Annotated in this window: 53 protein-coding genes (1 of these 53 cut by a window edge); 29 read left to right on the forward strand and 24 right to left on the reverse strand. The window is 47.8% G+C overall.

From position 1 onward, the window contains the following. Positions 1–98: 98 nt before the first annotated feature. From ccoG to SHEWMR4_RS04605, 3 genes are all read right to left on the reverse strand, one after another. The gene (gene ccoG, locus SHEWMR4_RS04595; RefSeq protein ID WP_011621681.1) at positions 99–1,529 is read right to left on the reverse strand and encodes a cytochrome c oxidase accessory protein CcoG; all 1,431 of its coding nucleotides are present in this window, start codon (positions 1,527–1,529) and stop codon (positions 99–101) included. 159 nt (positions 1,530–1,688) lie between these two features. Further along, on the reverse strand, positions 1,689–3,155 hold the full coding sequence (locus SHEWMR4_RS04600) for a sigma-54 interaction domain-containing protein (protein ID WP_011621682.1): 1,467 nt from the start codon (positions 3,153–3,155) through the stop codon (positions 1,689–1,691). Between the two features lie 510 nt (positions 3,156–3,665). After that, positions 3,666–4,211 (reverse strand): thioredoxin family protein, encoded by a 546-nt coding sequence (locus SHEWMR4_RS04605; RefSeq protein ID WP_011621683.1) that lies wholly within the window; start codon positions 4,209–4,211, stop codon positions 3,666–3,668. 202 nt (positions 4,212–4,413) lie between these two features. Between SHEWMR4_RS04605 and SHEWMR4_RS04610 the strand changes: the two genes are divergently transcribed. Continuing rightward, positions 4,414–5,964, forward strand: coding sequence for a S10 family peptidase (locus SHEWMR4_RS04610; protein ID WP_011621684.1), 1,551 nt, complete (start codon positions 4,414–4,416; stop codon positions 5,962–5,964). Between the two features lie 86 nt (positions 5,965–6,050). Beyond that, entirely contained in the window at positions 6,051–6,665 is a 615-nt protein-coding gene (locus tag SHEWMR4_RS04615) for a LysE family translocator (protein ID WP_011621685.1), read from the forward strand. Between the two features lie 120 nt (positions 6,666–6,785). Here the strand turns inward: SHEWMR4_RS04615 and SHEWMR4_RS04620 are convergent, their stop codons facing one another. Further along, a complete protein-coding gene (locus SHEWMR4_RS04620) occupies positions 6,786–7,103 on the reverse strand; it encodes a DUF3144 domain-containing protein (protein WP_011621686.1) in 318 nt (105 codons plus the stop codon). Positions 7,104–7,498: 395 nt separating this feature from the next. Between SHEWMR4_RS04620 and SHEWMR4_RS04625 the strand changes: the two genes are divergently transcribed. Both SHEWMR4_RS04625 and ung read left to right on the forward strand, forming a co-directional pair. Further along, positions 7,499–7,933, forward strand: a complete 435-nt coding sequence (locus SHEWMR4_RS04625; RefSeq protein WP_011621687.1) for a hypothetical protein — start codon at positions 7,499–7,501, stop codon at positions 7,931–7,933. Between the two features lie 299 nt (positions 7,934–8,232). Then, positions 8,233–8,892 carry a uracil-DNA glycosylase gene (ung, locus tag SHEWMR4_RS04630; protein WP_011621688.1) on the forward strand — a complete coding sequence of 220 codons (660 nt, stop codon included), beginning with the start codon at positions 8,233–8,235 and terminating at the stop codon, positions 8,890–8,892. Between the two features lie 76 nt (positions 8,893–8,968). Here the strand turns inward: ung and ispB are convergent, their stop codons facing one another. Next, the gene (gene ispB, locus SHEWMR4_RS04635; protein ID WP_041408978.1) at positions 8,969–9,940 is read right to left on the reverse strand and encodes an octaprenyl diphosphate synthase; all 972 of its coding nucleotides are present in this window, start codon (positions 9,938–9,940) and stop codon (positions 8,969–8,971) included. Positions 9,941–10,213: 273 nt separating this feature from the next. Here ispB and rplU point away from each other — a divergent pair, with 273 nt between their 5' ends. The 7 genes from rplU (at position 10,214) to SHEWMR4_RS04670 (ending at position 14,553) form a co-directional block, all read left to right on the forward strand. Continuing rightward, complete coding sequence (gene rplU / locus SHEWMR4_RS04640; protein WP_011621690.1) at positions 10,214–10,525, forward strand: 50S ribosomal protein L21; 312 nt, start codon at positions 10,214–10,216, stop codon at positions 10,523–10,525. 14 nt (positions 10,526–10,539) lie between these two features. Continuing rightward, positions 10,540–10,794, forward strand: a complete 255-nt coding sequence (gene rpmA / locus SHEWMR4_RS04645) for a 50S ribosomal protein L27 (RefSeq protein ID WP_011621691.1) — start codon at positions 10,540–10,542, stop codon at positions 10,792–10,794. 212 nt (positions 10,795–11,006) lie between these two features. Continuing rightward, a complete protein-coding gene (cgtA, locus tag SHEWMR4_RS04650; RefSeq protein ID WP_011621692.1) occupies positions 11,007–12,173 on the forward strand; it encodes an Obg family GTPase CgtA in 1,167 nt (388 codons plus the stop codon). A 27-nt stretch (positions 12,174–12,200) separates the two neighbouring features. Beyond that, entirely contained in the window at positions 12,201–12,962 is a 762-nt protein-coding gene (locus SHEWMR4_RS04655; protein ID WP_011621693.1) for a threonine/serine exporter family protein, read from the forward strand. Next, positions 12,959–13,432 (forward strand): threonine/serine exporter family protein, encoded by a 474-nt coding sequence (locus SHEWMR4_RS04660; RefSeq protein WP_011621694.1) that lies wholly within the window; start codon positions 12,959–12,961, stop codon positions 13,430–13,432. Before SHEWMR4_RS04655 ends, SHEWMR4_RS04660 begins: the two co-directional genes overlap by 4 nt. A gap of 22 nt (positions 13,433–13,454) precedes the next feature. Beyond that, on the forward strand, positions 13,455–13,937 hold the full coding sequence (gene folA, locus SHEWMR4_RS04665) for a type 3 dihydrofolate reductase (RefSeq protein WP_011621695.1): 483 nt from the start codon (positions 13,455–13,457) through the stop codon (positions 13,935–13,937). Positions 13,938–14,139: 202 nt separating this feature from the next. Beyond that, complete coding sequence (locus tag SHEWMR4_RS04670; protein ID WP_011621696.1) at positions 14,140–14,553, forward strand: DUF3718 domain-containing protein; 414 nt, start codon at positions 14,140–14,142, stop codon at positions 14,551–14,553. 250 nt (positions 14,554–14,803) lie between these two features. Here SHEWMR4_RS04670 and SHEWMR4_RS04675 read toward each other — a convergent pair whose 3' ends face one another. From SHEWMR4_RS04675 to lptD, 7 genes are all read right to left on the reverse strand, one after another. Continuing rightward, on the reverse strand, positions 14,804–16,825 hold the full coding sequence (locus SHEWMR4_RS04675; RefSeq protein ID WP_011621697.1) for a methyl-accepting chemotaxis protein: 2,022 nt from the start codon (positions 16,823–16,825) through the stop codon (positions 14,804–14,806). 96 nt (positions 16,826–16,921) lie between these two features. Continuing rightward, on the reverse strand, positions 16,922–17,746 hold the full coding sequence (locus tag SHEWMR4_RS04680) for a symmetrical bis(5'-nucleosyl)-tetraphosphatase (protein ID WP_011621698.1): 825 nt from the start codon (positions 17,744–17,746) through the stop codon (positions 16,922–16,924). 21 nt (positions 17,747–17,767) lie between these two features. Next, positions 17,768–18,148, reverse strand: coding sequence for a Co2+/Mg2+ efflux protein ApaG (gene apaG, locus SHEWMR4_RS04685; RefSeq protein WP_011621699.1), 381 nt, complete (start codon positions 18,146–18,148; stop codon positions 17,768–17,770). A 55-nt stretch (positions 18,149–18,203) separates the two neighbouring features. Continuing rightward, complete coding sequence (gene rsmA / locus SHEWMR4_RS04690) at positions 18,204–19,010, reverse strand: 16S rRNA (adenine(1518)-N(6)/adenine(1519)-N(6))-dimethyltransferase RsmA (RefSeq protein ID WP_011621700.1); 807 nt, start codon at positions 19,008–19,010, stop codon at positions 18,204–18,206. A gap of 14 nt (positions 19,011–19,024) precedes the next feature. Further along, complete coding sequence (gene pdxA / locus SHEWMR4_RS04695) at positions 19,025–20,011, reverse strand: 4-hydroxythreonine-4-phosphate dehydrogenase PdxA (protein WP_011621701.1); 987 nt, start codon at positions 20,009–20,011, stop codon at positions 19,025–19,027. A 6-nt stretch (positions 20,012–20,017) separates the two neighbouring features. Further along, positions 20,018–21,322, reverse strand: a complete 1,305-nt coding sequence (gene surA, locus SHEWMR4_RS04700; RefSeq protein WP_011621702.1) for a peptidylprolyl isomerase SurA — start codon at positions 21,320–21,322, stop codon at positions 20,018–20,020. Between the two features lie 220 nt (positions 21,323–21,542). Continuing rightward, positions 21,543–23,840, reverse strand: a complete 2,298-nt coding sequence (gene lptD, locus SHEWMR4_RS04705) for an LPS assembly protein LptD (RefSeq protein WP_011621703.1) — start codon at positions 23,838–23,840, stop codon at positions 21,543–21,545. Between the two features lie 115 nt (positions 23,841–23,955). Between lptD and SHEWMR4_RS04710 the strand changes: the two genes are divergently transcribed. The 5 genes from SHEWMR4_RS04710 to SHEWMR4_RS04730 all read left to right on the forward strand — a co-directional run bounded on the left by SHEWMR4_RS04710 (position 23,956) and on the right by SHEWMR4_RS04730 (position 28,309). Next, positions 23,956–25,047, forward strand: coding sequence for an aminoglycoside phosphotransferase family protein (locus SHEWMR4_RS04710; protein WP_011621704.1), 1,092 nt, complete (start codon positions 23,956–23,958; stop codon positions 25,045–25,047). Further along, a complete protein-coding gene (gene murU, locus SHEWMR4_RS04715; RefSeq protein ID WP_011621705.1) occupies positions 25,044–25,712 on the forward strand; it encodes an N-acetylmuramate alpha-1-phosphate uridylyltransferase MurU in 669 nt (222 codons plus the stop codon). The genes SHEWMR4_RS04710 and murU overlap by 4 nt, the downstream gene beginning before the upstream one ends. A gap of 109 nt (positions 25,713–25,821) precedes the next feature. Beyond that, a complete protein-coding gene (gene djlA / locus SHEWMR4_RS04720; RefSeq protein WP_011621706.1) occupies positions 25,822–26,610 on the forward strand; it encodes a co-chaperone DjlA in 789 nt (262 codons plus the stop codon). Between the two features lie 55 nt (positions 26,611–26,665). After that, positions 26,666–27,310 carry an outer membrane beta-barrel protein gene (locus SHEWMR4_RS04725; protein ID WP_011621707.1) on the forward strand — a complete coding sequence of 215 codons (645 nt, stop codon included), beginning with the start codon at positions 26,666–26,668 and terminating at the stop codon, positions 27,308–27,310. 45 nt (positions 27,311–27,355) lie between these two features. Then, the gene (locus SHEWMR4_RS04730; RefSeq protein ID WP_011621708.1) at positions 27,356–28,309 is read left to right on the forward strand and encodes a D-2-hydroxyacid dehydrogenase; all 954 of its coding nucleotides are present in this window, start codon (positions 27,356–27,358) and stop codon (positions 28,307–28,309) included. A 393-nt stretch (positions 28,310–28,702) separates the two neighbouring features. On the opposite strand, the gene SHEWMR4_RS04735 is transcribed toward SHEWMR4_RS04730, so the two are convergent. From SHEWMR4_RS04735 to SHEWMR4_RS04750, 4 genes are all read right to left on the reverse strand, one after another. Continuing rightward, positions 28,703–29,716, reverse strand: a complete 1,014-nt coding sequence (locus SHEWMR4_RS04735) for an IS110-like element ISShes7 family transposase (protein WP_011621306.1) — start codon at positions 29,714–29,716, stop codon at positions 28,703–28,705. A 416-nt stretch (positions 29,717–30,132) separates the two neighbouring features. Beyond that, positions 30,133–30,558: an SMI1/KNR4 family protein gene (locus SHEWMR4_RS04740; RefSeq protein WP_011621709.1), complete on the reverse strand. Its 426-nt coding sequence runs from the start codon at positions 30,556–30,558 to the stop codon at positions 30,133–30,135. Between the two features lie 12 nt (positions 30,559–30,570). After that, entirely contained in the window at positions 30,571–31,017 is a 447-nt protein-coding gene (locus SHEWMR4_RS21050) for a hypothetical protein (RefSeq protein ID WP_041408706.1), read from the reverse strand. A 627-nt stretch (positions 31,018–31,644) separates the two neighbouring features. Next, the gene (locus SHEWMR4_RS04750) at positions 31,645–31,854 is read right to left on the reverse strand and encodes a hypothetical protein (RefSeq protein ID WP_041408708.1); all 210 of its coding nucleotides are present in this window, start codon (positions 31,852–31,854) and stop codon (positions 31,645–31,647) included. Positions 31,855–32,282: 428 nt separating this feature from the next. Here SHEWMR4_RS04750 and SHEWMR4_RS04755 point away from each other — a divergent pair, with 428 nt between their 5' ends. Continuing rightward, positions 32,283–33,740 (forward strand): OmpA family protein, encoded by a 1,458-nt coding sequence (locus tag SHEWMR4_RS04755; RefSeq protein ID WP_011621710.1) that lies wholly within the window; start codon positions 32,283–32,285, stop codon positions 33,738–33,740. A 162-nt stretch (positions 33,741–33,902) separates the two neighbouring features. On the opposite strand, the gene SHEWMR4_RS04760 is transcribed toward SHEWMR4_RS04755, so the two are convergent. From SHEWMR4_RS04760 to SHEWMR4_RS04770, 3 genes are all read right to left on the reverse strand, one after another. After that, a complete protein-coding gene (locus tag SHEWMR4_RS04760; protein ID WP_011621711.1) occupies positions 33,903–34,628 on the reverse strand; it encodes a 23S rRNA pseudouridine(2604) synthase RluF in 726 nt (241 codons plus the stop codon). A gap of 11 nt (positions 34,629–34,639) precedes the next feature. Further along, positions 34,640–35,332 carry a hypothetical protein gene (locus tag SHEWMR4_RS04765; protein WP_011621712.1) on the reverse strand — a complete coding sequence of 231 codons (693 nt, stop codon included), beginning with the start codon at positions 35,330–35,332 and terminating at the stop codon, positions 34,640–34,642. Positions 35,333–35,518: 186 nt separating this feature from the next. Beyond that, on the reverse strand, positions 35,519–36,856 hold the full coding sequence (locus SHEWMR4_RS04770; protein WP_011621713.1) for a Na+/H+ antiporter NhaC family protein: 1,338 nt from the start codon (positions 36,854–36,856) through the stop codon (positions 35,519–35,521). A 548-nt stretch (positions 36,857–37,404) separates the two neighbouring features. On the opposite strand from SHEWMR4_RS04770, the gene SHEWMR4_RS04775 reads away from it, so the two are divergent. The 4 genes from SHEWMR4_RS04775 (at position 37,405) to SHEWMR4_RS04790 (ending at position 40,315) form a co-directional block, all read left to right on the forward strand. After that, positions 37,405–38,313: a DUF6662 family protein gene (locus SHEWMR4_RS04775; protein ID WP_011621714.1), complete on the forward strand. Its 909-nt coding sequence runs from the start codon at positions 37,405–37,407 to the stop codon at positions 38,311–38,313. A gap of 79 nt (positions 38,314–38,392) precedes the next feature. Continuing rightward, positions 38,393–38,944 carry an FMN-binding protein gene (locus SHEWMR4_RS04780; RefSeq protein ID WP_011621715.1) on the forward strand — a complete coding sequence of 184 codons (552 nt, stop codon included), beginning with the start codon at positions 38,393–38,395 and terminating at the stop codon, positions 38,942–38,944. After that, on the forward strand, positions 38,944–39,792 hold the full coding sequence (locus SHEWMR4_RS04785; protein ID WP_011621716.1) for an FAD:protein FMN transferase: 849 nt from the start codon (positions 38,944–38,946) through the stop codon (positions 39,790–39,792). Before SHEWMR4_RS04780 ends, SHEWMR4_RS04785 begins: the two co-directional genes overlap by 1 nt. A gap of 55 nt (positions 39,793–39,847) precedes the next feature. Beyond that, the gene (locus tag SHEWMR4_RS04790; RefSeq protein ID WP_011621717.1) at positions 39,848–40,315 is read left to right on the forward strand and encodes a hypothetical protein; all 468 of its coding nucleotides are present in this window, start codon (positions 39,848–39,850) and stop codon (positions 40,313–40,315) included. Positions 40,316–40,388: 73 nt separating this feature from the next. Here the strand turns inward: SHEWMR4_RS04790 and SHEWMR4_RS04795 are convergent, their stop codons facing one another. After that, positions 40,389–42,020 carry a methyl-accepting chemotaxis protein gene (locus SHEWMR4_RS04795; RefSeq protein ID WP_011621718.1) on the reverse strand — a complete coding sequence of 544 codons (1,632 nt, stop codon included), beginning with the start codon at positions 42,018–42,020 and terminating at the stop codon, positions 40,389–40,391. A 142-nt stretch (positions 42,021–42,162) separates the two neighbouring features. Then, positions 42,163–43,053 (reverse strand): DMT family transporter, encoded by an 891-nt coding sequence (locus tag SHEWMR4_RS04800; protein WP_011621719.1) that lies wholly within the window; start codon positions 43,051–43,053, stop codon positions 42,163–42,165. 207 nt (positions 43,054–43,260) lie between these two features. Here SHEWMR4_RS04800 and SHEWMR4_RS04805 point away from each other — a divergent pair, with 207 nt between their 5' ends. After that, a complete protein-coding gene (locus SHEWMR4_RS04805) occupies positions 43,261–44,040 on the forward strand; it encodes an AraC family transcriptional regulator (protein WP_011621720.1) in 780 nt (259 codons plus the stop codon). Positions 44,041–44,607: 567 nt separating this feature from the next. On the opposite strand, the gene SHEWMR4_RS04810 is transcribed toward SHEWMR4_RS04805, so the two are convergent. Beyond that, a complete protein-coding gene (locus SHEWMR4_RS04810; RefSeq protein WP_011621721.1) occupies positions 44,608–44,994 on the reverse strand; it encodes a GreA/GreB family elongation factor in 387 nt (128 codons plus the stop codon). A 597-nt stretch (positions 44,995–45,591) separates the two neighbouring features. Between SHEWMR4_RS04810 and SHEWMR4_RS04815 the strand changes: the two genes are divergently transcribed. After that, entirely contained in the window at positions 45,592–46,884 is a 1,293-nt protein-coding gene (locus SHEWMR4_RS04815) for an O-acetylhomoserine aminocarboxypropyltransferase/cysteine synthase family protein (protein ID WP_011621722.1), read from the forward strand. Between the two features lie 63 nt (positions 46,885–46,947). On the opposite strand, the gene SHEWMR4_RS04820 is transcribed toward SHEWMR4_RS04815, so the two are convergent. After that, a complete protein-coding gene (locus SHEWMR4_RS04820) occupies positions 46,948–50,094 on the reverse strand; it encodes a DUF2339 domain-containing protein (protein ID WP_011621723.1) in 3,147 nt (1,048 codons plus the stop codon). Positions 50,095–50,299: 205 nt separating this feature from the next. Further along, the gene (locus tag SHEWMR4_RS04825; RefSeq protein ID WP_011621724.1) at positions 50,300–51,433 is read right to left on the reverse strand and encodes a methyltransferase; all 1,134 of its coding nucleotides are present in this window, start codon (positions 51,431–51,433) and stop codon (positions 50,300–50,302) included. Positions 51,434–51,610: 177 nt separating this feature from the next. Here SHEWMR4_RS04825 and SHEWMR4_RS04830 point away from each other — a divergent pair, with 177 nt between their 5' ends. From SHEWMR4_RS04830 to SHEWMR4_RS04855, 6 genes are all read left to right on the forward strand, one after another. Then, positions 51,611–52,270 carry an alpha-ketoglutarate-dependent dioxygenase AlkB family protein gene (locus SHEWMR4_RS04830; protein ID WP_011621725.1) on the forward strand — a complete coding sequence of 220 codons (660 nt, stop codon included), beginning with the start codon at positions 51,611–51,613 and terminating at the stop codon, positions 52,268–52,270. A 134-nt stretch (positions 52,271–52,404) separates the two neighbouring features. Continuing rightward, on the forward strand, positions 52,405–52,725 hold the full coding sequence (locus SHEWMR4_RS04835) for a BolA family protein (protein WP_011621726.1): 321 nt from the start codon (positions 52,405–52,407) through the stop codon (positions 52,723–52,725). A gap of 203 nt (positions 52,726–52,928) precedes the next feature. Then, on the forward strand, positions 52,929–54,044 hold the full coding sequence (locus SHEWMR4_RS04840) for a TRAP transporter substrate-binding protein (RefSeq protein ID WP_011621727.1): 1,116 nt from the start codon (positions 52,929–52,931) through the stop codon (positions 54,042–54,044). A gap of 155 nt (positions 54,045–54,199) precedes the next feature. Next, entirely contained in the window at positions 54,200–54,709 is a 510-nt protein-coding gene (gene luxS, locus SHEWMR4_RS04845; protein ID WP_011621728.1) for an S-ribosylhomocysteine lyase, read from the forward strand. A 154-nt stretch (positions 54,710–54,863) separates the two neighbouring features. Then, complete coding sequence (locus SHEWMR4_RS04850; RefSeq protein ID WP_011621729.1) at positions 54,864–56,915, forward strand: TonB-dependent receptor domain-containing protein; 2,052 nt, start codon at positions 54,864–54,866, stop codon at positions 56,913–56,915. A 403-nt stretch (positions 56,916–57,318) separates the two neighbouring features. Further along, on the forward strand, positions 57,319–57,671 hold the 5' end (the start) of the coding sequence (locus SHEWMR4_RS04855) for a Na(+)-translocating NADH-quinone reductase subunit A (RefSeq protein WP_011621730.1). Its footprint extends 982 nt past the window's final position; only the first 353 of its 1,335 coding nucleotides appear in the window; the start codon lies at positions 57,319–57,321; its stop codon lies off the right edge, out of view.

The raw sequence follows: 57,671 nt of genomic DNA on the forward strand, positions 1-57,671 counted from the left end.
CCCTGCAACCTCTGTTATTCAACGGGCAAGATTTGCGAAAGTGACTAACAGTGATGCAGTGTGCTCGCTTATCGGCGAGCACACTGCCGCATGACGCGCTAAGGGCTAAAGAAGCCGGTTTCTTGGCTAACGCTTTGTTCAGGTTTGCTCACATCCGTTACCGAGAATTCGATAATTTTGCGCCCCGTTGGGATTGCATCCTTATCGGCTAATACTGTCACTGGATAATCCGATTGCTCGCCCGGAGCAAGGGTAATGACTGGATCGGCAATTAAGCTGAAGGGCATTTCGCTGTTGACCGCGAGTTGATATTGCTTGGTTTGCTGAGTCTTGTTACGGATCTTCAGCTGGTAGGTATTTTCAACTTTATTATCGGCGGTTTCGCGATACAGGCTCTGTCTGTCGCGAATGACGTTAAGCTGAATTTCACTGCGACTGGAAAGATCTAAACCTATTACAACCAACATAATGACAACGGCTGCGCCGTAACCTAAAAAGCGTGGCGAGCGCCAGTTGGAATGGGTGATGCCCTTTAATTCATTCTCGCTGACATAGCTAATTAGGTTTTGTTTGTAGTCGAATTTTTGCATGGTTTCATTACAGGCATCGACACAGGCGCCGCAGTTAATGCACTCGTATTGTAGGCCTTGGCGAATATCAATCCCCGTCGGGCAGACTTCGACACATAAGTTACAGTCAACACAATCACCGAGTTCAGTCTGTTGTTTGCGCTTACGTGGGCCGCGTGCTTCGCCGCGTGCGGCATCATAGGTGACGGTTTTAGTGTTGGCATCGAACATGACGGCCTGAAAACGCGCGTAGGGGCAACAGTGTAAGCACATTTGCTCGCGCATCCAGCCAGCATTTAAGTAAGTACAAATCGCGAAAAACCATACCCAGCAGGTCGTCCAAAAGCCGGCGTTGCCGGTAAAAATATCCAAATAGAGTTCGCGGGCGGGGATGAAATAACCGATAAATCCACAGCCAGTAATTAAGGCGGCTAATCCCCACAGGCCGTGTTTGAGGCTTCTTTTACCGAGTTTATTGGCTGACCATGGCGCCTTATCCAGCAATTTACGTTTGTTGCTGTTGCCCTCAATTCGGCTCTCGAGCCAGACAAACATAAAAGTCCACGCGGTTTGCGGGCAAAGATAGCCACACCAGACGCGCCCCCAAAACACAGTAATGAAAAACAACCCAAAGGCGGCGGCAATAAATACCCAAGCGAGTAAGGTGAAATCCTGTGGCCAGAGCGTGAGGCCGAAAAAGAAGAACTGCTGCTGACTCACATCCAGCAATATCGCTTGCCGACCATCAAAGGAAATAAAGGGCAGAGCAAAAAACAGCAGTACTAACAGGCTATTCATTGTGGTTCTTAGGCGCTGAAAATAACCCTTCTGCTCTCGGAAATGAATCTGACCATTCACGGGGGTTGGTTTATCGTCCGCCTGGATATTTTTTACGGGGATAAATTGCTCAGCAGAGGGGCGCTTGGCGTTCTCTCTGTGTTGGGTGTCACTCTTGGGCATATGCTGTCCTAACGGCTTAAATAAGATTCGGCTCCCTATAGCAAACGTTAGGCCAAGAGTTTTTTATTTTAAATTATTGATATTTAATGATTAAGTGTATTTGCGATTTAGTAGGTGTCGCGATATATCGCTAATTGGCGATATATCGCGTTTTTAAAGCTATTCTTCCGCAGGGGTTTGACGTGTAATCCCGAGCTTCTTCATCCGCGATCTGAGTGTACTTGGCGGGACGCCGAGCACATTGGCCGCACCATTGGGGCCCGAAATACGCCAATTGAGCTGCTTTAATGTTTGCTCTATGTGTTGTGCTTCCGCCTCGGCCAAGGTTTGCAATGGTGAAGCCGCGGTTTGAGTCTGCAGGTGATTCGTGGGCATGGCATGGATTTGTAAAATATCCGTTTGAGATAAAATGGCCTCCCGCTCGAGGATATTTTGCAATTCACGCACATTACCCGGCCAGCTGTAGGCCATCAGTTTTTGCAGACCTTTTTGGCTCACGCCGCGCAGTTTCTTACCGAGTTTGCGGTTTAGGGAATGCAATATGTGGCTGACAAGCTCGGGCATGTCCTCAAGTCTTGCTCTCAGCGGCGGCACTTGGATTGGGAAGACATTCAAGCGGTAATAGAGATCCATCCTGAATAAACCCTGTTCAACGCGCTTGAGTAAATCATGGTGACTGGCGGCGACTAAGCGAATATCGACCTTAATGGTTTCACTGCCGCCGAGTCGTTCGAAGGATTGCTCTTGGATCACCCGCAGCAACTTAGATTGCGCCTCCAAACTTAATTCGGCCACCTCATCGAGAAACAGTGTGCCTTGATGGGCGAGTTCGAAGCGGCCCTTGCGCTGCTGTGTCGCGCCGGTAAAGGCGCCTTTCTCATGGCCAAACAACTCACTCTCTAACAGTGAGGCTGAAAACGCCGCGCAGTTAACGCTGATCATGGGCTTATCTTTACGGCGACTCAGTTGATGTAAGTTGCGGGCAACCAGTTCTTTGCCTGTGCCATTTTCGCCACAAATTAATACGGTACTGTCAGTATTGGCCACCATATGCAGTTGCTGGATCATATGACGGATCACCGCGCTGCTGCCCGAAATATCCACATCGCCGGTCTTATCGGCTAACTCGGCTTGGAGATAGTGATTTTCGCTGGCAAGTTGCTCCGACAGGGCTTGAACCTGCGCTAAAGCTTGACGTAGCGACTGCTCGGTTTGTTTCTGAATACTGATGTCGCGAAATATCGCGACCACACCGATTAGCTTGTTGTCCCGATAGACGGGCGTCGAGCTGTAATGTACTGGAAAGCTGCTGCCATCTTTACGCCAAAACACATCGTGGGTGATTTCCCTTGCTATTCCATCCTTCAAGGTGTTGTAGATGGGACAATCTTCTTGGGGATAATGACTGCCATCCGCGTGGCTATGATGATGGCAATTATGGATATTTTTGCCGAGTAATTCTTCATTCTTCCAGCCCGTCATGCGCTCGGCGGCGGGATTAATAAAGACGGCATTACCATTTAAATCAAACCCATAAATGCCTTCTCCCACGGCATTGAGCAGTAACTGGTTCTCTGGCAGAAAATGTTTATCCAAGGGCATTGCAGCGGGCTGTGTTGAGGTCATTCCGTTGATTCCTTAATACGAATGAGTGCCCAGAGTATAACTCCTTGAGTCGTGTCGCGATATATCGTGAGTTACTCGGTAACGCTCGAATTGAATGGTTTAGAGATATGTTTAGAGGTCTGACCATTAACTTGTTGATAATAAAAAGCTTATATTTTAATCGATCGAAAGTTGTATTTAGTGCTGGCGTAAAAGAGTGAATTGTTATAAAAATGTTTCATAAATATCTTTGGCTAAGTTGACCTGAACAAAGCAGGCTCGCCCTTAAGACAGGGAATTCACGGCAACGCGGAGATGTTTATTGAAGTACGGTGTGAGTGAATGAACGAGTTAAATAGCGTTTTGGGGTGAGATGGCTGTTAAGAGTACGGAGTGATTTTCTGCCCACCTTTCCGGAAAATTACTTTCTACTGATTTGAAGTGTGCAAAAAGGCTGCGATGCAGCCTTTTTTATTGCGCGAGTGTTGAGCTTTATGGCTTCTTTTTTGAGGTTAAAGCCAAATCAATCGCTTACAGTGATTTTGCCTGAGCTAAGCCATTAAGCACGGCCTCTATAGTGAGCTTTGAAGGCAACACTATACCGTTAGGCGCCCTTGGACCATAGACCTTATTGTAAGGTGTACCCGGTACGCCTTCATGCTTCATATAACCCGCAATGGTGGAATCGGCTTCGCTCCAATTTCCCTGCATCAAAATAACCTTGTCGGCCATCAGCGCATTCACCACTTGCTCTCTGTGGGTGACTTCAGCCTTGTTGGTTTGGCAAATGCTGCACCAGTCTGAGGTGATATCCACAAACACTGTGTAGCCATCGGCGACCAGTGGCGCGATTTTTTCAGGGGCCAGCGTGTGCCACTGCAACTTTTGATAGGCTTGATAATCTTCGCCTTTATGTACAAAACCGATAATTCCGCCTAGGCCGACGGCGAAAAATCCCAATACAAAAATTACCGCCAGTGGAATGCGTTTACCTTTGCTGCGTTGCCAGATTAACAGGCCAATCGCGCCCACGAGTAATGCGAGAATGATCAGACTGATAAGAGTGATAGTGCCCATAAATGCCTACATAAGTTTTCGATAATCCAATCTATCTTAGCGGCTAACAGCTTAAATCTGCGTGAATTTACGCTTTAAAAGCCGATTAAACCTTTGACGCATTCGGTTGCAATTGTGCTTTTGCGCCGAGTGCGCAGTCTTTGTAAGCTGGTGCATCAATAAAAAGATCACAAATAACCACTACAGAAGGGAAGAATAATTGATGCGAGCGCTAACAGAGAAGCAAACGCCCTCAAAACTGAAATGGGCAAGTGTGTTGCTGCCCTTGTTATTCACTGTGTCCATAGTCGGTCATGCTGAGCCTGCGCAAAAAAGCGAAGCCAAAGTGGATAAGCTAGTGCCAGAGGTGGTGACGACTAAGCACAGAATGACGATTCAAAATCAAAAGATCAGCTATCAAGCCATTAGTGGAGAAACCATTTTAGAGGATGATAAGGGTGAGCCTCAGGCGAGTATCTTCTCTATTACGTATTTACGGGATGATGTGCAAGACAGCAGTAAACGCCCTGTCACGTTTATTTTCAACGGAGGCCCAGGTTCTGCCTCGCTGTGGCTGCACATGGGACTCTTTGGGCCAAAGCGTGTGATTGTACCAGGTGATGCCAAAGATGATGGTGCGGCGCCTTATCGGATTGAAGCCAACGATTACTCCTTACTTGATGAGTCTGATTTAGTATTTATCGACCCTGTGGGTACCGGTTTTAGCCGTGCGCTTGGTGAGAAGAAAGGCGCCGATTTTTGGGGCGTGAAAGAAGATGCCCAATCCATTGCCGAGTTTATGCGCCGTTGGTTGATTGAACATAAGCGTTGGAATTCGCCTAAATATCTTGCCGGTGAAAGTTATGGTACGACGCGAGCCGCAGCATTAGTGGATGAGCTCCAAGGCGGTTGGACCGATATCTCGGTCAATGGCGTGATGTTGATTTCATCGATTCTCGACTTTAGCCACGCTCGCTATCAACCGGGTAATAACCAACCCTACATTGGTTTTTTACCGACTATGGCGGCAACCGCGTTTTATCACAATAAAGTCAACGATGCCGACAAGGCCTTAGGGCTCGAAGCGTTTGTCGAACAGGCGCGTCAATTCGCTATCAAGGATTACGCCTTAGCCCTATTACAGGGTAGTCGTTTAGCGCAAAGCGATTATCAGAGCGTACGCAAACAGTTGGCGCGTTTTACGGGCCTGAGTGAGTCTTATCTTGACCGAGTGAATTTGCGGGTGAGTGCGAGTCGCTACACCAAAGAATTGCTCAGGGATCAGGATTTGACCGTCGGGCGGTTAGACAGTCGCTATACCGGCAAAGATTACGACAGTGGCGGTGACTCGACCGATAACGACCCGTCAGGATATGGTATCGATGGCGCTTATACGGCGGCTATCCATCAGTATCTGTATGAGGATTTAGGGGTTAAATTATCACGCCCCTTCAACGTGCTCTCCACCGATGTTAACCGTGGCTGGAACTGGAATATCAGCGGTAAGCAAATGCATTATGTGAATGTGGCGCCCTATTTAGGGCAGGCGCAGCGCGAGAATAAAGACCTACGCATTTTTGTCGGTAACGGTTATTTCGATTTTGCGACGCCCTTCTTTGCGACCGAAAATACCTTTGCCGATAATGGCATAGATAATAGCCGTGTCACTATGCATTACTACAAAGCGGGCCACATGATGTATGTGGAGCCCGCGTCGCTTGAGCAACTGGTGCAAGATATCCGCGCTTTTTATCATCCTAACGCGGCTAAATGAGAGTGACCGTATTATTTGGCCAGTGTTAAACTGCCACTCCTGTGAAGGCCCTATTGAGGGCCTTTTTATGCTTTAAAGGGTTAAAAATGAGCTTTAGTACTTGGTTAGGACTATTGGCGATTTGTTGCTTGGGCGCTATGTCTCCCGGGCCGAGTTTGGCCATGGTTGTGCGTCATACCTTGGGCGGTGGTCGCGGCAAAGGGATCGTTTGCGCTTGGGCGCACTCGATTGGTATTGGTATTTATGCGTTAGTGACGCTACTCGGACTAGCCGTTGTATTGAAAAAAGCGCCATTGATTTTTAATGGGATCGCGATTTTAGGCGCGCTCTATCTCGCATGGATGGGGATCCAAGCATTGCGCTCAAACGGTGGTATGCAGGCAAAACTTGCGGCGGGGGAGGCTACGGATACGCTCACTGCGGCGCGCGATGGTATCGCAATTTCCCTCTTCAATCCTAAGATTATGTTGTTCTTTTTAGCGCTGTTTAGCCAGTTTGTGATGGTGGCCGATAGCTTGACGGGTCAAGCACTTATCGTGCTAACGCCTTTGGTAGTTGATGGGCTTTGGTACACCTTGATTGCCTTACTGTTGTCCCATTCGAGTGTATTGCCTAAGTTACGGGAAAAAGCGGGACTTATTGATAAACTTTCTGGTGTGGTACTGATCCTGCTCGCGATACGCGTGGTCTACACTCTCTGACGTTTCACAATGCGTATTGATGAGTGTGAAGAAATAAGTGCGAAGAGATAAAAAAACGCCATCACAAGATGGCGTTTTTTATGGGATTTTAGCAGGCGATGCTTGGCTTTTAGCGCATCATCAGCCTTTAAAGATTTGTACCGAGTCATCCGCCGCCACCGCTTCTTCCTGCATAACGGGTGGATTAGCGATATGGTCGTCTAGGTTGTCGCTTAGCATTTCGCGGTATTCGGCGCTAAACCAGTCGAGCGCATTGTCTTTTTCTGCGCCTAAGTCGGCAGATTTGATCGCGGCTTCAAAGGCGTTAAAACGCGCAGCGGCAAAACGCAGGGCCGTGCCGACTTTACCGACATCACCTTCCTGCTGGCTTAGCTGATTGGCTAAGGCAATAAATTGATCGGCAAGTTCAAAAATCGTGGTGTTGCTGGTATCAGTCATAGCGCTTACTCAAAATAATTTATTGGTGGGCGATTCTATCCTAAATTCTGCAGGAAGGAACCGCTTAGGCTTAAGTATTGGGATCTAAATCGGTTGTAGTGAGCCCAATCCTTAGCAGGTTATCCATCGCTAACTTGCGGTTAGCTCGAAGGTTGATTGGGCGATATTGTAATTGGTATCAATGGGTTTTGCTGCATCGTTTCAAGGCGGAAGATATGTAACAGTTCTATCATCGTGATTTAAATCCTTGCCGATTTGGGATGCAGATAGCCTGCCGAAATACAAGCTCTGCATGGCGATGCGGGGTGAATAATATCTGATTTAGCCTCCTGTGAGGATTCATCTTCTGTTCAGTTAGCCACTCGCATACTGCTTCCATCAACAGGAGAACCGCCATGAAAGCAATTAAACTTACTCTGTCAGCCTTACTACTCGCTGCAGCTTCATCTTCGGCCATTGCGGCTGATGTCGGAGTGTCGATTAACATCGGCGATCCAAACTTTTACGGTCAGATCAATATTGGTAATTTTCCTCGTCCACAGGTGATTTACGAACAGCCTATCGTGATAGAGCAGTCTCGGGTCGTGTATGAACCTATCTATCTGCATGTGCCGCCTGGTCATGCAAAAAAATGGGGCCGCTATTGTGCTTCCTATGGTGCCTGCGGCCGTCCGGTCTATTTTGTTCAGGATGTCTGGTATCGCGATGAGTACGTACCCCGTTATCGCTCCTATAAACAGGATAAGCATCACCACAAACATTACGACAAACATGAGCGCCGCAAAGACAGAGATGACGACCGTGGTCATGGCCATCGTGGTCACGATTAGCACAGATTGTTTGAGTAAACGCCCCTATCACGCTAGCTGATGGCTTATCAGAGCCATTTGCGAATCAAAGCGCCGAGGCGCAACATGGCGCAGCATTCAACTTTGCTCGAGTTAACTTTTGCGATTCGGGGCGTTTCTCGATAGTAATCGATTGCCTAAACCTAAGGGACTGAACGGGTTTAGGCCGTAATTTGCTTGCGATACCTCAAGACTCGGGAATAAAAACCGGAGTTGGCTTGTCATGTCGTGCTATCACTTTTAAGCTAACGGCATCGTAACTTAAGTAAGAGAAACAGATTTTGGCGACTTGGCAGGCATTTATTGACCATCAACGTTCTCAACCCTATTACCAGCAGTTGATAGCATTTGTGAATCAAGAGCGTGAATTGGGTAAGGTGATCTATCCTCCTAAAGAGGATGTGTATAACGCCTTTAAAACAACCCCATTGGAGCAAGTGCGTGTAGTGCTTATAGGTCAAGATCCCTACCATGGCCCCGACCAAGCCCACGGCCTGTGTTTCTCGGTTAAGCGAGGCATTAAACCGCCGCCATCGCTAGCCAATATGTATAAAGAGTTAGTGAACGATATTCCCGGTTTCCAAATCCCAAATCATGGTGATTTAACCCAATGGGCGGAGCAGGGGATTTTGATGCTTAATACCGTGCTGACGGTGGAACAAGGGCAAGCCCACTCACATGCCAATGCAGGCTGGGAAACCTTTACCACTGAGGCCTTAAAGCTGTTAAATGCGCAGGAACGGCCGATTATTTTCGTACTCTGGGGCAGTCATGCTATCAAAAAAGGGGCGGTGATTACTGCGCCACAGCATCAAATTCTGTCGGGACCCCACCCGTCACCACTGTCGGCTTATCGCGGCTTCTTCGGTTGTGGGCATTTTTCTAAAGTGAATCAACTGCTGATGGCGCGGGGCGAAGCACCGATCCAATGGCAGGTTTAAGTTCACTTGGATAAAGAACCTTAAAAACAAAAAGGCCTTGCTTAGCAAGGCCTTTTTGTTGGTTTATCGCTGCCAATTAGTGGTTACGATCAACGGAGATTTTCGCCAGTGAGATTAATGCGGTTTTGAAATCACTGTCGGGTAATACTGCCAGCGCCGCAATCGCTTTATTTGATTCTTCAATAGCTTTTTGCTGAGTGTAAGTGAGCGCGCCGCAGTGATGCAGAGCGGCAACTATTTTCTCAATGGCGTGGGTGCCATCACCTTGCTCAATGGCTTGGCGAATGAGTTGCTGCTCTTCTTCTGTGCCATGGGCAATGGCATAGATCAGCGGTAAGGTCGGTTTACCTTCGGCGAGATCATCACCGATGTTTTTACCTAACTCTTCACTGTCGGCGGTGTAGTCGAGCAAATCGTCGGTCAGCTGGAAGGCGGTGCCTAAATACTTACCATAGTCGCCTAATGCGGTTTCTTGCTCGGGTGTAGCGCCGGCTAATACCGCGGCCAGTAACGTGGCGGCTTCGAATAGCTTGGCGGTCTTGCAATAGATCACCCGCATATAGCTTTCTTCTGTGGTATTAGGATCGTTACAGTTCATTAGCTGTAATACTTCACCTTCGGCCAATACGTTAGTGGTATCGGCTAATACACGCAGCACTCGCATGCTGTCGAGTTCGGTCATCATTTGGAATGAGCGGGTATAAAGGAAGTCACCTACTAATACACTGGCGCTGTTACCAAAGAGTGCGTTGGCGGTTTCGCGGCCGCGTCTGAGGGTCGATTCATCGACCACATCATCGTGCAGTAATGAAGCGGTATGAATAAATTCAATAATCGCGGCAAGCTTAAGGTGGGCTTCACCTTGATAGTCGACGGCGCGCGCTGCGAGGACGGACAGTAAAGGACGAAGACGTTTACCACCACCATTAATAATGTAGAAACCTAACTGGTTAATCAGGGCGACATCTGACTCCAGCTGTTTATAGATCAGCTGATTGACTGCTTGCATATCAGTGTCAGCCAGTTGACGAATAGCGTTTAAATCCATAATAGACTCTGGTTGTGGGGCCATTACGTACCCGGCCTCTATTTTAGGCTCACGTGTTATATAGAATGAATTTTACCTAAAATTCCGACATATGACAGTACTCACACTACTAATGTGCGAGTTATTCCGGCCTTTTTTTATTCTTTCCTAATTAGGGCTTGCCAGATAAGGATTCTTCGCGTAAACTCCGCGCCCATTGTCAATAAAGTTTTTGTAGCACCCTGCCTCCCATAGTGTGAGCCAGCGTGTTAGGAATATCGGAGTAAAATAGCTATGTACGCTGTTTTTCAAAGTGGTGGTAAACAACACCGTGTAGCCCCTGGCCACACAGTTCGTTTAGAAAAATTAGAAGTTGCTACTGGTTCAACTGTTGAATTCGATCAAGTTTTACTGATCGCTGACGGTGAAAAAGTGCACGTTGGTGCTCCTTTAGTAGCTGGCGGTAAAGTCGTTGCTGAAGTAGTAAGTCATGGTCGTGGCGAGAAAGTAACTATCGTTAAGTTCCGTCGTCGTAAGCACCACGACAAGAAGATGGGCCACCGTCAGTGGTTCACCGAAGTTAAAATTACTGCTATCAACGCATAATAGGAGTCTAACTCATGGCACATAAAAAAGCTGGCGGTTCTACTCGTAACGGCCGTGATTCAGAAAGTAAACGTCTTGGTGTTAAGCGCTTTGGCGGTGAATCAGTTCTAGCTGGTAACATTATCGTTCGTCAACGTGGTACTAAATTCCACGCTGGTGTAAACGTGGGTGTTGGTCGCGACCACACTCTGTTTGCTCTGACTGACGGTAAAGTAAAATTCGAAGTTAAAGGTCCTAATAACCGTAAGTTTATTAGCATCGAAGCTTAATTTTCGAGTCTAGCTTATACTGTAAAGCCCCGCCATTGGTGGGGCTTTCTGTTTTTTATGCTTCTATTTACCTGCGTTTCTGGTGAGTTTGGTAAATCTTTATCAAATTGATGGCGTTGACTGGTAAGATTGGGAGCAAGTATCTCGAGTTTTTTGGCGACCGATGAAGTTAAACGGTATAATTCCTTCATTCAGTGATGCCTGGAGTAAGTATGAAGTTTGTCGATGAGGCAGTAATTAGGGTCGAAGCAGGCGACGGCGGTAGCGGTTGTGTGAGCTTCAGACGCGAAAAATATATCCCCGATGGTGGTCCTGATGGTGGTGATGGCGGTGACGGCGGCAGTGTTTATCTGCAGGCCGATGAAAACCACAACACCCTGATAGAATACCGATTTGAACGTTTTCACATGGCTGAGCGCGGTGAAAACGGCCGTGGCCGTGATTGTACTGGTCACAGCGGTAAAGATTTGATTTTAAAAGTGCCAGTGGGTACTCGTGCCATTGATGATGAAACCGAGGAAGTCCTCGGCGATTTAACCACCCATGGCCAAAAGCTATTAGTGGCTAAAGGTGGATTTCACGGCTTAGGCAATACGCGCTTTAAGAGCAGTACTAACCGTGCGCCACGTCAAAAGACCTTAGGTACTCCGGGTGAAGTCCGTAGTCTGAAATTAGAGCTGCTGTTGTTAGCCGACGTTGGCTTGCTCGGTATGCCTAACGCGGGTAAATCGACCTTTATTCGCGCGGTATCACGTGCAACACCAAAGGTTGCCGATTACCCCTTCACGACGTTAGTACCTAACCTAGGTGTGGTTAACCCTCGCCCTGGTCAAAGCTTTGTGATCGCCGATATTCCAGGTTTGATCGAAGGCGCGGCAGAAGGTGCGGGTCTGGGTATTCGTTTCTTAAAACATTTAGAACGTTGCCGTATTCTGTTGCATATCATCGATATCGAGCCAATTGATGGCACAGATCCTGTGGATTCTGCTCGTGCGATCGTCGGTGAGCTTGAAAAATATTCGCCCAAATTGGCAAGCAAGCCACGTTGGTTAGTCTTTAACAAGGCCGATCTGCTGCTCGAAGATGAGCTGAAAGAGAAAGTTGCTCGCGTAGTTAAGGAATTAGGTTGGGAAGGTGACGTTTACACTATTTCTGCCTATAGCCGCGATGGCACTAAAGAATTAGCGACCAAGCTGCTGGACTTCATCCAAAGTCTTCCTCCGGAAGATAAAGATGCGAACCCAGATGCAGAGGTTGAGTTCAAGTGGGACAATTATCATCAAGCCAACATTGATGCAATCAATGAAGACTATGACGATGAATTTGACGATGACTTTGATGATGACGACTACGATGTAGAAGTGATCTACCAAAGATAATATCCCAACCTAAGTTTTGAGAGTCCCGTGTACGCAGATACTCAAAATGATATTACTCGGCAGGTTGTGCGTGTCGCACAACTGCTACTGGCCTACGGCGCTGAATCTGATTTAGTTGAAGAAATCAGCCAGCGCCTAGGTCAGGCCTTAGGATTGGCAAGTGTTGAGCTTTCCATCTCCTCTAATTCCCTCGTGTTAACCAGTTTAGTGCATGGTCGCTGTATCACGACGACGCGTCGGATCCGCGAGCATGGCATCAATATGACCATAGTCTGCGAGTTGCAACGCATCTGTTTGTTGGCGGAAAAAGGTCTCTATGGCCCCAACGAAGTGCGTAAACGCTTAGCGCGGATTGAACCTAAGACCTATCCGCCGTATCTCGTGATATTGATGATAGGCCTGTCCTGCGCCAGTTTTTGTCACCTATTTAATGGCGATATTGCCGCATCAGTTATCACCTTTTTTGCCTCCGCGGTCGGGATGTCGGTGCGCCTTGCGATTGCCAAGCGGCATTTTAATTTGCTGGTCAATTTTGCGGTGACGGCATTTGTCACTAGTATGTTGGCGCAGACGGGTTATGTATTTCACTTGAGCGAAACCCCGCAGGCGGCCATGGCGGCCAGTGTGTTGATGCTGGTGCCGGGTTTCCCGATGATCAATGCAATTTCTGATATGGTCAAAGGCCATATGAACGTGGGCATTTCCCGTTGGGGCCATGCCACCTTGCTCACAGTGTCATCCGTTATCGGCATCACCATTGCGATGCAGATTGGGGGGATCTTCCTATGATCGCCTTACTGTGGACGCTGTTGCACGATGCCTTTTTCTCGGCGATTCCCGCAGTGGGCTTTGCTATGGTGTTTAACGTGCCGAAACGTTTCTTACCCTACTGCGCGCTCGCTGGCGCCATAGGGCACAGCTCACGCACGCTAATGCTGCAATTTGGCTTGCCTATCGAATGGGCGACCTTTGCTGCCGCGGCTTTAGTGGGGACTATCACTATCGGTTTTGCTAAGCGTCATCTCGCGCCGCCGTTGATGTATGCCGTTGCAGCGATTATCCCGATGATCCCTGGCACCTACGCCTTTAATACCGTAATAGCCTTAGTGCAATTAACGGCGCAGTCACAGGTCAGTCAAGAGCTTACTGGGCAAGTGATCAGTAACGGCTTAAAAACGGTGTTTATCTTAGGTGCACTGTCGGTGGGCCTTGCCTTACCGAGTCTGCTGTATTTTAGAACCCGCCCTGTTATTCAATAAAAACAATACCAAAGGAGTGCCCATGCGCATTGCTATGATAGCCGCGATGGCAAACAATCGAGTCATCGGAAAAGACAACAAAATGCCATGGCATCTGCCCGAAGATTTACGCCACTTTAAAGCCATGACCTTAGGCAAACCTGTAGTCATGGGACGTAAAACTTTTGAGTCCATCGGTCGCCCTCTGCCTGGGCGCCACAATATTGTGATTTCCCGCCAAGCGGATTTGCAGATTGACGGTGTGACCTGTGTGACCTCATTTGAAGACGCTAAACTGGCGGCGGGCGAGTGTGAAGAGTTAGTCGTTATCGGTGGTGGGCAGTTGTATCAGCAATTATTACCTCAAGCCGACACACTCTACCTGACGCAAATTAGCTTAGATGTTGAAGGCGATACTTTTTTCCCTGCTTGGGATAGCGATAAATGGCAAGAAACCGAATCGGTAACTGGTATAAATGGCGATGGGCTGGAATATCGCTTTATCAATTTGACAAAAAAATGTTAAATTACGTTGTTCTGTTGTGTACCCTGTGCGTATGGATTGTCAATATGTCTAAGGTATTAGATCCGATAGGCCTGACTTAGTTGAGATAGCGGTTTTTTACGGCTTCTTTACTGATGACTCCTAGGAGGCCGATATCCGCTAGAGATAGACGCAAACCATACAAAACATAATAAAACTATAAGAAAGTATTAAGGAGTATCGGATGCGTCTTATGCCTGTAGCTTTGGCTGCACTAATCGGATTTAGCTATGTTTCTGTGCCAACCACGGCAAAAGCCGAAGCTGATCCACTTGTCGCGAGTATTTGTGATTACGTAAAAGCGAACGATAAAAACCGTTTACGTAAAAAACTAAAAGAAAGCCGTGTTAAGTTACGCCAAGTGTACAGCGGGATTAGCTGTGATGGTCAAAGCTTGTTGCGTACTGCCTATGCCGCGAATGCGAATGATGCCGGTGAGTTTGTGGCTAAGCGTTTATCAGTTAACGAACTGAGCGTACCAGAAGCCGATGGCATGACGATTCAAGCGTGGGCTGAAGCCAATGGTCACGGTGCTAGCCCTATCACAGCGGCAGTCAAAGAGCGTCTAGGCGCTGCTGCTGGCGGTGAAGAAGAGTAATCATCTGTCCCATCATTTTTATGTGCCTTTACACAAGGAAAAATGATAGTTAAAAATGCCGAACTGAGTTCGGCATTTTTTATGGGCGTCGTTTAGGCCGTTTTTACCGGATATTGAGCAGTGTTCTTGGGGGGTGATGCTGATAAGTGTCAAAACTGAGTTTATTGCTTGAGCTATTGTTTTCGCCGCGAAAGCGCAAGCCAAAGAAAAGGGCCGCAATTGCGACCCTACTGATACCCTGAGTGTTTGCTTACACTCTAAATTCACCGACAGAAGCTTGTAGCTCTTCGGCAAGCTTAGCCACCTGATGGCTCGATTGTGCTGTTTGGTCAGCGCCGATGGCGGTCTCTTCCGAAATGGCCGCGATATGCTCAAGTTTCTCAGACACTTGCTGACTTACCAGATTCTGCTCCTGCGCAGCATGGGCAATGTGCGTGCCTGCATCATAGGCTTTGTGCACCGACTGACTGATGGTTTCTAGGGCGAGGTTAGCTTGCTCGGTTTTATCGACGCAGGCATTGGCTTGGGCACGACCCATATCCATTGCTGCCACGGCTTGCTGGGCGCCCTGTTGCAGCACTTCGATCATTTGTTGGATCTCGCGGGTCGACACTTGGGTTCTCGATGCAAGGCTGCGCACCTCATCGGCAACGACCGCGAAACCACGGCCCTGTTCTCCGGCGCGCGCCGCTTCAATGGCTGCGTTTAATGCCAGCAGGTTAGTCTGCTCGGCAATGCCACGAATAACATCGAGGATCGAGCCGATTGAGGCGCTGTCCGATTGCACTTTGTTGATCACTTGGCCTGCTTTAGCGACTTCGTCAGCGAGGGCTAAAATGGTGCGCTTATTCTCTTCGGCGATAGTGCGCATGTGTTTGGCTTCTTGATCGGCCTGCTTGATTTGCGCGAGTGCATCGTCGGCGCTCATCGACACTTGTTGTGCGCTGGAGCTTAACTCTGTGGTCGCAGTCGCAACTTGGTCGACTTGGTTCTTTTGCTCTTGAATGCCCGTCGTGGTTTGCGCCGTGATTGCCGAGGTTTGCTCTGCTGCAGCAGCGAGCTGGTTAGAGCGGTCCAAGATACCGACGATTAGGCTGCGTAAACTGTCGACTAAACGGTTACAGTTTTTCGCCAGTTCAGCAAATTCATCGTGGCCAGAATCATCCAGTTTATGAGTTAAATTGCCAGAGGCTAACACGTTAAGAGCATTGTTAACTTGGTAGAGTGAACGCTTCAATGGCGCAACCACGGCAAAACTGATGATGACGGCGGCAACGATAGCGATTAGCACTACGATAATGGTACGGATACTAGCCGAATCAATTTTGGCTATGGTGGCTTGGCTCATTTCAGCGGCAGCCGACTCAATGTTATTACTTACATCTTCCATATTGCGGTCAATGACTTTGACGTCTTTCTCAATGATGGCCAGTTGATTTGCCGCCGCCTGAGCGTGGGTTAGTTGGCTCGCCTTAAGTTGCACCATAGAGTCAGAGCCTTCGAGCAGCCCAAGGACTTTTTTAATATCTTCGTTGACGGATTTTAAGGTGTCCGCATCCACAATATCCTGCGCATGGCGGTTGACGTACTCAAGCTTGTTTTTGCTCTCGCTCAGGATGTAGTCGAGTTCTTTAGAAATAAGCTCATGCTTACTCATTTCGTCATTGGTGACTAAATCGGTAATGGTGGTGATGATATTACCCATGCTGGTATCGATAGCGCTTGCCGATGCCGCAAGACTCTGAGCATCGGGGTTTTGGCTGTTTTCTAGGTCGATAATATCGAGTAATCCCGATGAAGCATCATCGGCGGCATTTTCCAGCTTTTTCTTTAATCCGATGAGTTGCTCTTGTTTGCTGAGAGTGGCTTCGCGCTCATTGAGCATGACGAGGCTGTCACGTTCAAAGGTCGAGAAACTGCCATCCAGTTGTGAGATCAACGATGAAAGGTTAGCTTGCCCTTGAACCAGTCGCGTCAGGTTACTGATCTCATTTTTAAACTGGCTACCGTGGTCGCTAAAGACTTTACGGATATCGGGAATGTTAGAGGATTTTGGCGCATGAAAGGCAATGAGCACTTGGCGCTGTTGTTCGCTCAAGGATTCGGTTAAATGAGTGGTGGCCTTCAGGGCTGGCAAGCTTAACTCTTGCATCATTGCCGAACTATCTTTGAGGCTAATGTTCGTCAGGTACGAGGTAAATCCTAACAACACAAGTAAAAGTGTAACAACACTAAACCCGCCAATGACTCGGGTGGCTACATTAACTTTCATAGGATACTCCGGTTATTATTATATTATTCCGAATGAAAAGATTATTAAATTCAGGGCATAGGGTACTGTCGTATATCGACCACTCTCGGGCTTAGTTTAACCCTTTTTTAACTTTTTTTGGGTAATTTTTTGGTCTTTTTCAAGATGCCATAGGGTTAGATATTCGCCCCAGCAACAGCCTGTGTCTAGCGCTTTTAATTTGGGATCGTTCACTTTACCCATCAATGCCGCCCAATGTCCAAACACTAAAGTGTGACTCTGGCGTAACGCAGAGGTAAATTCAAACCAAGGGCGTAGCTGTGGATTATTACAGTCCTCGGGTGGCTGTTTACAGTCAAAATCTAAATGACCATCGACATACAGATAACGCATACGGGTCAGGGCATTGATACAAAAGCGCAGGCGGTTTAAGCCAATGGCGCTTGGATCCCAACGCTCCGCTGTATCGCTGTACATTTGGCTTATCAGTGCGTCGAGGTAATCACCCTGCTTGAGGGCTTGGCTAACAAGTTGCGACTCTTGCCTTAAGACGTCTAATGACCACTGTGGTGGCACACCGGCGTGGGTCATGATGACCTTGTGCTCTGGCAACTCCCGCATTAAGGGTTGCTGCCTTAACCAATAGATTAAACTGGCAATATCGGGCGCATTTAACAGCGGCGCGAGGTTATCGCTGGGTTTATCCCGCTTGAGTTTGCCATGGAGAGCGAGCAGATGCAGATCGTGATTACCGAGGACGGTTTTGCCCGCATCCCCTAGGGATTGAAAATAGCGCAGCGTGGCTAATGAATCGGGACCTCTGGCGACCAAATCGCCCACCGCCCAGAGTTCATCGCGGGATGGGTTAAAGTCGACCTCAGCAAGTAATCGTTTTAATTCGGCAAAACAGCCTTGGACATCACCAACAAAATAATGGGCCACAATATCCTTTCTATTTATAAATCAGTGTAATAAACCGGGGAGTGCTAAACGGAAGGGCTTAATCGTCGCCTTAAAACGTTCGCCAGATTCGCTGACCATACCATAAGTGCCATACATAATGCCAAGGGGCGTATCGAGTACGGTGCCGCTAGTATATTGGTAGGCGGTATTGGGGGGAATCGTTGGGGTTTCGCCGACGACGCCTGCGCCTTGCACTTCACTGATTTTGCCGTTGGCGTCGGTAATAATCCAGTGGCGGGTTTCAAGTTTGGCGGCTTGCTCACCGAGGTTAACTATGGTGATAGTGTAGCTAAAGAGGTATTTCTGATCCTCGGGCGAGGACTGTTGTTCAATGTATTCGGTTTTGACTTCGACTCGGATTGAGTCATCCAATGCGCTCATGCTGCTCCCTTTAATAAGATAGGGCACCCTAAAGTGCCCATCAAACTGATATTGCTTAAGCCTGCTTATCACACACCATATTCGCCATGGCGACATATTGTTCAACGCTGATTTGCTCAGGGCGCAGGTTAGGATCTATGCCTAGTTGCTCAAACTCTGCATCGCTTAACACTTGCTTGAGGTTATTACGCAGTGTTTTACGGCGCATGTTAAAGGCCGTGGTGCACAGCTGGCGCAGTACATTCACATCCTTACAAGGGAAAGGTTTTTCTGCATAGGGCAGTAGACGTACCACGGCAGAATCGACCTTCGGCGGTGGCGCAAAGCTATGGGGCGGCACTTCGAGTACGGGAACCACTTGGCAGAAGTACTGTGCCATCACAGTTAAGCGGCCATAGGCCTTGTTGCCAGGGCTTGCCGATAACCGCAGCACCACTTCTTTTTGCAGCATAAAGTGCATGGTTTCAATCTGCTCGGCAAATTCGAACAGATGGAACATCAAAGGGGTTGAAATGTTATAGGGTAAGTTACCAAACACTTTGAGTTTTTTACCCGGTACCACCAACTGGCTAAAGTCGAACTGCAGCGCATCGCCTTGGTGAATCGTGAGCTTATCCTTAAGTACTGGGTGATTCTGCAAGCGCTCAACCAGATCGCGGTCTAACTCAACCACGGTCAGGTTATCTATCGCCGTGGCGACAGGTTCGGTTAAGGCGCCAAGGCCGGGGCCGATTTCGACCATCACGTGGTCATTATCGGGGGCGATGGCACCCACAATGCGGTTAATCACATTGTCGTCGGTTAAGAAGTTTTGTCCGAAACGCTTTCTGGCCGTGTGGCCTAAATGTACTTTGCTACTCATTAATATCTAATCGTTTAGTTTTTTGAGGATAACTCAATGGCTTTATTCAAGGCGCAGACAAAACTGCCAATATCGGCTTTGCCAGTTCCCGCAAGATCGAGCGCCGTACCATGGTCAACCGAGGTACGGATATAAGGTAAACCTAAGGTAATGTTTACCGATTTGCCAAATCCCTGTGACTTTAGAACGGGTAAGCCTTGGTCATGGTACATGGCCAACACGACATCCGCGTCCTGTAAATATTTAGGTTGGAACAGGGTGTCGGCGGGCAGAGGGCCGACAATGTTCATTTGATATTCTTCACGCAGTTCATTCAGTGCCGGAATAATCACATCGATTTCTTCCCGGCCAAGATGGCCGTCTTCACCCGCGTGTGGGTTTAAACCACAGACATAAATTTTAGGGGAAGCAATGGCAAACTTGCTGATAAGGTCAGCGTGTAAAATCTTGATAATATGATGCAAACGCTGGCGCGTAATGGCTTTTGCCACATAGGCCAGAGGGATATGGGTGGTCACCAGTGCCACCTGTAAACCTTGGGTTGCTAACATCATGACCACATCAGGGCAGTTGGCCTGATGGGCAAAAAACTCGGTATGGCCGCTAAAGGAAATCCCCGCTTGGTTGATGATCCCTTTATGGACTGGGCCTGTGACAACGGCATCAAATTCGCCGCTCATGTTTTTCTCACCCGCATAACGCAGGGTTTCAACCACGTAAGCACTGTTTTGCTCATCGAGTTGGCCACAAACGGCGTCGGTCACCAGTTTGAAAGGCGCAATGGTGAGTGTGCCTGCTTCCTGCGGTTTAGGCGATTGCTCGGGCAAGTAAGGGCGAAACGTGACATTCAGGCCGAGTCGTTTAGCTCGGCTGGCTAATAATTCGGGATCCGCACAAACGACTAACTCAGCAGGCCAAGCCTGCTGAGCGAGTTGCACGACTAAATCGGGGCCGATACCCGCAGGTTCTCCGGGGGTAACGGCAATACGTTTAGTGGTCAATTTACCTTAACCTCGGTTTGACTCAGGCTGAAAGACTTCAATGTATGCGTCGGCACGCATTTCGTCTAGCCAGTTTTGCAGTTCTTCATTAAATTTGCGACGGAAGATCAGTTGGTGAGCACGGTTAGTATTAAATTGATCCGTGGCATCGGTTTTTCTGCGCTCTTCCAGCTGTGTGATATGCCAGCCGTGGGTCGTACGGAAAGGCTCACTGATTTGGTCTTGGCTTAAGCTGTTAAGGGTTTGCGCAAACTCTGGCACATAAATGCTTGGCTCTGCCCAGCCTAGCTCACCACCTTTGGCTGCTGAACCTGGATCTTCAGAATATTGACGCGCTAAATCTTCAAACTTAGCTTCGCCAGAGCGAATTTGCTTTAAGAACTGCTCTAACATGGCCTTAGCACGATCTTCCGACAGAATTGGCGATGGCTTGAGCAGGATATGACGCGCTCTGACTTCTTCAATTTCTTTGGTTTGTAAGCCACGGGCATCCATGATCTTGATAATGTGGAAACCGGCGCCACTCTTGATTGGGCCGATAATATCGCCTTTTTTCGCACCGTTGATGACTTCAGCAAACAGCGTTGGCATCTCGTTGATGTTCATGTAATCCCAGATACCGCCTTCCAGCGCCTTAGGACCCGATGAAGAGGCGATGGCGGTGCGGCGGAAATCCTCACCACTCTTTAAACGCTCGAGTACGGCATTTGCGCGCTTGCTCGAGGCTTCCAGTTGTTCACTGTTTGGATTGTTAGGTACGTCAATCAGGATATGGCCGATTTGGTATTCGACGTCCTTCATGCCTTGCTCTTGGATCAGTTTTACCAGGCCAGTGATTTCCTGTGGTGACACTTGGATACGGCGCTGTACTTGAATACGTTGGATTTCACCCAGGGTGATTTCTTCACGCAGTTGTTCGCGGTATTGGCCGAAGCTTAACCCTTCGCTCTCGATTTTTTGCTGCATTTGCGCCACGGTCATTTTTTGTTCGCGGGCAATGTTTTCAATTGCTTGGTCTAACTGTAAGTCACCGATATGCAGACCGATACGATCCGCCATCTGCAACTGCAAACGGGTGAGGATCAGTCGCTCGATAACCTGAGTACGCAGTGCACTGTCGGATGGCAACGATTGATTCGCGGCTCTCGCATTGGCTTTTACAGTGTCAATCATGTTGGTGATTTCACTTTCGAGCACAATACCGTCGTTGATTTGAACGGCAACACGGTCGATTGGCTGGGGAGCGGCCATAGTAGGCTGGCTGATAGCGAGTGCAAATAAAGCAAAAATCAGATGTTTACTGGGTTTCATCCACAAAATCCTTGGCACGTTCTAAGGTCAAATTCGACGGCTTATTTAAGTTAACTTTACCATTTATATCGAAATTACAGTGAGTTGCCTAAATGTTCTTTTGTTAGTAACTCTAAAAGTGTGCGTTCCGAGACTTTTTTGGGGAGGAGCGCACGGCTTTCATTAACCTGTTTGGACTCTCAGTCCTTGTTGAGGTTCAGCAATCTACCACAAATCTTTGCTAATTCCTCAGATAAAGCGGTTTTCTGTAGTTAAACAGACCATCATTGAGCATATCCGATACGCCTAATGGGCCTGAACCACCGAGTCCTTTGATGACTAAATTCAGGTAAACACCGCTTTCAAATTGCTCGCGCTCATCGATAACGGCCGAACCAATGTTGTCATCGTAATTGGTCTTAATTCGGTAGTGATAGCTGAGGCGGATTGCATAACAGCATGATTCATATTGGAAACCTGTATAGGTTTCTATGCTGCGGCTCTCGTTGAGGTCGTAATACCAGTTACCGACAAAATACAGGCTGTCGTTAATTGGCCATGCGCCACGCACACCCGCTTGGGAAATATTCACCAGATCGTTAGTGTTGGAGTTCAATAGATCCGGTACATAACGATAACTGAGCTGCAATAGTTTATTGGCTTCGGGGCGGAAGTCTAAGGTGACTTCGGTCTTCTTGTTATTGCTCGAGTTGGTGTCGTATTGAATCGCCGCACCTAAATACCAGTCATGGCTTAAGCGGGTATCTAACTCGGCGGCCAATACTGAGGTCGATTGATTTTGCTCGAAGAGGTTATCTTCGTAACCCAGCTTACTGTCCTGCAGATAGAGGATCTGACCTAGGCTGAACTTAGTCGCCTCTTGGTTGTGATCGTCGAAGAAACGCGTGGTCACACCTAGGGTCACTTGGTTTGCATCGGCGATGCGGTCAAGACCTGAGAAACGGCGGTCGCGGAACAGACCAAAGTAGTCGTCCTGCAATTGGGCGGTATCGTAAATGCCGATGCCACGTTGATCTTCATAACCCACGTACAAATACTGGAACTGAGGTTCGAGTGTCTGACGGTAGTTTTGATCGAACAGTTCGGTAAAACGCTCGAAGTTGATCTGTCCATTGATCCGCACCTGTGGAATCGTGCGGCTCACTGTATCGTCTAAACCATCGAAGGCACTGTTATTTTGTTCCTGCCAATAGTTGGTTTGCATCAGTTTGACTTGGCTAGTCAGCGAACCTGAAGGACCATGAATAGGTAGCGTCAGGCTAGGCGCCATATGCAAACGGGTGGCGGTATTCATATCGCTGTCATCATGGGCGAAGTTGGTCAACTCAGAGTTAAAGCCAAAGTCCAAGTTGTTCCAAAAGTCGGCGGCGCGGTAGTTAAAATTCACCTGCGGCATCACTTGATAAGGCTTTTCGTCCTCACCCAGTACTTTAATGTCTTGCACCCGCGTGCTGATATCCCAGTTACGCTCAAAGTAGCTGACTTCACCAATCCGCGATAACTGGTTATCGGTGGCGCGGTTCACATCAGACTTTAAGTCGTTGAAATAGTTGTTGTCAGACACTTCGGTAAAGTTGGCAAGTACCCGCCAGTTTTTATCGATGGCGCCTTGGTGTTGCCAGTTATAGAGGTAACGATTTGGACTACCGCTGAGCATCTGATCGTTGCCCAAATACTCTAGATTCAAGCGGCCACTTTGGGCCTCACCCGCGAGATAGCGAAACTCTGTCTTAGTGAATAAACCACGGCTAGACATATAGTTAGGTGTAAAGGTGAGGTCATACTCAGGCGCGATATTCCAATAATAGGGCGCGGAAACTTCAAAACCGTTGGTGGTACTAGTGCTAAAGCTAGGGTAGAGGAAGCCGGTTTTACGTTTATCGGAAACTGGCACCGTCATATAAGGAATGTAGAACACCGGAATATCGGCAATTCTCAGCTTTGCATTCCAAATCTCGCCCCATTCTTCTTCACTGTTAATCTTAATTTTTTCCGCTTCGAGCAGCCAAGAGACATTGTCCGGCGGGCAGGTCGTGAAGTTAGTGTTGGTCAAGATAAGGTTGTTATTCATGGTGATTTGCAGTTTTTCGGCATCGCCGTGAACCTGCTGACCATGGAGCCAATACTGGGCACCCTTTAGGGTGGCGCGGTTGCTGCGCATCTGTGCCTGCAGCGAATCGGCGGTAACGGTAAAAATATTGTCTTGGAAGACGAGGTTGCCATTGGCATCGAACTGCTCGGTCGCCTGATCGAGAATCGCCTCATCGGCGGCAATGTGTCTGTCGCCCTGACTGAAGACCACATCACCGGTAAAAATGGCTTGTTTGCCCATTTCGGCGTTTGAGCGATCCGAAACAATACGAATTTTCTCTTGATCCGCGGCGCTTAGGCCGGGTTGAGATACGATACGAGGTACTGGCGGTTCGATGACACATTGTGACGCTGAGGCTGTTGGAGATTCGTCTGCCAGGACTAGTTGCGGTAACAGGCTCAAGGCCAGAAAGTAACGGATCTGCATCTTAGGTCAATAATAATGATTTCTTTGTCTGGACAAGTATCGACGGGGAAAGTTGCAAACTACAAGTGCAACGCAGCAAATAAATCTCTCAATTTCTTAGCTGTTTCCAAATTATATGCCAGCTATAATAAAGCAATTTTTCTATAAGAGCCATGAAATGACCTTATCCGACTCGAGATTTATTTCCCTTAATCAGTGGCTGAACCGTTATTTTTCCTATGATGTGACCCCGATTCTGATTTCCGGTGACGCCAGTTTTAGGCGCTATTTCCGGGTCACGGACCGCGATGCGAGCTACATTGTTGCCGATTCGCCGCCCGCCTTAGTGCCTATCGCACCTTTTATCGCCCTCGCCAGTGCCTATGCGGCGGCGGGACTGACAGTTCCAAAAGTCATCGCCTCCGATGCCGAGCAAGGCTTTATGCTTCTGAGCGATCTTGGGGATACTCAGTTGTTGTCTGTGCTGACCGATGCGAATGTGGCTGACTACTATCGCCGCGCCTTGGCATTATTGCCTCAGGTGGCCTCAGTGGTTGAGAGCCTTGACCCTGTCACTGGCAGCACGCAGCCATTGCCTTTATATGATGAGGCGTTTGTGCGCCGTGAGCTGGGGATTTTTACCGAGTGGCTGTTAGAGAGACATTTACAGCTTGAACTTAGCCATGAGGAACGCTCACTGGTAGAGCAGAGTTTTGACCTCTTGGTGGAAAATGCCCTCGCACAACCTAAGGTGGGGATGCACCGCGATTACCACAGCCGTAACTTGATGCTCAAAGAGGGCGAGCTGTGCGTGATTGATTTTCAAGATGCGGTGCTAGGGCCTGTGACCTACGATGCAGTGTCATTACTGCGGGATTGCTATGTGCGTTGGCCGCAAACCATGGTGCAGGAATTAATGCAGCAGCATTATCAACAAGTGCTTGAGTTGGGGCAAATCCCGGCGCAGACATCTTTTATCCAGTATCAAACCTGGTTTGATTTAATGGGGCTGCAGCGCCATATCAAGGCGGCGGGGATTTTTGCGCGTTTACACTATCGTGATAACAAGCCCGCCTATATGGCCGATATTCCGTTAACCTTGTCGTATATTGTGGATATTGCCAACCTTTATCCAGCGCTCACACCATTTTCCGCTTGGGTGCAATCGCGCATAGTGCCTGCGTTTATGGCCAAGGGAAAAGATACTCAGCAGGGAGACAAGCAATGAAGGCCATGATCCTAGCCGCAGGTAGGGGAGAGCGTTTACGCCCTTTGACCGACACCCTACCCAAACCTTTAGTGCCCGTCTTAGGTAAACCGCTGATTGTGTACCATATCGAGAAGTTGGCCGCGGTGGGGATTGTGGATATTGTGATTAATCATGCTTGGCTCGGGCATAAGCTGGTAGAAACCTTAGGCGATGGTCACGCCTTTGGGGTCAAAATCCAATATAGCGCTGAAGCATCGGCCCTCGAAACCGGAGGCGGAATTAAGCAGGCCTTATCTTTGCTGACTGACGGCGACTCGGATGCGCCGTTTTTAGTGCTCAATGGTGATGTGTTTATCGATGCCTTGCCGACGATTACCCCCTTAGCGGATACTGCTCTGGCGCATTTATGGTTGGTGCCGAATCCCGAGCAACATCCAAACGGTGACTTTGCCTTGGAACAGGGCCTTGTACGTGAGCAGGGTGAGCAAAAATACACTTTCTCTGGCATGGGTTTATATCGCCCATCATTATTTGATGGCACGCCGGATGATGCCTTTGCCCTTGGGCCTTTGCTGCGGGCTAAAATGGCCGATGGCTTGATCACCGGGGCACACTTTAATGGACTCTGGTGCGATGTCGGGACGATTGCACGTCTGCAAGCATTAGAGTCAGCGCTGGCGTAATGGCAAGGCATATCGCCTTATCGCCTAACGCCTAAGGTTTAGCGCCTTGAGTGAACGGTTTCACTCGCCATGTCGATTGACTGAATAAATTATCAAATTGGGAATTAAGATGCGCCTTTGGGGTAAGTTTTTTGGATTTGTTATCGGGTTTATGTTTGGCCGTATTTTCGGTGCGCTACTGGGCTTATGGCTTGGGCATCTCTACGATAAACGCGCCGGTGGTGGCGCCAGTTTTAGTCAGATCTTAGGTCAGGCTAAAAATCGACAGGGGATATTTTTTAATACCACCTTCGCCGTAATGGGTCATGTGGCCAAGGCGTCGGGTCGAGTGACTGAAACCGATATCCGTATCGCGACTATGTTGATGGACCAGATGCGCCTAACGGGTGAAGCCCGTAAAGAGGCGCAGCAGGCGTTCCGTGAGGGTAAAGAGCCAGACTTTGACCTACGTAGCAGCTTGCAAGCCTTTCGCGCCGTGACCCAAGGTCGCCAAGAACTGGTGCAAATGTTTATCGAGATCCAAATTCAAACCGCCTTATCGGACGGTGAGCTCGATCCCGCTGAGCATGCAATCCTGATGACGGTGGCCCAAGAGTTAGGTTATGGTCGTGGGCAACTCGATGAATTACTTAAACGTTGGCAAGCGGAATACCGTTTCCACCAGACTTCTAATGGAAATAAAACCTCGATTACTGACGCCTATCATTTGCTCGGCATTAATGCCGAGGCGACGGATCAAGAGGTGAAACGGGCTTATCGCAAGTTGATGAATGAACACCATCCCGATAAGTTAATCGCTAAGGGATTACCACCCGAGATGATGGAAATTGCCAATCGTAAAGCGCAGGACATCCAAGCTGCGTACGACAGGGTGAAATCGGAGCGCGGCATGCGCTAACGCTTCGGTTAAAGTTGTCGACGCAAGGAATAATAACGACAGATAAGGGATTAAGATGAAATACGTTAACCGATTAAGTGTGATTGCTGGTTTGTTACCGCTCGCCCTCGCATTACCAACCTATGCTGAACCTGAGCTGTTTGTCGCCCCCTACGGTGGTTACAGCTTTGGTGGTAGCTCGTTCGATATCAATGAACTCGATGCTAACAACGCTGAAACCGATAATAAGCAGAGTGTGGGTATCGAAGAGGCGAGCCATTACGGCATCATGTTAGGGATTGGTACTAACGATCCCGGCAATATTTACCTGCTCTACAGTCGCCAATCCTCCGAGCTGAAAAGCGGTGGCCTGTTTACCCCAGACTTAGTCGCCTCCTTAGATGTGGACTATATCCACCTTGGCGGCACTTTATTCTTCCCAAGTGGCGATTTTCAGCCCTACATTACCGCCAGTGCCGGGGTGACTCGGATGATGCCCGATGATTGGTCAACGGAAACCCGTTTCTCCATGGGCATTGGTGGTGGCGCCGAATACCGCATGACGCAAAACTTCGCGCTGTTTGCAGATTTGCGTGGCTATGCGACCTTTATTGACAGTGACAGCTCACTTTTTTGTAATGAAGACCAATGCTTATGGCATGTCACATCGGATGTCATGTGGCAAGTGCAAGCCAATCTTGGGGTCAAACTCAGTTTTTAATTTCCCTGCTTTTGGGCAAGGTGCAAACGCAGTTAAGAGGTAAAGATGAAAATAGTCGTACTCGATGGTGAAACCTTAAACCCTGGGGATTTAACTTGGCAAGCGGTCAGCGCATTAGGGGAATTTAGCTGTTTTGCCCGCACGCCCTCGGCGGAGATTATCCCGCGCGCTCAGGATGCCGAGATAGTGCTCACCAACAAGACGCCCTTCGATGCCAACACCTTAGCCCAACTGCCTAAGCTTAAATATATCGGCGTGCTTGCCACGGGCACCAACGTGGTGGATCTTGCCGCCGCAAAAGAGTTAGGCATAGTGGTCACCAACGTGCCCGCCTATGGCCCCGATGCCGTCGCGCAAATGGTGTTTGCCCATATATTGCATCATACGCAAGCCGTTGCCGCGCACCATCAAGCCGTTGCCGCAGGGCAATGGAGCAATTGCAGTGACTTTTGTTTTACCTTAATGCCGCTGCAATCCCTTAAAGGCAAAACCTTAGGCTTGATTGGTTATGGGGATATTGGCCAGCAGGTGGCTAAACTCGCCTTAGCCTTTGGCATGAAGGTATTAGTGAATACCCGCACCGAACCTAGCGATTTACCCCTAGGCGTGAGTTGGACATCCCGCGATACGGTATTTAAGGAGTCCGATATTCTCTCGCTCCACTGCCCACTCACCCTTGAGACCACCGAGCTGATTAATGCCCAAACCCTCGAATTAATGAAGCCGCAGGCGTTACTGATCAACACCGCGCGCGGCGGCTTAATCGATGAGGCCGCGCTTGCGGCCGCATTAACGCAGGGCAAAGTCTTTGCTGGCGTCGATGTACTCTCGACCGAACCACCGAGTGCAGATAATCCGCTACTAACAGCGCCCAATATCAGTATCAGCCCCCACAATGCTTGGGCGACCAAAGAAGCGCGGCAGAACCTACTCAATATCGCGACGGCAAATCTCAGCGCTTATTTAGCTGGCGATAGAGTGAATTGGGTGAATCCCTAAGGCTTGTGGGTTAGCTTGTTCCTGTTTAAAGGGAATAGGCTGCTACTCCAGCGTAAATTATGCAGGGATCGTAGGTAGTTAAAAATGTTGGCACCAACTGATAGGTGCGCCATGGCATTCGCTCACCGACACGCAGCAAGTCCTATATGGACACCTCGAATAGATCAACCACTTTTTAAGTAACAGAAAGTAATACTGCGTACGTATATCCGACCTGTTTATGAGAATCTTTGCTCTCTGGCCTTAATGAGAACCGCGCCTTTGCAGCTTATCGTCCGTCCGGAGTCATATGCTCCTTGTACTCTCTCAGCATCTGCAAAGGCCGGTATTACCTGTTACTTCATTATCTGTAGTCGTGTTTTTGGGGTGAGTTTAATACTCGATTTTTACAAATTAACAAGACCGATATTCGCTGCGATGAAACAGCAGCGCCCAAATGATCCGCGCCAATTTGTTTGCAATTGCTACTGCCGCTTTCTGTTTACCCCGCCGCTCAATCACCTTTAAGGCCCATACGGAGATCCTGTCATTACTCTTACTTGCATAGCGAATAATCGACCAAGCTCCCTGGATCAGTTGCCGCCGCAGATAGCTGTTACCTCGTTTGGTTATGCCGCTTAATTTCTGTTTTCCCCCACTGGAAAACTCTTTAGGAACCAGTCCTAAATTTGCAGAAAAATGCCGAGCACCATGATAGCCAGAGCCATCTCCGGCAAATGACACCGCGGCAGTGGCAATGATTTCTGCAACGCCTCTTATACCCATTAGTCGCTTGGCATCTGGGTGCGTTCTTGCCTGCAGTTTGATGTCTTTTTCCAGTGAACCTATTGCAACGTTGATCGCACGCAACTCTTCCATCAGCTCACGCATGTATTGGCGTGCAATCGTAGTGAGTTGATTACTGGCATCCTCAAGTAATTCCGGCAGTAAAAGATTCAATGGATTACGTCCTTTAGGGAGGGCTATTCCATATTCACTTAGTAAACCTCTGATTTGATTGGTTAGTGCAGTGCGTATTCTGATCCGGCGCTCGCGAATTCTGTGAGTAATGATGATATCAACCTGCGCTAAGGTTCTCGGCTGGACGAAAATCAGGTTCGGTCTCTGCGCCGCCTCACAGATAGCGAAGGCATCATTGCGATCGTTCTTATTGCCTTTGACAAATGGCTTAACATGCTGAGGCGGGATCAGTTTGACGTCATGCCCGAGAGAAAGTAACTCTCTGCCCCAATAGTTAGAGCCACTGCAGGCTTCCATCGCAATAGTGGCATCAGGGTAAGTACGCAGAAAAGTAAGGAGCTGAGCACGTTTAATCGAACGGTTAAAAACACTCTTGCCAGCTTGATTTACCCCACATACTTGGAAGATATTTTTTGCGAGATCAATTCCTATTAGTGTAACTTTCATTTTGGACACCTTTTGTTGTTATTGAACGTGCAAATTCAATATGGCGTAAATGACGCCTACTTCACAAGAGGTGTCCATCCCATCATCCGTGGATGCTCGACCGCCCAGTCTGATGTGAATGGATTCACGAATGCCGCGATGGCATGGATGCCAAAGAGCGGCCATGGGGCGGACAGTCGTCTCGCCAATCACCATAGCTCGCCTTTTTAGCATTAGCGGAACCTGTAGATTTAAAAGATTACGTAACATACTTTTTGACAAAAGAGTGTCAGGACGTCAGCTGTATCAGGTGAATTTCGGGTAAAAATATCTATGGGGTAACGCCTCAAACACCAGTTTGGTGAAGATGGCGGTTATTTTGGTACCAAAAAGGTGGCTGCTTTGCCAAATTCGCGTGCTTTGACTTGTTAAACATTCTAGAACTTGAGTGTATAGCCATTTGTAACCCAATCTTTGAAACTAACAGCCAATAGCACCATAGCTTCTTTTGTTAAGTCAGCGAAAGGCACTCTATATAGGGGCCACTCCTCTGAGCTCTTACTATGTGTGGTATCGAACACTATTGATTCTCCACCTCCATCTGAGCCAATAGCAATTAGACCCGGTAGATATTGCTCATAGCAGTAAGCTTCTGTTAATTCAGATACCTCTCTTGCGCTCCAAAGCACAATAGAATCATCTGGTTCCTGCACACCTATCGGTGTTTCGGCACCATTCGTTTCGAGCAAGAATATCTTGTACTCGCTCGGGAGATTATTTCCTAACCACTTTTCAAGAAGTTCAACGTCTTCAGGGGTGGCTGGACTCTCAGGATATTCGAATTTATCTCGATAGTTGCTCATGGTGCTTAACGCTTATTCAGCCGACGCGTCAGCGGTCGGCTGAATTGACTTGTTAGAGAGCTTCTGAATTGCTTTTACATTAATTTGAATTTTTAGTACTGAGAATAAAATTAACACAAAGAAGATGACCCCAAATGTAATTGCGTAATCCGAGTCTCCATACGATGTAGACTTTACAACCGAAGCAGCAAAAAATATCAACCATGTTCCAAGCATACTGGAGTGAAATTTTTTATTAGCTATTAATGCATCCCTATAAATTTGCGTTGCCGTTTTGTTTTCGGCGAATGCCGCTTCGCTATCAGCTACTATTTTTCTACTAACCTCAAGTTCGTCAGCACATGCTTTGGAACAAACAATTCCCCAGCCAGTGTCCAATAGGCATTCTTCACAAATAAAACGATGGCAATGTTTACACAGTCCTATTGCTTCATGATCTAAATGGGTTCGGCATTTCATACTAGCTCTCTAACTTCTTAGTATTTATGTGCTGTTTGCAGGGCATAAATCGCTTGTTGGACTTGGCTGCTGCCACAGCCATGTCAATTGGTATCAATGATGCTATAGGAATTTGCTTTTTTGCGGTAGCGGTTTTTATACAGTTTGATGGGTAATTACTTGATATCACTTTGCCTTTTTCGTTCTTTCACGCTTATTTTTTGCTGAAAAATTGCTATCTAACGGCTCAAAACGCCAAGGAATACACCTCCCCTCGGAGTTGCCGCGGGGCGAATAGACAAATTGCGTGAGTCTCGCCACTGATGGCGAGCTAGCTTCCGCAGGTGCAGGGACGCATCCTTCGGAAGCGATAGCAAATTTGTCAATGAGCACAAGGGGCTTTCAACTCCGTTAGGGGCGTCTTTGAGCATCCAAGGAGGATAGGACGAGCAGTCCTCCTTGGTCGGGTGTGGGGTGAAGCCCCGCGACTTTGATTTTGATTAAGCATTGAAGCTACAAAAAAGAAGGGATGCATAACTTCTAAGTCGAACCATCAACTTTTCTATAGGCAGAGCTTTACTTGTCCAATTCCCCTTTTGAACTGCGAAATACACTTTGGGGCAAAAATAGCACAATGATGTAATGACATTACTTTTGAAACCATTTTTCTACTTCGGTGGGGTTCTTCTTTATATACAAATGAATAAAGAACCCACAGATCAAATACAATATGGTTAATATTAAAGCACCACCAAACTGTAGATTTTCAAATGCTCCCTGCGAATATATGGTTGCAGTTGCAACAACACAGAATGCTATAAAAATCGACCAAAATGCAGTTTTCTGATTTTTGCTCATCGTTCTATCCATGATTTCAAATTTTATTCATACGCTGAGCGTTAAGCCCGTCAGACCAGTGAATCACTACTGATGTTGTAGACACTTTCTAGCATTACTAAATTTAGGTCAACAAACCAGTACCAAGCAGTGCTAGTTCAGTCATGTGAAACAAGTTTTGGGGCAATAGCTTTTAGTAGGATGAACTGTGACTGTTGGCGGCATATAAACCTCCTTGTTCAATGCTGAATCAAGTATAGATTGAGGTTATTACCACCCTATTTAAAACAGGATATCTCAGTATTTCCCGTATTTCCTTTTCAATAAAAAGTATTACTTTTATGTCGTTTAATACCTAGGTAAAAAATTTTATCGTATTATCCCGTCACTTTTTTATCTATTTAATTGCTTCGCGAGAGCGAGATTCCCCCCACAGAAAAGGATTTTTTATGGGACATAAGACGTTATTAAGTGCTGTACTTTTGACTGCGACCTACGGTGTCGCTACTTTTGCGGTGAATGCTGAATCGCTGTTTACTCCCTTTCCTGACGCCAAATCGCCTGAAGAAAAGCGCATCCACTTTACGCCCTTTGAACTTATCACCGCAGTGAATGGTGACAAGTTCACTCTGTTGCCTGTATCGGGCAAATTGACTCGACAAAGCGTTGAGTTGCCAGCGGGGTATAGTCCTGAACATGTGATCAATAACTATTTGGCACAGCTAAAAAAACTGAATGCTGAAGTGCTATTTAGCTGTCAGGCCGCCAGCTGCGGTGATGGTCAAGCGATGCAAACTCAGCTAAAGCCGCTTAAGAGCGTGAATGCTGACTATCACAGTGCTTACGTGGCGGCAAAACTGAAAGGTTCTCGCGGTGAGGTTTACGCCAGTATCTATGTCGTCAATCGCGAGGATAGATATACCTATCTGCAGGTCGATATCCTCGATGCTATTCCTGAGCCGCTGGATTTGATCCAAGCCAATAGTGACTTTTTACAGCAGGCGCCGAAGCAAATTGAGATTAAAGATAGGCGTAGTGACGATGCTCAAGGCGCGACCGATCATCCTTTATTGGGGCGCATGCCCGGCAGTTATATTACCAGTTACAAACAAACTAACTTTATCCAAGTGCCTGTATTGGTGGGGATCTCGGGCGCCGATTATCAAACCAAATCGCTGGATGCCAAGCTTACCCAAATAAGTTATCAGATGCCTGAAAGCTATTCGTTGTTTGAAATCAACAGCAATTATGCCGCAGCAGCACAAAAACTGCAGGCTGAGCGGGTGTTCCACTGTAAAGGCACGGCCTGCGGCGACGATGATAACCTGATCAATGCCATCAAATTAATCAAGGACGATAAAGAGGACGAATGGCAGGAGTATCAGCTGTTTAAGCTGAGCCACGCCAAGGGAGATGTTTACTTCGATATCTATTCCCAAGGATATTTCGATGGCACACCTGCCGATACTACGCTTAGGGTAATGGAGCTTTCTACTCTGAAGGATGATCGTGTGGCGATTAACCTCGATGCCCTGACCGATGCGATTAGCCAAACAGGCAAGGCAACATTAGAGGGATTGCTATTTGATTATGACAGTGAGCGTATGTTACCTGAGTCCAAGCCAGTACTCGAGGTCCTCGCAAGTTATCTTAAGCAGAATCCGACGCTGAGTTTTTATGTAGTCGGACATACTGATGACAAGGGCGAGCGGAGTTACAATCAAAGCCTGTCGGAGCGCCGCGCCGCAGCAGTGATTAAGCAGTTGAGTGACGGGTTTAAAATTCCGTCGGCCCAATTAACCGCCCACGGAAACGGGGAGTACAGCCCTGTGGCCAGTAACACTAATGACGCTGGACAAAAGTTGAATCGCAGAGTGGAGTTAGTGCTTCGTTCCGATAAAAAGTAGCTCAACGCATCAGCTTGAAAGGCTATCTTCGTTCCATCTAAAACGCCTGAGATGACTCAGGCGTTTTTATCTTCATTGGTGTTCATTGGAAGATATTGTTCGCGCAGGCATTTGCCTCAAATCGAGGTTAGCAGCTTGAGGGCATTCGCCATTTGTCTACCACTAAATTGCCACAGCGGCTTTAAGCGCTGTAACTTCCTCTGGGCTGAGTGGGCGCATTTCGCCTTCGGCTAAGGAGCCTAGCGTTAATGTCATTAACGCGACGCGTTGTAAGTCAATCACCTTATAACCTAAGGCGTTGGACATGCGCCGAATTTGGCGATTTAACCCTTGGGTAAGCACAATTTCAAAACTCACATCACTTAACCGCGTGACTTGGCAGGGGAGTGTGCGCACCTCTTTATTGCGCACCTCTTTATATTGCACGCCGCAGGCCATTTGCTCGATAAAGGCATCGTTGAAGGGGCTATCGAGTTGCACATGGTAAGTTTTACTGTGGGCAAAACTAGGGTGCATCAGTTTATGGGTGAGTTCGCCATCGTTGGTGAGCAGCAATAAGCCACGGGAATCCTTATCTAATCTGCCCACTGGGTAGAGTCTTGGCGTGGCCGGCAGTAAATGTAGCAAACTGGATTTATCGGCGTCTAACAAACGGCAATCTGTGCCCACGGCTTTATTGAAGAGCCAATAGGAAAGCGCTTCGACGCCCGATATGGGCTTTTCATCTAAGCAGAGGCTATCGAGGCATAGGCCGTCAGCATCGACATGCACGGCATCGGTATGCTTGGCTATCTTGCCATTGAGGCTGATGCGTCCAGCCTCAATCAAGCGGCAGGCTTCACGGCGTGAACTAATGCCGCATTGGGCAAGGTATTTGGCGAGACGCATAAATGACTTAGCTAAAACGGGTGATGGACTTGGGCGCGATGATACAGGATTTTGGATAAACGGCGCATGGCAAATGCGAGGCTTAAGCACCAAATAATATTGAGGTTCGTTTGCAGCCACATATTGGCGGCAACAAAACAGAAGTGATTGCCTGTCTCGCAGGGCGGGAAATCCAGTTGGCTCCAGTCCAGTTGTAAGCTGAGGCTAATGGCACTGATAAAGCTTAATAAGCTCAAATAAAACAACGGCTTTGGGCAGATTAGTTTAGGCACGATTCCCGCAATAATCACCAAGGCATGCAGGGTTAGCGTGCTTAACAGATAGCTAGTGGAAACCAGTCTGTGCATGGTTAAAAAGTTAATCGGAAAAATACCCATCAAAATCACCGAGGTGCCAACCCAGGCGCCGGTGAGCGCAATATATTGGCTAAAGCTGTCGAGCTTAAGTAAGTAGAGCCCAGCCATAGAGATCAACATACAAATCCCTGCGGCTAATAATCCGAGGTTAAACACATAGGCGAGGGGCGAGTTGATATAGTCACCAAGAAAATCGGCACGCATAAACAGGGCTGCAGTGCCGACGACTTGATATTCGGCGTAGAGCGCGATGATAACCCCTGTGGCACTTAGCAGCGCCGCGCCCACAATCAACCAAGTGATCAGGCGATGTAAGTCGTAAAAGCTGGGTTCATGCTGCGGATTCATATTTTTATGGATGCATTTTGGGGTGAATGGCTATGGCGTAAATTAAGGTTAATACCGCGCAAATAACCCGCTGTAACTTGCCTTAATCCGAAACTGATGGCAAGTCCTTGAGCTAATTTGAACCTTAGGCAGATAAAAACAAAGGGAGCGAATGGCTCCCTTTGTGTTATCGACAGTCGAATAAGATTAGTGGCGCTTACGGAAAATCACAATCGCAATCGCGACAGCTGCTAGGATCATGCAGTACCAAGCGTGGGAGACGGCCGCCAGCGGTGTGATGCTAAAGGTTGAAGCAATCAGCAGTGCTTGGGCGCCATAGGGAATTAACCCTTGAATAATACAGGCAAAAATATCGAGTACACTGGCCGCGCGCTTAGGGCTAACACCGTGTTTTTCTGCCAGATCTTTAGCAATATCACCGGTCACAACGATAGACACTGTGTTGTTAGCAACGCAGCTGTTGGTGACGGCCACAATCCCTGCCATGCCTAATTCGGCCGCGCGGCATGAGGCTTCACCTTGAGCTTTTGAGAAACGGGTGATGAGCTTTTCAATCTGCTTGCTTACAAAGGCTAGACCACCTTGTTGCTGCATCAGCGCGGCTAAACCACCGACTAGCATCGACAGGATGAAGATTTCCTGCATATTGCTAAAGCCCGCGTAGATATCCTTACCAAATTGGATAACGCCATAGTCCATGGTCAGGAATCCCGCCGTGCCCGCCAGCAGAATGCCTAAGGTCAAGACGACAAACACGTTTAACCCTGCGACCGCCAATACCAGAATCGTCAGGTAAGGAATTACCTTAATAAAGTCAATTTCTTGAGCGGCTAGATCGGCTTGGCCTTGGCCTGCAATCACAAAGGCGATAAAGGTCAGTAGTGAAGCCGGGATAGCAAAAATCAGGTTCTCACGGAATTTATCTTTCATATCACAGCCTTGAGTACGAGTGGCAGCAATAGTGGTATCCGAAATAATCGAGAGGTTATCGCCAAACAGTGCGCCAGACATCACAGCGCCCGCCATCAAGGCATAATCAATTTGTGCCTGATCGGCAACGCCTAAGGCGATAGGTGCCACTGCGGCAATAGTGCCCATTGAGGTACCCATTGCGGTGGCAATAAAGGCGGCAATCACAAAAAAGCCAGGCAGTAATAGGTTTGAAGGAATAAGTGATAAACCTAAGGCGACAGTCGCATCGACACCGCCTGTGGCTTTCGCTACCGCAGCAAAACCGCCAGCCAACAAGTAAATCAAACACATAGCAATAATATTGCTGTGGCCAATACCGCCGATAAAGGTATCAATCGCTTGATTGAGTTTTTGTTTTGATAATACCAAGGCCAGAATAATGGCTGGCAGAATGGCAATCACACTCGGTAATTGATAGAAGGCAAAGTCCACACCTTGACTTTGGAAATAGACGCCTGCGCCAATAAACAGACTTAGAAAAACGAATAAGGGTAACAGGGCAATAAAAGATGCCGGGCTACTCGGTGCAGTGGTTTGGGCTGATTGACTCAATGTAATTTCTCTTTTACTCGGCGGGTTGTCCGCGTGATCCTTGGCAGTCGAACTCGCTTAAAATCTATGCCGCTTTGGCATCATATCCTAGCAACTTGGTGCCAAGCATATTGGATTGCCATTTTACTGTCAATCTAGACGTCTAGATGTTTTTACTTCCGTTGTGATCTGTTCGTTAAAAAGAGGTTTAAATCGTGGTTTTTACTCAGTTTAGACCTTATTTATCAGCTGGTTAATTAGCGCTATTTTGTTGTCCCTACGCAATGAGTGAACATTGTATTTGTGTGAGTAGGTTGGCTGTGAGCCGATTCAAGGCTGTGGTGAGTATAGTCATTGAGCAGAAATGCGCGATGACCTGAGCAGATTGAATTGCATAGCAAAAAAATATTAATTGAATATTAATTTGTAACATCATGTTTTAAATGAAATATCCTTATTATTTGGTACTTTATCTGATAAAACACTAATGATAATGATTTGCGTTGTTTTTGTTGCTCTACTAGAATCGCCTCCAAATTATGTTAATAACTCTTTGGAGCTTTGTTTAAATGCGCACATCTTCTCGTCATCGCCTGAGTGTCGTCGCTGCCTCTGTGCTAACACTCGGTATCTGCCACACTGCCACTGCGGGTGAAGATTTATTTGGTTATGTCAAAGGCGCTGAGGCTATGCCTAAAGAAGCCATTGAACTCTATCAAAAAGTGACGTTGCGTAACGACAAAGGCCAAGGCACTTACCGTGGCATTAATTACGAAACTGAGCTGGAATACGGTGTGACCGATAAGTTTGCGGTATCGGGTTCGGCTAAGTTTATGTCTTTAGATACTAGCGGCTTAATCATCGATGGTTACCTGCCGAAAGAGAAAAACATTGGTTTTGCCACCTCTGGCGCTGAAGTCGGCTTAAGCTACATGTTTTTAAGCCCTGCCAAGGATGATATTGGTCTGTCTATGACCGCCTCTTTAGACTATGACTGGATTGATGTGCACTCTGGTCAAGACAAAGACACCCTGTCACTCGATTTAGGCTTACAGACTCAAAAGTACATGCTCGAAGGTGAGTTAATTTGGGTTGGCAACCTTGGCATGGAATCGACCTATGCCGACCGTGCGCCAATTGCCAATTTGCCTGAAGACTTTGACTGGTCAACCGACCCTGAGATGGAACTGGAGCTGAAAATGGGCACTGGCCTGAGCTACCGTTTCGCGCCTAACTGGTTTATCAGTGCCGAAGTGTTATTCGAAACCGAATTTGAGACTGAGATTGGTCAAGAGCGTTGGTCATTCTTCGCCGGCCCTTCATTGCATTACGGTAGCGCCGATTGGTGGGCGACTCTCACTTGGTTGCCCCAGTTAAGTGGTGGCGGTGAGCAGTACGAAGGTCAAAAGGACACCAGTCTGCATCTGATTGAAAAAACAGAACAAGAAGTCAGATTAAAAGTGGCATTTAACTTCTAATTTGTATTTTACTCATAGGCAGAGCAGCGTGGCTCTGCCTGCGGTGAATCAAGCTTTTGCTTTAACACTAGGTATTTAAATGGCGCATACATATCTGAATAGCTTGTGGTTTATGCCAATGGTCGTCGTGGCCGCCCCTGCATTTTCTGCGGATTATTTAACCGTGGCCCAAGCGCAGGCGTTGATTTTTGATAAGGCAGCGGTATTTAGTGAGCGTCCAACCTTACTGAGCTCCGATGCGAAAGATCAGATCAAAGATTTATCGGGCGTTCGCCAACGCCAAGATCAGCAACCTATCTGGAAAGTTGAAAAGGACGGTCAGTTTCTCGGTTGGTTTGTGGTGGATGATGTTGTCGGTAAACATGAGTATATTACCTACGCTATCGGCATTAGTCCGCAGGGCGAAGTGCTTGGGTTAGAGGTGCTCAGTTATCGTGAAACCCACGGCGGCCAAGTGCGTGAAGCGAGTTGGCGCGATCAGTTCCACGGTAAAACCCTCAAAGATCCCTTTAAACTCGATGAAGATGTCAGCAATATTAGCGGTGCCACATTAAGTTGCCGTAATTTACTCGATGGCGTAAAACGGTTACTTGTTATCCATCAACTCTTTTTGTCGCAGTCAGTCGCATAGTGATACGTAGAGCCAAACCCTTACTCGGCACCTTAGTCGAAATTGCCGCTGAGTCCGTTGTCGAGCACAATGCTCATCCTTCACTGGATGAGTCAGCCCTTCAAGCCGCTATAACAGCGGCTTTTTCGCGTGTGGCCCATATTGGTCGCTTACTCAGTTTTCACCAGCAGGATAGTGAGCTTAATCTACTGAATCGCCAGCCGGGGCAGTGGATATCCTTAAGTTCTGATAGCCTGAGGGTGTTGAAGCTTGCCAAGTGGTTTGGCCGGGCCAGTGACAACCTTTTCAACTGCACAGTGGGTGGCGAGATGATGTCCCGCGGCGCCTTACCTGCTTATCTCGGGATGCCGCTGCTGTTGCAGGGAGATTGGCGAGATATTGAAATCCAAGCGGATAAAGCCAGATTGGCTCGCCCACTGATTTTGACCTTAGATGGCATAGCTAAAGGTTATGCGGTCGATATGGCGGTCACTGAATTGCGACGGGCTGGCGTGTGCGGTGGCTGGGTGAATGCGGGTGGCGATTTAAAAGTGTTTGGTAGCGCTTCATTAAATGTGCTGTGCCGTGGTCCGAACGGATTGAGTCAAAAGATCAACGTCAGTAATACCGCCCTTGCCAGCTCGCGGGTTTCCCAGCATTTAAGCCATGATTACCCCGCATTATTGTTACCAACGGGCAATTTAGACGAGCAACAGTGTGCCAGCGACCAAGAAAGGGTTGTGAGTGTGCGCGCACCGTTTGCCTGGCGCGCCGATGCGTTAACCAAGGTAGCGGGTTACCTTGACGATGCCACTGCCGCCGCAAAAATTCAGCAGTTGGGTGGCGATTTAGTCAACTTCGCACCCTAAGATTTGTCGATAACGCTTTCATCACTCTTGAGTATTTTTGACGATATAAATAAAAATGAAAAAATTAAGTGGTTATCCCAATTGGTTTTTCTGGTTGATCATCCTTGCCATCACAGTAACAGGCCTTACGGGCGTATTTATGCTGCCTTGGGTGATGGAGTTTAAGTTGCAGTGGGATGTGGATTTTGGCCTGAGTGGGGATCTGCGCTTACCCGCAGTTGTGATGCATGTGCTGCTAGGCTGGCTGATGCTCATGTTGCTCGGCGCACTGTGGCATAGCCATATCCGTGCAGGCTGGCGTAAAAAACTTAACCATAAGAGTGGATTAGTGATATCACTCAGTCTGTTGGCATTAGCGTTAACGGGCGTTGGCTTGTATTACTTAAGCTCAGAATCGGCGCAGTTGGCCGCGAGTTTATTACACACCTTTTTAGGGCTATTACTCTGTGGCGGCTTTGGCTGGCATTACTGGCACGGCCGGCAAATACGGCAGCAAACCTTAACGCGACAACGTATCCTCTAACAGATAAAAAAGAGTCTTTTTTATCTGTCTTTGAGTAACGCTAAGTTAGGGACATCTGGGCGCGTTACTCTCCTTAAGCGACTTTAAAGCGTGACACTTCTTTTTGCAGATTGCTGCAAATGGTTTGAGTGTTGACGACGATTTGCTGAGTCTCTTGGATAACGGTATTGCAGTAGCGGGTCTTGTCAGACAACTCGGTCAAGTTACGATTGATTTCTTCGGTTACATGGGTTTGCTCTTCGGTGGCCGTGGCGGTTTGTGTCGACATCTCACTGACCTTAGAGGTGGAGTTCAGGATCTCATCTAAAGCATCCTGTGTCTGACTGGCGAGGGTCACGGTCGAGTTCGTGAGGCTGGCGCCCGATTCAATGCTCTTAACCGCATCATTCACGCCCCGTTGTAACTCTTCAATCATACGCTGAATATCTTGGGTCGAGGTTTCGGTGCGGCTCGCCAGTGTCCGCACCTCATCGGCAACCACCGCAAAGCCCCGTCCTTGCTCACCCGCACGGGCCGCCTCAATGGCGGCGTTGAGGGCGAGTAGGTTAGTTTGCTCTGCAATCGAGCGGATAACATCCAATACGGAGGCGATATTGGCGGAATTCACTGAGAGTTTTTCGATAACCGCTACGGCTTGTTTCACCGACTCTGACAGTTGCTGAATATGGTTAACCGATTGAGTGAGGATATTTTTACCCTCAATGGTTTGGTCGTTGACTTTAGTAATTTCGGTGGCGGTATGCAGGGCGTTGCTGGCCACCTCTCGCACCGCGGCGCTCATCTCATTCACCGCCGTGACTATGGTATCGACAAACTGTTCCTGCTCGTAACTGATGCCTATGGTGGTGGTTGATTTTGTCGCGAGGTTTTCAACGGTTTGGCTGACATCTTTGGTCTGGCTGATAATCGCGATAACCATTTGCTGCAGTTGGGCAACGAACAAGTTAAAGGCATTGGCCAGCTCACCAATTTCATCTTGGCGGGTGATGGGGATACGCTGGGTTAAGTTTCCGTCGCCATCGACAATATCCTTGATCCTGTCAGTAATATCTTGGATGGCATTAACAATAATTTTAGGACCAAAGTAGGCGATCACTAGGGCTACGATAGCGACAAGGGTGGCTATGGTGACTGAGATTTGGGTTTGGGTAGTGGCCTGCTCTGAGGCCTGTAAATCCAATTCTTTCACGCGGTTATCGGCAGCTTCTCCCGCGGCGTTGTAGATATTTCTTAGGGCCTTAAACTCTTTTTTAGATTTGTTTTCATGGAGTTGTCTTGCCAGTTCAAAGTTATTATTTTTTACCGCGTTGATGACTTCCGATGAAGCTTGATACCAGAGCGAAAACTGCGCCTCAAAACCACTGGTGGATTGTATGACTTCTAAATGCTCTTGCAGGTAATTTTTAAACTCCCCCATGCGATCACGCGCTTGGTCGACGTTTTCCTGCCAGTTGTCTATCTCACTCTTGCGATTGTCGCTGCTGAGATCGGGTCGAAGGAGTACTTCTTCACTCAGTTGAGCCTGATAGAGGTCCCGATCCGCGTTGAGAATGGCCGAAATAGCAGGATTAAATAATTGGCTAAACTCCTGCATTTGCTTGAGGGTGGTGCGGCTTTGCATCGCATCGGTTACGGCCATCACAATCAAGGCTGTCGCCATAATGGCAAACATCAGCGAAAACTTTACTCTAATGCTATTAAACATGGGACTCTCCATAACTCTCTGACAAAACGACTTATTAAATAGCTTAGTCGCTATTTGGGTGTTTGCAGCAGTCAGCAAGAAGTCCGTTATTGGCAACATTAAAGAAAACGCCCCAAGATTTTGGGGCGTTGAGGAGAGAGATTTATTCGGTGCAGGCGATGGGGGCTGTGGGTTTCAGCTTAGGTTTTACCTGCACTAACATCACCCCAAAGATGACCAGAGCGCCGCCTAAGTAGTGATAAACGGCTAAGGTTTCATTCAGAATGAACGCGGCTAAGATAGCCGCGAGGATCGGCATCAAATTGAAGAAAATGCTGGTTTGCTCAGCACCCAACTTGCTGATGCCATTAATCCAGGCCCAAGGTGCAATGAGTGAAGCGCCCAGAGCGGCATAGAGTATTAACGGTGCGGCTTGGCTGCTAATGGCGACACTGGGCGCGCTAAACAGCAGTGGAGTTAACATCAACACCGCAATAAGCCCTTGAATATACACTGACTCCCACGTCGATATCGGTAATTGCCAGCGTTTGAGCAATACCCCGTAAAGCGCGTACACAAAGGCGCTGATGAGTAACAGTAAATCCCCTTGGGTTACGCCTATGGCAAGATTGGCCATATCCCCGTGGCTTAACATAAACACTAAGCCCAAGAGCGAAATCACAGTGCCACCAAAGACCAAGGGGGTCAGTTTTTGTTTGAGTAAAGGCACGGCCAAAAACAGGCTCATCATAGGCACCAGCGAGTTGATTAAGGCCATATTGGTAGCGGTTGTGGTTGCCGCGGCAAAGTAGGCAAGGCTTTGGTTTAATACCATGCCTAAGGCGGCTAAGGTAGCGAGTTTGGGCAGTAATGGTGCAATCGTTTTACGCTTGTGCCAGACGGGTTTTAGCATAAAAGGCGTTAACACTAGCATGGCAAAAAACCAGCGATAAAAGGCTATCGCTTCGGGGGCGATAATCCCAAAGGAGAGTTTGTTAACAATGGCGTTGCCTGCCCAAATCACGACGGCGAGCAGGGGAAATAAATACAGCATAGATTAGTCTTAATTGGCGTGAAGACGGGGTTAGGCGAAAGGACATAAACCCGATGTCATAGATTGGCTGCTATTATCCTTGGTCTTTTATGATATAAATATCGCTTAAAAGACAATGTCAGTTCGTCGGCGGACAATCCTTTTTCGGCTAAAGCCCCTGTATGCGCCCCGAATCGACTCGCTATTATGGAGTACAGTGGAGTGCTGATGCGTCCCGTTTATCATCCGCTCAGGGCGGAACAAGCGCCTGTTGCCGATATTTTCTTTAACTATGAAGCTTTTCTCCCTAATACCATCACCCCAAAACACAGCCACGCTTGGGGGCAACTGCAGCTGATCAGTGGCGGTATTATGGAGCTGCATGCCGCTGGGCAGCGATTTTTATCGCCATCCCAATATGCGATTTGGGTGCCGGCGGGGATAGAACATGAGAGCTTTACTCGCCGCAGTATCCATTATTGCTCGATGAATATAGTGGCAAATCGTGCGGGTGTTTTTCCGGAGGAGACTTGCCTGCTGGCGGTCACCCCCATAGCACAGGCGATCGTGAACGATCTAAGGGAGCGGCAAGTCCGAGTGGCCGAGAGCGAAGCGGATAAACGTCTGGTTGAGGTGTTAATCGACCAGTTGATTTTAGGTCAGGCACAGCCGCAATTTTTACCCTCGAGTCGCGATAAATTATTACAGCCCATTTTGCAGCAACTCGAACTCGACCCCGCCAGCCAAAAGAGCCTTAAGACCTGGGCGAGTGAGCTGCATACCACAGAGCGCACTCTGGCTCGGCGTTGCCAAGACAGCCTTGGGATGAGTTTTACCGAGCTGCGACAGCGGCATCAGTTTATTTATTCGTTACAGCTATTACGTGAAGGATTGGCAATCAAGGAAGTGGCGCTGACCTTGGGCTATAACCAAACCTCACCTTATATAGTGATGTTTAAAAAATATGCCCAATATTCGCCTGAGCAATATCGCCGTCAACTGGGATAAAAAAGAGGGCGCGGTAGTCACCACGCCCTCTTACAAATAAAGAGAGGATTTAAGGGATTTTTTACACAGGGATTAATCGGAGTTTTTCTGTCGATTCCGTTTATCCTGACGTTTCTCTTTTAAGGTTTTCATCGGCGGTTTTTTCGCTTTTTCTTTACTCATGACAAATACTCCTAACTGAACTTAAACTCAGCAAAGTGATACTCAGTAAAGTGAAACTTAATAAGATGAGACTATCGAGTGTAGCGCCGCATTCTTACGGATAGTCAATTTAAATTAACCTTTCGGCTAATTTAAACCATAAAAAGCGCTATGAGCCAGTACAATAAAGCTTTTGCCTCTTGATAGATTTTACATAAGCGCTGCCATACTCGGTAAATATGCAAGAGGTTTAAGCGCTGACTCATCGGCTTTAATTGATTTCGCGGCCTGTTAATGACTTCAAAATAATGTTCTCCTGCTTTTTATTATGCCTGTGCTAGATGCCGCCGCAAATAGCGATTTAAAAGCATGCTGCCACTGAAATTTGAACATGCTTTATTCTGAAAATGCTATTTTTCCTCTGATTTATTTCTTACAAAGGGCGATATCCTTCACGATAAACAACACGGGTTTACCTAGAATATTGACTTCGGCATATTCGCCCTTAGTGCGTCCGAGTAGGCTGACACCGAGATCGGAGATCACCGAGTAGCGTCCTGCTCTGGGTTTGTGCCTAGGTGGATACACCAGCTCGATGCGGTATTCCTGCTGGTCATGTTGATTAACCAGTAAAATTTCTCGTCCAACCGTCACTTTATCTAGGGTTTCTTCACTTTTGAGTTGATCCAGTTTTGCAATTACTGCCGCCAATGAGGTCGGGCGCAGTGAGGCATTAAAACTGTTTTGTAGGTAATAGGTTTCCGTTTTCAACATAAAAGACTGAAATAGGTTGCTAAAAAAAGAATAAAACATAACTACCCCAAATATGAGCTAGATAACTGCCATGCTCCAAAATAAAAGTTGAAGCAATAAATTAAAAAATAAGAGATGGACTGCCGAGTGCGAGTAGCACTCGGCTTAAACTGGAAATTTAAGTGACAGGCGTACAGGATTAGCTAAATAAATTGCACGATTCGGCTTTAAAGAGGTTGGCTTAATTGTGAATAATGAAAATGCATTTTTTAACATAGCGCTACATCTCCATCTAAAATTAAGACTAAATTAATCATTCAGGGCTTGATGATTAATCACTAATTAATGCCCATACCATAGGCCAACTAAAAAAATAAAGCAAGCCTGATAATATTTAAAATAATGATGAGTAACCAGTAAAAGAATATTTAATATTTTAGTGAATGATAGACCTTCTTTTTTGGCATTTGTCGCACTTCTTAATGCAGATGCGAAAAAAACATTTAGACTTCTAGATGTCCATCTGTTAGCTTGGATACAGTGCACAAATCTTGTGCGATCGGAGCATCAATTTGCGTAGCGTACCTCTCGATTTGCCTTGGGGAGTGGCTATGTTTGGGGAATGGCTTGGGGAATTTATTGGGGAAGGACACAAAGATGAAACTTGAATCACTGGCGTTACACCACGGATATGAATCAGAGGCGACCACGAAAGCCGCTGCGGTACCTATTTATCAAACCACTTCCTACACCTTCGATGATACCCAACATGGTGCTGATTTATTTGACTTAAAAGTCGCAGGCAATATCTACACGCGGATTATGAACCCGACGACCAGCGTGCTCGAGCAGCGGCTTGCAGCCATTGAAGGCGGCATAGGTGCACTCGCACTAGCCTCGGGAATGGCAGCCATTACCTATGCGATTCAAGCCCTTACTCAGGTGGGTGACAATATTGTCAGTACCAGCCAACTCTATGGCGGCACTTATAATCTGTTTGCCCATACGCTGCCGCGCCAAGGAGTCGAAGTGCGGATGGCAGCCTTCGATGACTTTGAAGAGCTCGATGCTTTAATCGATGCTAAGACCAAGGCGCTATTCTGTGAGTCCATCGGTAACCCTGCCGGCAATATTGTTGACCTTAAACGTTTAGCCGAGATAGCCCATAAACACGGCGTGCCTTTAATCGTCGATAACACTGTCGCCACCCCTGTTTTATGTCGCCCGTTTGAACATGGCGCCGATATCGTTATCCATTCATTAACCAAATATATTGGCGGCCATGGTACGACGATTGGCGGTGTGATTATTGACTCGGGCAAGTTCGATTGGGTGGCCAACAAAGAACGCTTTGCTCTGCTCAATCAAGCCGATCCTTCTTACCATGGCGTGGTTTATACCGAGGCCTTTGGCGCCGCAGCCTTTATTGGACGTTGCCGCGTGGTGCCACTGCGTAATACTGGGGCGGCGCTTTCACCCCACAGTGCATTTTTGCTGCTACAAGGGCTGGAAACTTTGAGCCTACGTATGGAGCGTCACTGCTCGAATGCCTTGGCATTGGCCGAATACTTGATACTGCACCCTTCGGTCAGTTGGGTGAATTACGGCGCTTTGCCGAGCAGCCCGCATCGTGAAAATTGCCAAAAAATCACCGGCGGTAAAGCCTCTGGGATCATCAGTTTCGGTATTAAAGCGGCCACTCCCGAGGAGGGGAAAATCGCTGGCGGCAAGTTTATCGACGCACTGCAGATGATTTTGCGCTTAGTGAACATTGGTGATGCCAAGTCGCTGGCTTGCCATCCAGCCAGCACCACCCACAGGCAGTTGGATGCGAATGAACTTGCGAGAGCCGGGGTGTCTGAGGACTTGATCCGAATTTCCGTTGGCATTGAACATATCGACGATATTATTGCCGATGTGGCGCAGGCGCTAGAAAAAGCCTTGGCTTAAGCCTCTAATCCCATCAAAAAGGCCGCTATTGTTAGCGGCCTTTTACTTTGCATTACTGGCGACTTATTGGTTTGCTTCTTGTAGGCGATTACGCGCCTTTTGATAGAAGTAAGATACGGTCAGTAAGATCACCCCAATCACCATAAAGGCGATAACCTTTTGTACTAGCTCGAAGGATGCCATATCCAGCAATAACACTTTGAGTGTGGCTAAGGTAAAGAGTCCGGCGGCGAGGCGGATCATATCCGCATGCTGGGGTTTTAGGCTGATAAACATCAACACGCTGCCATGCACGACGAGCAGAATGGCACTGAGTGGTGCGGCAATAATGTTATCGAACGTATAACTCCAGGTGAGATAACTCAGTGCGAGCAACCCGTGCCAGCCCCATTTGAGCCACTGCAGCGGTAAGAAGCGCTGATGCAAACGAATAGCGACGCCGCGGCGTAAGATAAGTAGCGCGAGCAGGGCTAATGCCATCAATTCACAGAGGATTAATAACACGTTATTCAGATCGAGTCTTAGCGACAACTCAAAGTGCAGCATTATCGGCAATAGCGCGAGCCCCAGACACAGCCCGTAGGCCATGCTGTAGCTTGAGCGCACCGCGGCTTGGGTTTCTATGGCTATGTGCGCCATCAATCCCGTTTGCACTGAGCCATGTTGGGTGCGTCTTTGGATCAAGAGGGCAAAGTAGCCACTCAGGGCTAAAGCCGTCATCGACCATGCCACAACATCGACGCGGTTAAATCCATAGACTAATACGGCCAGCACTAGCGCGAAATAATAAGGGCTAAGTTGCCATTGCAGGGGTAGCAGTGATGCCCAAGGTTTGGCAAGCTTGCGATAACGCAGCAGTACAAAGCCCATGACTAGGACGCCAATTAGCAGTGCGATAAGCCCTTGCCAAACTTCAAACAGGCACAAACTGGCGGTGGTGAGTATCGCCAGCCAAGTCAAAATCTTGGTTTCAATTTCAAGGGCTTTATGCTTGATAACATAGGCAAGGGCGAGGCTGAACAAACTGCTGAGCCAGAGTGCAACCGCGGTAAATTCCCAATAACTGCGCATTACCTTAGGCAATAACATCAGCGGCAGTAGCAGATAACAGCCGAGTTGTATTTGCTTGGCGGCTTGGGCGAACAGCGAACTTGGATAATGCTTACGATACCAATAGTGGGCCAGTAGCAGGGCGGCGAACAATTCGATGCGTGCCAGCTTGGCCATCAGTGGTTGCGCACTAAAGCTCAGGCTGTCAGTAAGGGTCACGCCTTCAACCACAGTAAACAAGAGTGGCAGCAGCAATAGCCAAGCGGCAAACTCGCTGACCATCAACTTGTCTTTACCACTTAAATACAAGAGCAATAGACTCACGAGCGGGATGATGGCGACATAATAATCGCTGCTGACAAGGAAAGCCGCCAGCAAAAGGGTCGCCGCATAAAAACCGCTGAGTAACTCTTTGAGTAAATAGCTCAGTTGCCGCTCGAGCCGTGACAGTAGCAACTCATCATTGCCTATTTGGCGGATAACAAATAGCAGGGCCGCCGCGCTTAAGGCTAAGGCGAGCAGCGGGAACCCAAGTGCCGCCATGGGCGTTTGCTCGCCAAGTCCGAGAAAGGAAAAACCTGTCAGCACCGCATATAAATTGAGCATCAGCCCTGTCAGTAATAACACATAGGCTTCGGCGCGCACCGAAATCAGTTTCTCCTTAAGGCCAATCCAGAGCAGGAGCAATGCTTCGAGGATAAGCACTAATCCTAGGAAATCATGGCTTAATAGATAAAGGGCGGCAAAAGCGGCAAAACTACCGCCAAAGACTAATAAGAGACTGCTCTGGGACGGGGTGAGTCGAGACTTGAGCTTAAGGTATAAGCCCGCACAGATGAGTGCGTTGGCGATAAAAATCTCCCCGGCAAATGGCGTAAATTGGGTGAGTTCGAAGATTACAAAGGCCAGCAGGGCTATCGGTAGAACTAGGGCTCTATGGCTGAGTGAGGTCGTTGAAGGATTCACCATAAACCCATATAGACCATAGAGATAAAACAATGCGTTAATGCTTACTAGGGCTAGCACTGCGCCGCCACCCCATTGGGTGAGCGGTAAATCGACAAAATAGCTGAAGGCTTCGATGCAGGCGATATGCAGGAATGCGGTGATTTCCAGCAGTAATGGCCAGTGTAATTTACGGCTTTGGGCGAGGGCGCCCGCACCAATCAGTAGCAGATAGGGAATATACAGTAACGGCGCATAGCTTTGGGATAGCAGCATCATAGGTGCCATCGAGCCGCCGACTAAGGCAATGACGGCAATGACCTTGGCATCGAGTCGCATCGACAGGCCATAGCCCGCTAAAGTAATCAATAGCAGCAGGATAAAGCTGGCACTATTGGGGATAATCTCAAAGTAGGGGCCAATAAAATAGGCGCAGAGATAGTTTAGGATGAGGCCTAATCCGACAATTCCAGAGCCAAAGTCGGCCATGCCCGCCCTTTTTTGGCGGATAAAAATCCCGCCCGCAATAATCGCATTGGCGCAGCCAAAACCCAGCAGGGCTTTACCGAGTTCAGAAAACCAATGATTGATGGAATATTGCAATAGATAACCAAAGCCTAGGGTCAGGGTGATGATGCCCGCAACCGTCATTAAAAACACTGGGCCTAAGCCCTTGGCTTGATAATGTTGATAGAAGCCTTTGACCTGTTCAGAGATGGCCGCAAATGGCGCCATGATGGCGGTAACGCCTTGGGATAATAAGGTCTCTAACTGACTTGCGGCCTGCACACCCACTTCAAGTCCGGCTTGCTGAGAAAAGGCCTTATCTTTCTGCGAATCATCCTGCTGCGAATCCTCAGGTGAATGCATGGCTTTTGAGGGAGCCTTTGCGTGGCGCTGCCAAGGATCGTCTTGCCAAGAATTAACTTCGGGCATTTGTGGCTGGATATGGGAGGCCAGTTCTTCAGATTGCTGCGAAACGCGCTCATCCCCTGAATCAATCGTCGTGCCGAATGGCGCCGTGATATCGTCCACACTCGTGGATGGGGTGGTGAGAGGGCCATTGTCTTGCTGCTCAAGCTGAAGACTGATGCTGTCGAGCTTGGCCGAGAATTCTGCCAGTTGGCGGCTGAGTGAAGATTGCTGCGACAGGTGCTGCAGTTTTAACTGCGCCAATTCTGCCTTGAGTTGGTCAACGTCATCCTTTAACGGCATCTCAATATCCTAAATATGCTTTCCATATCCATGGGGCATAAAAGTCTAAGTGACTCACTTTTATGCTTTTGCTGCCAAAGATTGTACTGACAACTTAGGGGAACGGCTAGCGAAAGCCGTTATTCAGTATGCGCTGATGCTGGAATGAAAAGAGAGAGCAAAGATAGCGCCATTATTTTGGCCTATCTTTGCTGAGCTAAAGCGGTTATCTCTGCGCTTGCAGGATCACAAATTTGCCGTTGGAGGCAACAGTAGTGCAGTTTTTAAATAAACGCTGCAATTTCACGTGGTAAGCCAAATGGCGATTACCCACTATATGTAAAATGCCGCCATTTTTGAGTCGGCGACGCGCGTCTAAAAACATCTGCCAAGCAATGTGATCGGTAATCGCCTCGCCCTGATGGAAGGGCGGGTTGCAGAGTACTAAATCGGGTTCGACTCCATCGGGTAAATGGGTCATGCAATCATCCCAATGAAAATGGCCTTTTTCAGCGGGGAGTTGGTTGTTTGCCCAATTGGCTTTTGCCGAGGCCACCGCCATTTCGGAATCATCAATAAAATGGATATTGGCATTTGGGTATAACTGGGCGGCACGCAGACCGAGCACGCCATTACCACAACCTAGGTCGACAATTGTTTTAAAATCGCCCTGAGGGAGGTTATCCAACATAATGCGTGCGCCGATATCGAGTTTATTGGCGGCAAACACATTGCTTAAATTACTGATGTGGAGATTAAATTCGGGAATATCCCAAGTGATTTCCTTTGGCAAGGCACGTGGCTTACCATCGCTAATACAGGTGATGACGCGGGTTTTCTTCCACGCGAGGCTGGCGCTCGCTGGCCCTAAGTATTTGGCAAAGACTTCCAATAAGCTGGCGTTGATTGACTTGGCTTTTGCACCAACCAACACTTTACAGCCCGCGGGCAACACTTGAGATAAGCGCATCAGCTGGTGGGCAAAGTAAGTGAGGTTTTTAGGCAGCTTCATCAATACGAGGGCGAGATCGCCTGGCAAGGCATCGCGACTGGTAAACCAGGTGAGGTTATCCATAGGTAACTGATTGCGAAGATGATTTTGCTCTGCACCTAAAAAACTGGTTCTGGCATCGGTTTCGACATTCAGTGGCCAATCGGGAGTGAGCCGAGATAGGGCACAACTTAAGGCGCCAAAGTTGTCGTTGATAATGGCCGTTGGCACAGCGGTTTGTCCGCCTTCGACTAGGGTGTTAATCAAATGCTCGTCTGCCGCATCCCAAGCTTGGAGATTGGATTCCTGCGAAGCGGGGTAGCGAAATAGTTCAAGCTCAATCCCTGCCACTGAAAATTGTGTCGTCATCTTTGTACTATGCCAATAAAAACGGCGCCAATAAAAATGCTGCCAATAAAAATAAGGCGCAGATTATCGCAGATTTCCCCTCATCGTGCGATGCTTGCCTGAGGTTGTGTATCCGCTCGCGCATTCATGGATAATTGAGCGGGGTCAATCACGTCGTAAGTCGTAATAAGGTGCTGCATGAAACAAGCCGATTTAGGGCTCGAGCCTGAGGTCAATATTGAAGCTGCTAGAGGAAGCTCTCGTGCTCATCGCCAAGATGCGGCACAGGTCGAGCCGCCTATCACCTTAATTAGGGATTATTTGAATGTGGCGCAGCAACATGCCTTACTCAAGGAGGCCGAATCTTACCCGCTGAGTCGCCCACAAATTCAAGTGTTTGGGGAATATCATGCCATTCCAAGGCTGCAGGTTTGGTATGGCGATACGGGATGCGACTACTTATATTCAGGGCTATTTATTCGTGCTCTGCCTTGGCCTAAGTATTTGCAAAAATTGCGCGACAAACTGCAGCGGGATTTTGGCCTAGGCAGCAATGGCGTGTTAGTGAATCGTTATGCCGATGGTCAAGATTGCATGGGCGCCCACAGCGATGATGAGCCCGAGATTGCAAGCGGCAGTGATATCGCCTCTATCAGCCTTGGTGCCTCGCGGGATTTTGTGATTAAACATAAACACAGCAGGGTGAAATACACTATTAACCTGCACAGTGGTGACTTACTGATTATGCACTGGCCAATGCAGCAAGATTGGTTACACAGCATGCCTAAGCGCTTAACGGTTAAGGAACCCCGCTGGAACTACACCTTTAGGCAATTGATTGTTAATTATCATGGCTGATTGAAAGCTAAATCATTTCATACTGTTGCTAAATTGGCTCAGTTTAAAGCCGCAAAGCTGACGTTGGGATTTGATCTTTTGTACTTGAAGCAGTACTCTGCGGCCACTGGATTTTCCCATGTTGAGATTTGAATATGTCCAATACCCATGCGCAGGGCACAGTGGCACAGACCATTGATAAGAAGCTGACCGAAAGCTTCTCGCCAACTCATTTAGAAGTCCTTAACGAAAGCCATCGTCACCATGTTCCGCCAAATTCAGAGACTCACTTTAAAGTGGTTGTCGTCAGTGATGAATTTGAAGGCCTTCGCTTACTTGCCCGCCATCGTTTGGTAAACAATTGTTTAGCCGATGAATTAGCAAACGGTGTGCATGCACTTTCTATCCATACCTTCACTCAGAGTGAATGGGCTAAGGATGTTGAAGTGCCTAAAACGCCAAATTGTCGCGGTTAATTGCGCCCCTGATTTTATAAAAGCCACGTTATCAACGTGGCTTTTTTGTTTTAGGTCAAATTGAGGAAATTATTGGGTTTCCCTCCCTAACTTTATGTGTTAACAATATGTTTTATTTCAGCAGTGTTAAGCGTTCGTCGTTCGATAAAAGCACGCTAATTTTCATACTGTTAACTGGTTATTTGTCTTGTGGGAGAGGTTTGATGCGTCATTTGGGGAGTCTATTGCTTGCGGTATTACTGATTGGACTCGGTGGGTGTAATCCTGCGCCTTCACAGACCGAACAGATTTCTGCATCGCCCCATCCTGACTCGACTCCCGTCAAAGAGGTGATTGAGTGGCGCTTAGCCACATCGTGGCCGAAAAACTTCGCCGGTTTAGGTATGGCGCCTGAGCGTTTTGCTAAGTTGGTGAACGACATGTCCCATGGCCGTTTACAAATTCATGTATATGGCGCGGGTGAGTTAATGCCGGCCTTTGCGGTATTCGACGGGGTGAGCCAAGGTAAAGTGCAGATGGCCCACGCCGCCTCCTATTATTGGAAGGGGAAAGCGCCCGCCTCACAGTTTTTTTCTTCTATCCCTTTTGGCATGACGGCCCAAGAGATGAACGGCTGGCTGCATTATGGTGGCGGCATGGCACTGTGGGAGGAAGTCTATCGTCCCTTTGGTATTATTCCATTAGCGGGTGGCAATACGGGCATGCAGATGGGCGGCTGGTTTAATAAACCCATCAACACTATTGCCGACTTTAAAGGCTTGAAGATCCGTATGCCAGGCCTAGGGGGCGAAGTGCTGAAACGTGTCGGTGCCGTTCCCGTCAATATGGCTGGCAGGGAGCTTTATGGCGCTTTGCAAACGGGGTCGATTGATGCGGCGGAGTGGGTTGGGCCAGTAAACGATCTTGCCTTTGGCTTACATAAAGTCGCCAAATATTACTATTATCCCGGCTGGCATGAGCCTGGCTCCAATATGGAGTTTTTGATCAATAAAGCCGCTTTTGAGAGTCTGCCCGAAGATTTACAGGCCATAGTCAAAGGCGCGGCGCGTGCTATCAATCAAGATATGTTGGACGAATACACCACGCGTAACGTGACAGCCCTTGAAACCTTAGTAAAAGACGAGGGTGTGGTGCTGAAGGCATTCCCGCCCGAGGTGCTTAGCGAGCTTGAACGTATTTCACAGCAGGTCATTGAAGAGCAGGCGGAGCAGGACCCTATGATGCGCAAAGTGTACCGCGCTTACCATGCGTATGAGCAAGGTGTACGTGAGTATCATAAAATTTCTGAAGATGCTTACAGCCAACAGCGGCAGCATTAATGCTGTCAATTTGAACAAAATGTTCATATTAGCGTCTGATTGATATGAGATGATTTCATCTTAGATTATCTTGTTATCGACCTAATCCATTTGGTGTTATGCTTGCGCCCATAAACCGATAGCGGTTGTATCGCATTAAGAATTTGGAGATCCCTATGCCATTACTAGATAGCTTTACCGTTGACCATACTCGGATGAATGCGCCAGCCGTGCGTGTGGCTAAACATATGAGTACCCCAAAAGGCGATGCGATTACCGTATTCGATCTGCGTTTTTGTGCACCGAATAAAGATATCCTCAGCGAGCGTGGTATCCACACCCTAGAGCATTTGTTTGCGGGCTTTATGCGTGATCATCTTAATGGCAGCGATGTTGAAATTATTGATATTTCACCAATGGGATGCCGCACTGGTTTCTACATGAGCCTGATTGGTGAGCCTAGCGAGCGCCAAGTGGCCGATGCATGGCTTGCCTCTATGGAAGATGTGCTCAAAGTGGTTGAGCAATCTGAAATTCCTGAGCTTAACGAGTATCAATGTGGTACTTATCAGATGCACTCGTTAGAACAAGCCCAAGATATTGCCCGCAACATTATCGCCGCAGGCGTGAGTGTTAACCGCAACGACGACTTAAAACTCAGCGATGAGATCTTAGGTAAACTCTAAGCTTTGCTGGGCTAGCGCATTCTGCGGTAGCAAGGTCCAAAGTGTTAGCGTCAAGAAAGCGACATTCGTCGCTTTTTTTTTCGAGTAAATTCAGCTATTTTACAAAATAACAACAAAAACGCCGTACGCTAACAAACACTTTTGGGAGCTTGGTATGTCCAGTCGCTACTTTGTGATGTCGCTGACCGCGCTAGCGGTTTCCTGTGTTTACACTCATCCCCTTAATGCAAACCCTCTCTACTCTCAGACGCTCGATTTGATTGAACTCAATAACCAGTATCATTCCGGTGATGATGGGATGCAGTTGAGTTACTTAAATAGTTTAACCCTACTACGGGCAGACCACAGTGGTAACGGCGCGAATATCAGTATGCGTTCCGCCAGCCAAGGCGTGGCTGTGATGCAAGATAGAGTGTACTTCTCACCCGCACCATATTCGGCGCCGCAGTTACAACTATTGCCCAATCTTTTGCTGCAGCAAAATGTGACTAGTACACCACTGGCGAATATGACGGTGGGCGGACAAGGGGCCTTTGGTGTCGTGAACTATCAAAGCCTTGAAATCACTGATCGACCTCAGTCGGGCAGCTTTAAGGTTGAGGGGGCAACGGATTCCGACTTTAGTGCTGGCATGACTTGGGGCGTAAAACAAAAAGAGTACGATGCCTTATTCGCGGCGAATTATCTTCAAGAACAAGGTGATGCGAATTTTTTCAACGGCAGTGATGCCGACAGAAAGAAAACCGACATACTGTTTAAGGTCAACGCCGCCAGTTTGCTTGGAGCGCGAAGTCCGCAGCAAACGGAATTTACCTATCAATTTATCGACGATGATAGTTATCGCTCACAACTTGGCAGTACTTTAGCTGACTGGCAACAGGATCCCTTACTCTTATATTCGGCAACGGCACAAGATAAACTCCAGGGACGGCAGCACAAGTATCAGCTATCACACCAAGTGGATTTAGCTGGCAGTAAAGTGATCAGCGACTTTTACTATCAATCCTATTCACAACAATTGAATCAGCTTGGTTTATTTAATGGGCAAGAGATTAACGCAGCAACCCTTGCAGATATTGCTGACTTTGATCATGCGCCAACCGCGGATGTTATTGATGTCGCTCTGCTCGTCCAAGACAACGATTACAGTGCCTTTGGCGCCCAGACCCAAGCCATAAACCAATACGGTGAACATCAAATTATTTACAGTGCTCGCTATCATACGGATAAGGCCGAGATGCGCTTTGGTGAGCAGACGGCGTTGTGGCAAGCGGATAGAAGTCTTGTCTCTGATGACTCGGGTGCCATATTAGCATACACCGATGATGCCACCGCGCTGACATCGGCAATCGATTCGTTATTCCGCTGGCAAGGCATGCAAATCAAGTTAGGGCTTACTTACGAGCATGTGAGTATTAATCGTGAAGTGAAGCAAGCGTTTGCGGGGCTGGACGAAGCGGATTTCTCCGATAGTGATTGGATGCCGCAGCTAGGTGTGCTCTATGATGCGGGCGATTGGCGTTTTAGTACCGATATCCGTCGGGCCTGGACTGCAGCAAGCGCGGGAAATACCACTCAAGAGGCTCAGGTGTCGCTCCATTATCAAGTGAGTGCCCAATATGCGCGCGAAGGGATAAAAGCGGATTTACGGGCATATGTTCAAGAGTTCGATAATCTGCATGTGGATTGCGATAGCTATTCGATGTGCGCCGATGAACGCCTGTTAACTCAAGAGAATATTCCCGATGTGCTCACCTACGGCGTAGAACTTGGCCTTGGCTATCGCTGGGATCTGGGTGGGGTAGAGCTACCCTTAGGACTAAATTATCAATATCTTAGCGCCGAGTATCAAACCAGCACTTGCACCGATGTCCAAGGCTGTGTTTTAGAGGGAGATAGATTGGCTTGGTTACCCGAACATCAATTGCAATTGAGTGCGGGAATTAAATATGCCCAATATCGATTAAATCTTGAGGCGGCCTATCAATCGGAGCGTGATTTCAGTCAGTTTGGCAGTGAGCAAGAACGGATTTCGGGCCAATGGCGGGTCGATTTGGCGGCGAATTATGATTTTGATAAACACCATAGGTTGTATTTTAGGGTCGAAAATCTGCTCGATGAGTCCTTAGTCACCACAGCATCAAATAGCGGAATTCGGTCTGAAAATGGAAGGATCAGCTATTTGGGTTATCAATGGCGTTTTTAAACTGAATTAAATCTTGTTTAAAGATTAATCAAGGGGAAAGCAAAAAGGTCGTATTATGTCTCGCCATAAAGTGGTATCGACCTTTTGCTAAATTATTTCTTTAAAAATTAATGTTATAGTATTTGCCGACCGTAATATTTTCTCTTTCTGAGCCCTCACTCGGTCGGAAGGTGAACGCTGTAGCGCATGATTCTTTTAAATCCTTATTTGAGGTTTGAAATCACCTATAATTTTCGTGGCGATGCCTCGGCAATTGGGGTAAAATGCGCGCGACCAGCGTGATTGCGATCGCATTTCTGTGATAAATCTGCGCTAGCTCAATGCAGTAGGTTTTGTTTAAAACCTCAGTATTTAGCAGGAACGCGGCGCATTGTCTTTCCTTCAAAACGTAGTGCTTGTGGATATGATTACAATTAAGAAAGGATTGGAACTGCCTATAGCAGGCGGACCAGAGCAAGTTATCCATAATGGCCCAGCCATTAAACATGTAGCTACTTTGGGTGAAGAGTATATTGGCTTACGTCCAACGATGAAGATCAAAGTGGGCGATAAAGTACAAAAAGGTCAGGTGATTTTCGAAGATAAGAAAAATCCTGGCGTAAAATATACGGCTTTAGCCAGTGGTACTATATTAGACATTAACCGGGGCGCCCAGCGTGTGCTGCAGTCTGTTGTTATTCAAGTAGAAGGTAACGAAAGTGTTTCCTTTGCTAAGTATGACGCCACTGCTCTCGATACGCTTGACTCGCAACTGGT

The sequence above is a fragment of the Shewanella sp. MR-4 genome (assembly GCF_000014685.1).
In the GTDB taxonomy this organism is placed as follows: Bacteria; Pseudomonadota; Gammaproteobacteria; order Enterobacterales; family Shewanellaceae; genus Shewanella.

Coding starts and splice junctions, on each gene's coding strand:
- ccoG (WP_011621681.1), bottom strand. CDS start 1,529: ATGCCCAAGAGTGACACCCAACACAGAGAGAACGCCAAGCGCCCCTCT.
- SHEWMR4_RS04600 (WP_011621682.1), bottom strand. CDS start 3,155: ATGACCTCAACACAGCCCGCTGCAATGCCCTTGGATAAACATTTTCTG.
- SHEWMR4_RS04605 (WP_011621683.1), bottom strand. CDS start 4,211: ATGGGCACTATCACTCTTATCAGTCTGATCATTCTCGCATTACTCGTG.
- SHEWMR4_RS04610 (WP_011621684.1), top strand. CDS start 4,414: ATGCGAGCGCTAACAGAGAAGCAAACGCCCTCAAAACTGAAATGGGCA.
- SHEWMR4_RS04615 (WP_011621685.1), top strand. CDS start 6,051: ATGAGCTTTAGTACTTGGTTAGGACTATTGGCGATTTGTTGCTTGGGC.
- SHEWMR4_RS04620 (WP_011621686.1), bottom strand. CDS start 7,103: ATGACTGATACCAGCAACACCACGATTTTTGAACTTGCCGATCAATTT.
- SHEWMR4_RS04625 (WP_011621687.1), top strand. CDS start 7,499: ATGAAAGCAATTAAACTTACTCTGTCAGCCTTACTACTCGCTGCAGCT.
- ispB (WP_041408978.1), bottom strand. CDS start 9,940: ATGGATTTAAACGCTATTCGTCAACTGGCTGACACTGATATGCAAGCA.
- rplU (WP_011621690.1), top strand. CDS start 10,214: ATGTACGCTGTTTTTCAAAGTGGTGGTAAACAACACCGTGTAGCCCCT.
- rpmA (WP_011621691.1), top strand. CDS start 10,540: ATGGCACATAAAAAAGCTGGCGGTTCTACTCGTAACGGCCGTGATTCA.
- cgtA (WP_011621692.1), top strand. CDS start 11,007: ATGAAGTTTGTCGATGAGGCAGTAATTAGGGTCGAAGCAGGCGACGGC.
- SHEWMR4_RS04660 (WP_011621694.1), top strand. CDS start 12,959: ATGATCGCCTTACTGTGGACGCTGTTGCACGATGCCTTTTTCTCGGCG.
- folA (WP_011621695.1), top strand. CDS start 13,455: ATGCGCATTGCTATGATAGCCGCGATGGCAAACAATCGAGTCATCGGA.
- SHEWMR4_RS04670 (WP_011621696.1), top strand. CDS start 14,140: ATGCGTCTTATGCCTGTAGCTTTGGCTGCACTAATCGGATTTAGCTAT.
- SHEWMR4_RS04675 (WP_011621697.1), bottom strand. CDS start 16,825: ATGAAAGTTAATGTAGCCACCCGAGTCATTGGCGGGTTTAGTGTTGTT.
- apaG (WP_011621699.1), bottom strand. CDS start 18,148: ATGAGCGCATTGGATGACTCAATCCGAGTCGAAGTCAAAACCGAATAC.
- rsmA (WP_011621700.1), bottom strand. CDS start 19,010: ATGAGTAGCAAAGTACATTTAGGCCACACGGCCAGAAAGCGTTTCGGA.
- surA (WP_011621702.1), bottom strand. CDS start 21,322: ATGAAACCCAGTAAACATCTGATTTTTGCTTTATTTGCACTCGCTATC.
- lptD (WP_011621703.1), bottom strand. CDS start 23,840: ATGCAGATCCGTTACTTTCTGGCCTTGAGCCTGTTACCGCAACTAGTC.
- SHEWMR4_RS04710 (WP_011621704.1), top strand. CDS start 23,956: ATGCCAGCTATAATAAAGCAATTTTTCTATAAGAGCCATGAAATGACC.
- murU (WP_011621705.1), top strand. CDS start 25,044: ATGAAGGCCATGATCCTAGCCGCAGGTAGGGGAGAGCGTTTACGCCCT.
- djlA (WP_011621706.1), top strand. CDS start 25,822: ATGCGCCTTTGGGGTAAGTTTTTTGGATTTGTTATCGGGTTTATGTTT.
- SHEWMR4_RS04725 (WP_011621707.1), top strand. CDS start 26,666: ATGAAATACGTTAACCGATTAAGTGTGATTGCTGGTTTGTTACCGCTC.
- SHEWMR4_RS04730 (WP_011621708.1), top strand. CDS start 27,356: ATGAAAATAGTCGTACTCGATGGTGAAACCTTAAACCCTGGGGATTTA.
- SHEWMR4_RS04735 (WP_011621306.1), bottom strand. CDS start 29,716: ATGAAAGTTACACTAATAGGAATTGATCTCGCAAAAAATATCTTCCAA.
- SHEWMR4_RS04740 (WP_011621709.1), bottom strand. CDS start 30,558: ATGAGCAACTATCGAGATAAATTCGAATATCCTGAGAGTCCAGCCACC.
- SHEWMR4_RS21050 (WP_041408706.1), bottom strand. CDS start 31,017: ATGAAATGCCGAACCCATTTAGATCATGAAGCAATAGGACTGTGTAAA.
- SHEWMR4_RS04750 (WP_041408708.1), bottom strand. CDS start 31,854: ATGAGCAAAAATCAGAAAACTGCATTTTGGTCGATTTTTATAGCATTC.
- SHEWMR4_RS04755 (WP_011621710.1), top strand. CDS start 32,283: ATGGGACATAAGACGTTATTAAGTGCTGTACTTTTGACTGCGACCTAC.
- SHEWMR4_RS04760 (WP_011621711.1), bottom strand. CDS start 34,628: ATGCGTCTCGCCAAATACCTTGCCCAATGCGGCATTAGTTCACGCCGT.
- SHEWMR4_RS04765 (WP_011621712.1), bottom strand. CDS start 35,332: ATGAATCCGCAGCATGAACCCAGCTTTTACGACTTACATCGCCTGATC.
- SHEWMR4_RS04775 (WP_011621714.1), top strand. CDS start 37,405: ATGCGCACATCTTCTCGTCATCGCCTGAGTGTCGTCGCTGCCTCTGTG.
- SHEWMR4_RS04780 (WP_011621715.1), top strand. CDS start 38,393: ATGGCGCATACATATCTGAATAGCTTGTGGTTTATGCCAATGGTCGTC.
- SHEWMR4_RS04790 (WP_011621717.1), top strand. CDS start 39,848: ATGAAAAAATTAAGTGGTTATCCCAATTGGTTTTTCTGGTTGATCATC.
- SHEWMR4_RS04795 (WP_011621718.1), bottom strand. CDS start 42,020: ATGTTTAATAGCATTAGAGTAAAGTTTTCGCTGATGTTTGCCATTATG.
- SHEWMR4_RS04800 (WP_011621719.1), bottom strand. CDS start 43,053: ATGCTGTATTTATTTCCCCTGCTCGCCGTCGTGATTTGGGCAGGCAAC.
- SHEWMR4_RS04805 (WP_011621720.1), top strand. CDS start 43,261: ATGCGTCCCGTTTATCATCCGCTCAGGGCGGAACAAGCGCCTGTTGCC.
- SHEWMR4_RS04810 (WP_011621721.1), bottom strand. CDS start 44,994: ATGTTTTATTCTTTTTTTAGCAACCTATTTCAGTCTTTTATGTTGAAA.
- SHEWMR4_RS04815 (WP_011621722.1), top strand. CDS start 45,592: ATGAAACTTGAATCACTGGCGTTACACCACGGATATGAATCAGAGGCG.
- SHEWMR4_RS04820 (WP_011621723.1), bottom strand. CDS start 50,094: ATGCCGTTAAAGGATGACGTTGACCAACTCAAGGCAGAATTGGCGCAG.
- SHEWMR4_RS04825 (WP_011621724.1), bottom strand. CDS start 51,433: ATGACGACACAATTTTCAGTGGCAGGGATTGAGCTTGAACTATTTCGC.
- SHEWMR4_RS04830 (WP_011621725.1), top strand. CDS start 51,611: ATGAAACAAGCCGATTTAGGGCTCGAGCCTGAGGTCAATATTGAAGCT.
- SHEWMR4_RS04835 (WP_011621726.1), top strand. CDS start 52,405: ATGTCCAATACCCATGCGCAGGGCACAGTGGCACAGACCATTGATAAG.
- SHEWMR4_RS04840 (WP_011621727.1), top strand. CDS start 52,929: ATGCGTCATTTGGGGAGTCTATTGCTTGCGGTATTACTGATTGGACTC.
- luxS (WP_011621728.1), top strand. CDS start 54,200: ATGCCATTACTAGATAGCTTTACCGTTGACCATACTCGGATGAATGCG.
- SHEWMR4_RS04850 (WP_011621729.1), top strand. CDS start 54,864: ATGTCCAGTCGCTACTTTGTGATGTCGCTGACCGCGCTAGCGGTTTCC.